The sequence below is a fragment of the Streptosporangium sp. NPDC002544 genome (genome assembly GCF_040295965.1).
In the GTDB taxonomy this organism is placed as follows: domain Bacteria; phylum Actinomycetota; class Actinomycetes; order Streptosporangiales; family Streptosporangiaceae; genus Streptosporangium.
Genome location: NZ_JBEOWJ010000004.1, coordinates 114,168 through 171,838 on the forward strand (window position 1 = coordinate 114,168; position 57,671 = coordinate 171,838).

Genomic DNA, 57,671 nt, shown 5'->3' on the forward strand with positions numbered 1-57,671 from the left:
ATCGCCGCGGCGTAGCCGATCCATCCCGAACCGGTGCCCGGTGATCCGGCGATGGCCGATGTCTCGGCAGTGGGGGCGGGTGCGGTGGCGGACTGGTGCCGCGTCGGCGTCGCCGGGTCCCCGACGGGCCGGCCATCCGGGGTGAAGGATGAGGATGACAAGGTGCCCTCTTGGTGAGAAGTGCGTGGAATCTCGCACTCCCATGCTCGTCCCGGCCGTGCCCGGACGACTCCCCCCGCGATGGGAACCCGGTCCCCCGCACGGGGGATCCGCAGCCCCGCGAGCGCACGCCACCCGCGCCGGTATGGCCGAGTTGCGGCCAGTCCGTCATGCAGGAATCCGACCAGGCCGATGTGACAGTCGGCCATCCCCATAGCGGGCTCGCGAGCTCGGAGTGGCTGGGCCGGGAGCGGACGGTGTCTGCTTCCCTGAGACGAGATACCGTCTCAGCATGGTGGCCAACTGGCCGGACAGTGGCCTTGGCCGATGAGAACCGGCCAAGAGCGGTGAGATCCTGCAGGTCCGCCTAGTGGGGGGCCATGTCGACGAAGCGGCTGTAGTGGCCCTGAAAGGCCACGGTGACCGTGGCGGTGGGGCCGTTACGGTGCTTGGCCACGATCAGGTCGGCTTCACCGGCCCTGGGCGACTCTCGCTCGTAGGCGTCCTCCCGGTGGAGCAGGATGACCATGTCGGCATCTTGCTCGATGCTTCCGGATTCGCGCAGGTCGCTGACCATGGGCCTTTTGTCGGTTCGCTGCTCGGGGCCACGGTTGAGCTGGGAGATCGCGATCACCGGGACCTCCAGCTCCTTGGCGAGCAGCTTGATGGCCCGGGAGATCTCCGAGACCTCGTTCTGGCGGCTCTCGGTCTTCTTCGGCGAGGACATCAGCTGCAGGTAGTCGATGATGACGAACCGCAGGTCGTTGCGTTGCTTGAGACGGCGGCACTTGGCCCTGATCTCCATCATCGACATGTTGGGCGAGTCGTCGATGAACAGCGGCGCCTCGGCCACCTCGCCCATCCGCCGGGCCAGCTTGGCCCAGTCGTCGTCGGTCATCGTGCCCGAGCGCATGGCGTGCAGTGCCACCCGCGCCTCGGCCGACAGCAGACGCATCGTGATCTCGTTACGGGACATTTCCAACGAGAACACCACAGTCGTCATGCCGTGCTTGATAGCGGCAGATCTGGCGAAATCTAGCCCCAAAGTCGACTTACCGATGGCCGGACGGGCGGCCACGACGATCATCTGGCCGGGGTGCAGGCCGTTGGTGAGCGAGTCGAGGTCCTGGAATCCGGTGGGGACACCGACCATCTGGCCACCCCGGCCCCCGATGGCCTCCAGCTCGTCGAGGGCGCCCGGCATGATGTCGGCCAGGGGGATGTAGTCCTCGGAGGTGCGGCGCTCGGTGACCTTGTAGATCTCCGCCTGGGCGCGGTCGACGAGGTCGTCGACCTCCTCGTCCTGGCCACCGTAGCCGTAGGAGACGATGCGGGTGCCCGCCTCGATCAGGCGGCGGAGGATGGCCTGCTCCCGGACGATCCTCGCGTAGTAACCGGCGTTGGCCGCGGTCGGCACGACGGCGGTCAGCGTGTGCAGGTAGGCCCCGCCGCCGACCCGGGCGACCTCGCCTCGCTTCTGCAGCTCATCGAAGATGGTGACGGCGTCGGCGGGGTCACCCCGGCCGTAGAGGTCGGTGATGATGTCGTAGATGATCTGGTGGGCGGGCCGGTAGAAGTCATCGGATCGCAGGATCTCGACCACGTCGGCGATGGCGTCCTTGGAGAGCAGCATGCCACCCAGGACGGACTGCTCGGCCTCGATGTTGTTCGGCGGGGTGCGCTCGAAACCTGGCTCGAAGACCGGTGGCTCTGCGATGCTCACCGAACACCCCCTCTTTCGAACACAGTTACGCTATCTCTATTTTTAGCCGACCGGTGTGACAGTTTCGCGGCTCGGCGCCCCGACTGGCAACGCGGGCTGTCGACAGAGGTGTGGATAAGCTGTGCACTTCTTCCCCAGAGGTGTGGGCAGCCTGGGGACAGTCCTGTGGATAACTGTTGTCCACAGCTGTGGATACCTTTCTGACCAGCGGAAACGTAATCCACCGCCTGTGGAGAAAAGAAAGTTGGGGCGACACGCCGGGAGTCGCCTTAGATGTCATGAGCCGACCGGTTGATCCTGCCGAAGATCCACCGAGAGGTAAGAGGCACAATGGACCTGTGACTCTTACGCCTCGATCCGGCCGCTCCGGTCGCGACCATGACAGGCAGATCCTGCGGCTGGCACTGCCCTCGTTCGGCGCCCTGGTGGCCGAGCCGCTCTTCCTGCTGACGGACACCGTCATCGTCAGCCGCCTGCCCGCCCCCGCGCTCGGCGCCCTGGGGGTGGCGAGCACGGTGCTGAGCTTCCTGGTGGGGATGTGCGTGTTCCTGGCCTACGGCACGACAGCGGCGGTGGCCAGGCAGATCGGGGCGGGCGAGACCGGGCGGGCACTGCGGCAGGCGGTGGACGGCCTCTGGCTGGCCGCCGGGGTGGGATTGGCGATCATCGTGGCCGTCTGGCCCCTGGCCCCCTGGCTGATCCACCTGATCGGCGCCGAGGGAGAGCTCGCCCGGCAGGCGGTCACCTACCTGCGGATCAGCCTGCTCGGCGTTCCCGCCATGCTGGTGGTACTCGCGGGCACGGGCGTGCTGCGCGGCATGCAGGACGCCTCGACTCCGCTGCTGGTGTCGGTGGGCTCCTTCGCGTTGAACGCGGTGCTCAACGTCGTGTTCGTCCTGGGACTGGGCTGGGGGATCGCCGGCTCGGCCTGGGGCACGGTGCTGGCCCAGGCGCTCGCCGCCGCCGTCTACCTCGTCCTGATCTTCGTCCGTTACCGTGCGCCGTTCCGCCCGGACCCGGCGGGCGTGCGGGCGGCGGGCTCGGCCGGGATCGCCCTGATCATCCGTACGGCGTGCCTGCAGACGGTGCTGGCCGTCTCCGCCACGGTGGCCACCCGGATGGGAACGGACCAGATCGAGGCGTACACCGTCGCCATCAGGATCTGGATCCTGATGGCGTTCGCCCTGGACGCGATCGCGATCGCCGGACAGGCGATCACCGGTCGCGCCCTGGGTGCCGGCGACGTGGCGGGAACTCGCGCGGCGACCTGGAGGATGGTGATCTGGGGAGTCGGCTCCGGCGTGCTGCTCGGCCTCGCCGTGCTGGTGGCCAGGCCGTTCATCCCCGGTCTGTTCGACGCGAGCCCGGTCGTCGCCGCGGAACTGCTCGACCTGCTCTGGGTGGTGGCCGCCCTGCAGCCGATCGCCGGGGTGGTGTTCGTGCTGGACGGTGTGTTGATCGGTGCCGGGGACCAGCGCTACCTCGCCTGGGCGGGGGTGTGGACGACGATCGCCTACCTGCCCGCCGCGTTACTGGTGGACTTCTGGGGCGGTGGCCTGGTGACGCTCTGGCTGGCGTTCGGGCTGTGGATGACCGCCCGGCTGATCACCCTTTCGACGCGCGCGTACGGCCCGGCGTGGCTGGTGGTCGGCGGCTGAGCGGGCGGGTAATCCGGGCGTGACACTGTGGTGTCCACGACGTGACCGGATAGCACTTGTCCCAGGTGACCCCCCTGCGGCACTGTGAAACAAGTCCGACAATAAGGGTATTAGCCCACCACGATTGGCCAGGTCGTGCCCGAAGGTCCTCCCCCGTCGATCGTGCGCCGCATGCCTCCGAGCCATGCCACAGACCGGTGGACCGGTGCGCGCCACGGCCTGCCCATGGCCTATCGCAGAGCCGACCTCGTCGTCCTCGGTATCGGCGTCATGATCGGTGCGGGCATCTTCAGCCTCGCCGGCCGCCAGGCGGCGACCATGGCCGGGCCTGGCGTGATCCTCTCCTTCATGATCGCGGGAATCACCAGCCTGCTGGTGGCCTTCTGCGTCGCCGAACTGTCCTCCGCCATGCCTGCCTCGGGCAGCGCCTACACCTTCAGCTACGTCATCTTCGGCGAGGTCTGGGCCTGGGTGGTGGGCTGGGCTCTGGTCATGGAACTCCTGCTGGCCGCGGCGACGGTGGCCCGCGCGTGGTCGCTCTACGCCGCCCAGATGCTCACCGACTTCGGGGTACGCCTTCCCGACGTGGTCGCGGGGATGGTCGGCCGGCACACGGGCTTCGATCTTTTCACGCTGTTCATCCTGGTGATCCTGACGGCCGTGGTGGCCCTGGGCGCCCGCGTCGGACTGCGCGCCCTGTGGATCATCGTGATCGCCAAGCTGCTGGCCGTCGGCGCGGTCATCGTGGTCGGCGCCCTCCACTTCGACCAGCGCAACCTGGCGGCCATCCCGGTGCCGGCGGTGCCCGCGGAGAAGGCCGAGGAGGCCCTGCACTCCCCGCTGCTCGGCATCGTCTTCGGCCAGACGGGCGCCTTCGGCTGGTTCGGCATCTTCGCGGCCTCGGCGGTCATCACCTTCGCGTACATCGGCTTCGACGTCGTGGCCACCGCCGCCGAGGAGGCCGAGGACGCCCCGCGCTCGATCCCGCAGGGCATCATCCGCGCGCTGGTGATCACCACGGTCATCTACATCGCGGTCGCGCTGGTGATGGTCGGGATGACTCCGTACGACAAGATCGACACCGCCGCGCCGCTCGCCCAGGCCTTCCGCGCCGCCGGTGAGGGCTTCATGGTGCACGTCATCAACATCGGGGCGGTGCTCGGCCTCACCACGGTCGTCCTGGTGCTGCTCGTCGGCCTGACCCGCGTGCTGTTCTCCATGGCGCGCGACGGGTTGATCCCCCGCTCGCTCTCCAAGATCAACCGTAGATACCACAGCCCGACGAGGGCCACGCTGGTCATCGGATTCCTGGCGATCCTGCTGGCCGAGTTCGTGGACGTGTTCACGCTCGAACCGCTGGTCGTGATCGGTACCCTGTTCGTGTTCATCTCCGTGGCCGGCGGAGTGATCAGGATGCGGCAGACGATGCCGGACCTGCCCAGGGGCTTTCGCACCCCGCTCTCTCCCGGCGTGCCGATCGCCTCGATCGCCGCCTGCCTGTGGCTCATGGTGAACCTCCAGCTCATCACCTGGCTGTACTTCATCATCTGGATGGCCTTCGGCGTGCTGGTCTACCTGGTGTACGGCAGGCGCAACAGCGTGCTCGCCAGGATGGCGCAGCCCGTCCCCGGGGCTCCCGCCCCCTCCGCGGGGCCGCCAGGGCCTCCGGGGCCTCCCGGCCCTCCGGAAGGTCCCGGCGGCCCCGGCACCGGGTCCCGCGGCAGGCACCGGCGCTGAGGTCTCCGCGAGCGTCTGGAGCGCGGGTCCCGTCCTTCGAAAATCCGGCCTCCCCGAACCGGAGGACGTCAAAGGCGCCGGGCGTCGCTCACGCTCTGCACGAACTCCCTGGTACGAGCCTCGCGGGGAGCGGTGAAGATCTGCTCGGGGGTGCCGCGCTCCAGGAGCACGCCACCGTCGAGGAAACAGACGGTGTCGGCGATCTCGCGGCAGAAACCCATCTCATGCGTGGTCAGGACCATGGTCATGCCACCCTCCTTGAGCTCCCGGATGATCCCGAGCACCTCCTTGACCAGCGCCGGGTCCAGCGCCGAGGTGACCTCGTCCAGCAGCATCAGGCGGGGCTGGGTGGCCAGGGCCCTGATGATGGCGACGCGCTGCTGCTGGCCGCCGGAGAGCTGATCCGGGTAGGCGCCCGCCCTGTCCGCCAGGCCGAACCTGTCCAGCAGGTCACGGGCCTGTTGCTCGGCCTGCCTTCTGCCCACGCCGTGCGCCTTCCGCGGGGCCAGCGTGATGTTGTCCAGCACGGTCATGTGCGGGAACAGGTTGAAGGCCTGGAACACGATGCCCATGCGCTTGCGCACGTCGTTGAGATCGGCGCGGGCGTCGGTGATCTCCTCGCCGTCCAGGCGGATCGTGCCGTCGTCGGCGGTCTCCAGCAGGTTCACGCAGCGCAGCAGCGTGGACTTCCCCGATCCCGAGGCACCGATCAGGCAGACCACCTCGTGCGGGTCGACCTCCAGGTCGATACCGCGCAGCACGCTGTGGCCCCGGTAGTTCTTCCACAGGCCCTCGATGCTCAGCAGGCTCATGTCCCCTCCTTTCCGCCGGTTTCCCGCTGCCCGCTCACTGGCTCCGCCGCCTCTGCGAGCGGATCGCCAGATAGTCGGTGAAGCGGGCCATCGGAATGGTGAGCAGGATGAACAGCAGCGCCGCCACCAGGTAGGGGGTGTAGTTGAAGTTGCCGGCCACGTGGATCTGCGCCTGCCTCAGCGCCTCCAGCGGGCCGATCGTGGCGACGAGCGCGGTGTCCTTCTGCAGCGAGACGAAGTCGTTGAGCAGCGGCGGCACCACCCGGCGCACGGCCTGCGGCACCACCACGTGGCGCATGGTCTGGCCGTGGCTCAGACCGAGGGACCGGGCGGCGGCCCGCTGGCTGGGATGCACCGACTCGATACCCGCCCGGAAGACCTCCGCCACGTACGCTCCGTACGAGAGCGTGAGTGCGATGATGCCCAGTGTCGCGAGGTCCGTCGGAGTGCCCTGCAGGCCGAGCGCGGGCAGCCCGAAGCCGACGAGATAGATGATGAGGATCGTGGGCACGCCGCGGAAGACGTCGGTGTAGATCACCGCCAGGGCGCGCAGCGGGAAGAAGACCGGCGCCGTGAGGTTGCGGGCCAGCGCGACCAGCAGACCCACGAGAAGGATCAGCGGCTCGGCGATCAGGAAGATCTTGATGTTGAGCAGGAACCCGCTCAGCACGTCCGGCAGCGCCTTGACGAACTGCTCGGGATCGAAGAACGTGTCCCGCACCCGGGGCCAGCCGGGGGAGGCGGTGAAGAGCCAGAACAGCAGGACGATCACGATGATCGTCGAGACCGTCGCGACGGAGCCCGAGCGGAGAGACGACCTCCTGCGGAGCCGCTCCCGCTCAAGCTGCCGCTCGCTCTTCGTCCAGTCGTCGGAGAGCCGCAGGCTCTCGTCGCTCCTCATCGAGCGCCGCGGCGCGGACCGTACGCGCTCCGCGCCCACGGTGATGGCATGAGCTCCGGGATCACTTCAGCTCCGGCGCACCCGCGGCGGAACCGAGCCACTCGGTTTCGATCTTCGCCAGCTCGCCGGAGGCGGTCAGCTTGTCGATCGCCTCGTTGACGCAGCTCACCAGCGGGCTGCCCTTCTCGAACACCGCGCCGAAGACCTCGGGAACGCCGGAGGCGGCGCCGAACTGGCCAACGATCTTGGAGTTCTCGACCTGGGCGGCGGTCACGTAGAAGGCGGTGGGCAGGTCCACCACCACCGCGTCGACCTGCTTGTTCTTCAGCGCGTTGACGGCGTCGATCTGCTCGTTGTAGACGTTGAGCTCGGCCGAGGGCTGGATGACGTCCTTGACCGCCTGCAGCGAGGTGGTACCGACCTGCACGCCGATCTTGGCGTCCTTCAGGGCCGCCAGGTCCGTGGCGGCGGCGACCTTCGAGCCGTCCAGCGCGACCACCGCCTGCTTGACCGTGTAGTAGCCCTTGCTGAAGTCGACGACCTTGGCCCGGTCGGGGGTCACCGATACCTGGTTGACGTCGAAGTCGAACTGCTTGGCACCCGGCGCGAACGCGGAGTCGAACTTCACGGTGGCCCAGGTGACGTCGCCTTCGGCGAAGCCCATCTGGCCCGCGACGGCGTAGGCGACGGCGCTCTCGAAGCCCTTGCCGTTGGCCGGGTCGTCGTCGTTGAACCACGGCTCGTAGGCGGGCTTGTCGGTGCCGATGGTGAGCTTGCCGGGGGTCTTCAGCGCGAGGCTCTCCTTGGCACAGGCGCTGGAGGCGGCTCCGGAGGCGCTCGGGACTGCGGAGCTCGTCTGGGTCGTCGTTTCCGAGGCCGGCGCACAGGCCACCGCGGTCGCCGCGAGGGCACCGAGCGCGAGCAGCATCGAGGGACGGACCATGACAAGACCTCCAGGGGGAAGCAACGATTCCCGAATTGTATGTATCAGCGATGACCTGGAGTAACACGGTCTCGGCATGTGAGCCTCTTCTCGCGGACGAAGAGCTTTCCGCACGCCCCGCCGATGTCCCGGCGGGCGGTCAGGCCGTGGAGAACCGACACCGCCGGTTGCGAAAGAACAAGGGCTCCTCCCCGCGAACGGGGAGGAGCCCTTGTCTCACTGGGCCTCTCAGGCCGCGACGACCTCGACATCGAGGGACGCGGAGACCTCCGGGTGCAGCTTGACGCTGACCCGGTGGGAGCCGAGGCTCTTGATCGCGGAGGCGATCTCGATGCGACGGCGGTCGAGCACGGGGCCACCGGCGGCCTTGACGGCCTCGGCGACGTCACCCGTGGTGATGGAGCCGAAGAGGCGACCGGACTCGCCGGCCTTCGTCTTCAGGACCACCTTCAGGGCCTGCAGCTGGCCGGCGACCTCCTTGGCGGTGCCAAGGTCGCGGATCTCGCGGGCATCGCGAGCCTTCTTGATCGAGGAGATCTGCTTCTCGCCGCCGCGCGTCCAGAGGATCGCGAAGCCGCGGGGAAGCAGGTAGTTGCGGCCGTAGCCGTCCTTGACCTCGACGATGTCGCCGGGGGCGCCGAGGCCGGTGACCTCACTGGTGAGAATGAGCTTCATCTGTCCGGACCTCCTTAGCGCGCGGTGCTCATGTACGGCAGGAGCGCCATCTCACGAGCGTTCTTGATAGCGGTCGCCACGTCACGCTGGTGCTGGGTGCAGTTGCCAGTCACCCGGCGGGCACGGATCTTGCCGCGGTCGGAGATGAACTTCCGAAGCAGCGCCGTGTCCTTGTAGTCGACGTAGGAGATCTTGTCGTGGCAGAACAGGCAAACCTTCTTCTTGGGCTTGCGCAGTGCCGGCTTGGCCATCGTGGTGCTCCTTTCAGAGCCCCGCCGTCAGGCGGGAATGGTCGCTGCGGATATGGACTGGGATTGCGGGAGGACCGCCGTCCCTAGAAAGGCGGCTCGTCGCTGAAGTCGCCGCCGCCGAAGCCGCCGCCACCCTGCTGCTGGCCGCCACCGTAGTTGTTGCCGCCGCCGCCGCCGCCGAAGCCGCCACCTTGCGGTGCGGCGGGCGCCGCGGAGGCCCACGGGTCGTTGGCCGGGCCACCGCCGAAGCCACCGCCACCGCCCTGACGGGCGGTCTTGTTGACCTTGGCGGTCGCGTTTCTCAGGGAGGGGCCGACCTCGTCGACCTCAACCTCGTAGACCGTGCGCTTCTCGCCTTCCTTGGTCTCGTAAGACCTCTGGCGCAGCCGTCCCTGAACTATGACCCGCATGCCGCGCTGGAGGCTCTCGGCGGCGTTCTCCGCCGCCTGCCGCCACACGTTGCAGGTCAGGAACAGGCCTTCGCCGTCCTTCCACTCGTTGGTCGTCTTGTCGAGGAACCTCGGAGTGGATGCGATGCGGAACCGGGCCACCGCTTGCCCCGTGGGGGTGAAGCGCAGCTCCGGGTCGTCGACGAGGTTGCCGACGATGGTGATCGTGGTGTCGCCTGCTGCCATGGCTAGCGCTGCCCTTCCTGCGGCCTTCGCTGGTTATCGGCTCAGAGTACGGCTGCCGCCCGACAAAATGCCGGGAGTTAGTGCACGTCCGGGCGGAGAACCTTGGTGCGCAGGATTCCCTCGTTGAGGTTCATCTGCCGGTCGAGCTCCTTGACCGTAGCGGGCTCGGCGCTCAGGTCGATGACGGCGTAGATGCCCTCGGGCTTCTTCGCGATGTCGTAGGACAGCCTGCGGCGACCCCACACGTCGACCTTCTCCACGGTGCCGCCGTCGTTGCGGACGACCGTGAGGAACTGGTCGAGGGAAGGGGCGACCGTACGCTCATCGAGCGAGGGGTCAAGAATGACCATCACTTCGTAACGGCGCATGCTGACTTCAACCTCCTCTGGACTCTTGCGGTCACGACACCGTGCCGTGACAGGAGGACGCTGACGTGCTTCACCTCGGGCGCCCATTTCGGCGCTCGGGGTGGAGGGTGGGCGATAACACACCCATTCGACGTAGCCGTGCCAGCCTACCAGTCCGTCAAGGGTTGGGCCGTCGCCTCGCCGGGCACGTCCTGTCGCAGGAGAAACACGTCCTGTCGCAGGAGAAAGAGGAGGCGGTGAAGATGCCTCGTGCGTATGGACATGCCCGGAAGAGACCCTTGCGGTTCACGTTGAACACCGACGGGCGTCGTCACAGGATCGAGAACGTGCTGAGCGTCGTCACGATCGGCTGCGGACTGCTCGCCTTCGCCACCGGACTGATCCCCGCCGCGCATGTCGTCGCCTCGTGGGCGGGGGTGCTGGGATTCTGCGGGGGCCTCTACTCGCAGTACGTCTCCGCGACGACGCCGGAGCGCGCGCTGAACATCGTGGGCATCGTGGCCTCGTTCGTCGGTGTGGCCTTCGGCATCTATCACGGGGGTTTCCTCCCGTGAGGCCCCGAATCAGACGAGGGCCACACCGGCGCGGGGGCGGCTAACCATTCAGGCGCAGGTCCACGCCGAGCAGGACGAGGAACCACAGGAAGACCGCCAGCAGAGCCTCGGCGACGTCCTTCAGGAGCGCGGGAGTGATGTAGTCGTACACCCAGGCGACGTAGAGGCCGACCAGGATGTAGATGAGGCCGATGAGACTGATCCCTCTGCGGTAGTAGGCCACGTGGACTCCTTGTGTTCGGTCCGTGGGGGTGAGTGGTAGGGCGCGCCCTGCGACTGCCCAGGGCCTCGCCGTTGAAACAGCTAGGCTCGGACACATGCCGCTTATCGGAGCTCATGTCGACCAGGACGACCCGCTGGCGCACGCCAGGGCGCGCGGCGCCGAGGTCGTGCAGTTCTTCCTCGGTGACCCGCAGGGCTGGAAGGGCCCGGTCATCGGCGAGAAGACCCGGGAGATCAAGGACTCGGACGTGGAGGTCTACGTCCACGCCCCCTATGTGATCAATGTGGCGACCGCCAACAACCGGGTCCGCATCCCCAGCCGCAAGCTGCTCGGCTCGCATCTCGCCGCGGCGGCCGAACTCGGCGCCAGGGGGCTGATCGTCCACGGCGGGCACGTGGGGGCCGGAGACGACCCGCAGAAGGGCTTCGACAACTGGCGCAAGGTGTTCGAGCGCCTGGAGGAGCACCGGATCCCCGTGCTCATCGAGAACACCGCGGGCGGCGGCAACGCGATGGCGCGCAAGCTTGAGCGCATCGCCCGGCTCTGGGACGCGCTCGACGGCTTCGACGTGGGCTTCTGTCTCGACACCTGCCATGCCCACGCGGGTGGCGAGGACCTGGCGGACGTGGTCGAGCGGGTCATGGCGATCACCGGCAGGATCGACCTGATCCACTGCAACGACTCTCGCGACGCCTTCGACTCCGGCGCCGACCGGCACGCGAGCCTCGGAGCGGGTCAGATCGACCCCGAGCTCATCCTGAGCGTGTGCCGGAGCGCGAACGCGCCGATCGTGGTGGAGACGCCCTTCGACGGCCAGGCTGCCGACATCGCCTTCCTCAGGTCGAAGCTCTAGCGCGAGGCCTCGGACGGGAGAGTCCGTCCACAGCCTGTGGATAACTTGGTGGGATTACTTTTCCCCGGAAACGGGTAAGGGGCTGCTCCCGGCGCTCAGCCCACCCAGGCACCGTCGGCGAAGATCAGCGCGTTGAGCGCCATCAGCGGGCCCACCACCAGGGCGTAGACGACGATGATCCACCGCCGCCACGGTGCCTGCCCGCCGCTCGCCTTCGCGATCAGGATGAAGAGCGGCCACCACAGCAGCGCCGAGCGCGGAACCGACAGGTAGTAGGCGGAGCAGAGCAGGGCGCCCACCTGAAGTCCCACGTAGACGAACTCGCTCCACCTCCGCAGGTAGAGCAGGACCAGTACGAGCACGACCCCGACGATCGCCCCCGCGATCTCAAGCCGGAACGCCCAGGCGAACCGGCCCTCGCCCATGGCCGAGTTCCAGGTCGTGATCAGCGACTCCCAGGGCCACACCATGTGCCGACCCCAGCCGGCCTCCTGGGCACTCTTCCAGGCCAGCCAGTCCCCGGTGCGGGAGTGCTGGTAGGCGGAGTAGAGCACCAGCGGCACGAACGGGAGCACCAGCCAGCCGGCCTGCCGTACGAGCTGCCGTACGGGCCGTCGCCGGGCGAAGAACTCCACGATCAGCGCCAGGGCCAGGAACAGGCCGGTGATCCGCACGCAGGAGGCACCCGCCGCCAGGACCGCGGCGAGCGGCCAGCGCCCCCTGCGCGCCGCGAGCCAGGCGGGAACGGCGAAGGCCAGGAAGAGCGACTCGCTGTAGCCCGCGAACAGGAACACCGCCATCGGCCAGAGCAGCAGCGCCAGCACCGCGCGCCGGCCGGTCCCCGGGGGCCCCTCGAACTCGGCCAGCCTGGCGAGCGCCATCATCGCGACGGCACCGGCCACGAAGGAGATCAGCAGCCCGGCGACCGTCCAGTCGCCGACCACGAGGTGCACCGCGCGGAGCGCCAGGGGCATCCCGGGGAAGAAGGCGGGCAGCCCCTTGTCAGGCTCGCTGCCGGGGGCGCCACCGTAACCGTGCTCGGCGATGGTGGCCAGGAGGCTGGCATCCCAGTGCTTCCAGCGCTCCAGGAACGGCGGCGGGACCGCGTCCCCCTCCATCATCGCCTGGGTGCCGACGACGACCAGGGCGACGATTCCCAGCCTGGAGGCCAGCCAGAGCAGCAGCCCTTCCTGCGCGGTATCCCGCGGGGGCTCGACAGGATTGATCACAAACTGGGATTGTCGCGGATCATCCCGACCGGCCGCCAGACTCACGCCGTTCCCCGGTGCTAGGAGAGCGCGAGCCGGAAACGGTCGGGTGCGCCGTCGAAGACACCGCCCGCCTGGTCGTCGGTCCCGTCCTGGCGGATCACGTCCTTGTCGGGGACGAGGATGTCCCTCACCACGAACGCCATCATGATCAGAATGGTGATCGCGCGGGCCCACACCGCGGTGAAGTAGGTGTCGCCGGCGATGCCCAACGCCTCGTTGCCCGGCTGGATACCGACCAGATAGAGCCAGATCGCGAAGAAGTACCAGCACTCGGCGAGCTGCCAGAGCGCGATCGGCTTCCAGTTCGGCCTGGCCAGCACCGCGAAGGGGATCAGCCAGAGCACGTACTGCGGCGACCACACCTTGTTGGTCAGCATGAACGCGGCCAGGGTGAGGAAGCAGAGCTGCATCAGCCGCGGGCGGGTCCTGGCCGTCACGGTGAGCACGGCGATCGCCAGGCAGAACGTGGCGAGGGAGACGATGCCCAGCTTGTCGACGAGTTCGGCGTCACCGAGGATCGGCCACTGCTTCTGGTTGAAGAAGTACCAGAGCGAACCCCAGTCGGCCCCCCGCTCCTGGCTGAAGACGTAGAACCGCTTCCAGCCGTCGAAGGCGAACACCATGATCGGCACATTGACGACCAGCCAGGCTCCCACGACGCCGCCGAGCGTCTTGAGGAACGGCACCCACCTGCCGGTGCGCAGCGTCAGCAGGAACAGCGGGCCGAGGAACATCAGCGGATAGAACTTGGTGGCGATCGCCAGGCCGAGCAGGATGCCGGCGAGCCACTGCTTCCGCTTCGACCAGGCCAGCAGCGCGCCCAGCGCGAGGGCGTTGGCCGCCAGGTCCCAGTTGATGTACGCGGTGAGGATCAGCCCGGGGGCCAGGGCGTACCAGAGCGCGTCCCAGCGCCTGGCCGGACCGGCCAGCGCGGCCATCAGCAACACGCCGACGACCAGGCAGATCGCCATGAGGATGACCGTGAGGTCGTAGAACGCCGTCCCCTGATCGGTCATGGGGGCGACGATCCGACGGAAGAACTCCATGATCCCGCCGATGCCGACGGGGTACTCGACCGGGTAGTCGAAATAAGGGATCTTGCCCTCGTTGAGCTTCTCGTTCCACCACAGGGGATAGATGTCGGTGTAACAGAAGTTCGTGAACTGCAGGGTCCCGTCGTTCCACGCCCCGCCGACACGGCACGGCCACTTCCAGAACCAGGCCAGGATGGCCCCCAGCCCCGCGAACAGGGCCAGGGGCACGTACGGGATGGCCCGGGTGCCGAACTCCGACAGCGGGCGCCGCGACGTCAGGAGATCCTTCATCAGGGGCGTCGTCCGCTCGCGGCGGGTGTCGGCATGATCGCCGCGCCGGGCGCCCCGGGGGCCCCGACCGCGCCGGGGGCGCCGTTCTGGGTGATCTCGCCGTTCGGCGGACCGTCGCCCGAGCCGTCGTCGCCGACGTCGCAGGAGCCGTCCCAGGGCAGGCACTCGCGGCCGTCGGGGTTGTCCGGCTCGCCGCCGCCGCCGTCGCTGGGCCAGTCACCGCCACCGTCGCCGCTGTCGGGGAACGGATTGTCGTCCATGGTCGGCGTCGCGGTGGGCGTCGGCTTGGGCGTGGCCAGGTTGCTCTGCGAGCCGGTGTTGGCCCTCGGCGGGAACTGCACGACCTCGTCCTTGGCGGTCACCTTGGCCATGTAGTCGTGCCAGATCTGGGTCGGGGTGCCACCACCGCCGATGAAGGAGGGCATGGGCTCCTCCTTCCAGAGGATCTTCGAATCATCGATCTTGCGGCTCGGCAGGCCGTACTTGTCGACCTTGAGCTTGCGCGTCCCCGCCCTGTTGTAGGGCACGTCCTTGGACATGCCCACCGCGGTGACGATCTGCGGGGTGAAACCGACGAACCAGGCGTCCTTGTAGCCGTTGTTCGTGCCGGTCTTGCCGGCCACCGGCCGCGAGCCGATGTTCGCGGTGGCGCCGGTGCCGCCCTTGACCACGGCCTGGAGCGCGACCGTCGCGTCGGCCGCGGACTCGGGACTGATGACCTGCCGCACGGTGGCCTGCTCCGCGAGCACCGGGGAGCCGTCGAGCTTGGTCACCTTGGTGATCACGTGCCAGTCGGCGTGCTTGCCCTCGTTGGCGAAGATCGAGTAGCCGGCGGCCTGCTCGACCGCGGTGACCGAGGCGCTGCCGATGGTGACCTGGAACTTCTGCTCGTCGACCGCGTAGTCGACCGCGTTCTTGCCGCCGTAGGAGGGGTTGTACTTGGCGGTCTCGCCGACCCCCGCCTCCTTGGCGATCCTCGCCACCTCGGGAAGCGTGACGACCTCACCCATCTGCACGAAGACCGTGTTGACCGAGCTGGCCATGGCCTTGATCATGTCGATCGCCCCGAACGCCTGGTTCCCGGAGTTGCTGATCGGGGTGGTGCCCGGCATCTTGATCGTGGCCATGCCGTCGACGTAGCTGTCGAGCGACCTGCCGCTCTCCAGCCAGGCCGCGAGCACGTAGGGCTTGAACGCCGAGGCCGCCTGCTTGGTGGAGTCGAAGGCGCGGTTGTTGAAGTCCTTGACGAAGTCGTCGCCGCTGTAGAAGGCGAGCACCCGGCCGTTCTTCGGATCCACCGAGGCGACGCTGGCGTGGATGGTCGACTCCAGACTGGAGGTGCGACCCTTCACCGCCTCCTGCGCGGCCTTCATCATGTCCTTGTCGAAGGTGGTGTAGACCTTGTAACCCTTGGTCTTCAAATCCTCCTCGGTGATGCCCCGCTGCTTGAGCTCCCGAAGGACGATGTTGAGCATGTAGCCCTTGAGACCCTTGTTGATCTCCGCGATCTTGACCTCGGCGAACTTCAGGTCGTCGAAGGAGCTTCCGGCGTACTTGCCGTACGCGGCGGGGTCGATCTCCGCCATGTTCCTGAGCGCGGCACCGAAGCGCTCCTTGGTCGCGGCGTAGTTGCCGGCCTTCTCCTGGATGTCGAAGGCGTCGGGGTTCTGGATCCGGCCGGCCAGGTAGGCGCCCTCCTGCGGGGTCAGCTGGCCGACGTCGTTCTTGTTGAAGAACGCCTTCGAGGCGGCCTGGATGCCGTACGCGCCGCGGCCGAAATAGATGATGTTGAGGTAGCGCTCAAGGATCTCGTCCTTCTCCAGCGTCTTGCTGATCTTGACGGCGACGAAGATTTCCTTGATCTTGCGCTGTACCGAGACCTCCTGGCTGAGGCCGTCGTAGTAGTTACGGGCCATCTGCTGGGTGATGGTCGAGGCGCCCTGGAGCTGGGCACCGCTGACCGTGCTCCACACCGAGCGGGCCATGCCGGTGAAGTCGATGCCGCTGTCGGTGCGGAAGCTCTTGTTCTCCAGGGCGATCACCGCGTCCTGGACATGCTTGGGAATCTGGCTGATCTTGACCGGGGTGCGCTTGACACCGAGGCGCGCGATCGGGGTCTTCTTGTCGCGGTAGTAGACCACGCTGCCCTGGTCGTCCACGCTGGCCTGCGCGGTCTCGGGGATCGGTGTGTTGGCGTAGGCCACCGCGATCATGCCGAAGACGCCGGCGCTGAGGACCACGAAGCTGGCCATCACGATCTTCCAGTTGGGCAGGAAGCGCGTCCACCGCCTGGCCTTGGGCTCGCCGTCGCCGTCGCCGGGACCGTACCCCCCGGGGCCCCCCGGGCCGCCCGGACCCTCTGGACCCCCCTGGCCTCCGGGACCGCCCGCGCCACGCCCGGCGCGGCGTCTGCGCGTGCCGCCCTCACCGGACCTCGAACCGGCTCCCGCCTGGGCGGCGAGCATCGCCTGGGTGTCCTCGAACGCGGCCTCGGCCCGGCGGCCTGTCGGGTCGGTGTCACGGCGACGGAGCTCACCGCCCCGCCGCTCGGGCTCGCGGGGGGGCATCCCGCCCGGGGCGCCCGCGTCCCGCCGGGGCTGGGCACCCGGGTGCTGGGGCGCGCCGCCGGCGTAGGGCATCCCACCGGGCATCCCGCCGGGCTGGGGCATCATCATGGTCCGGTTGTCGGCCCCCGCGCCCTGTGGCGGCCGACCTTGCTGCTGTTCCCAGCTCGCGCCGCCGGTTTGAGAGTTTTGTGAAGGGGGAACTGCACGGGGAGCGGCTCCTGGGCCTGAGCGACGGCGCCGCCCCTGACGAGCCGACCCATCGGCGCCCTCCTGGCGCCCGTTCGGCTCCGGGTCATTGCTGTGGCTGTAACTCACGCGTCCTCGTTCGGTCATCGGGGTCTACGACGGCGTGCTGGCGGGCGAGACTACCTCCTGATCACCGGAGATCTCGCCGCCTTGGCTCACTGGTAGCCGGCCCATTCGGGTGGATCTCCGTTCCCGAGGACGAACGAGATCGTCAGCTGGTTTCGACAACAACCTTGGCAGACCTCTCCCACGTTGACGCGGGATTCCCCGTATTGGAAAGCGGTCCACGCCGCGCGGGGGCTGTGCCCCATTGCCGCCTGTTGTGACCACATAGGCGCCAGACTACGGCTTTTTGTTGTTTGCTCCCAACCTCTTGGGAAAGTCGCTGATTGCAGGGTTATGTTGAATGGACGTATCCTGCGGATGTATCGGCTCGATACATCGACACGAGAGGTGGTGGTTTCCGGTGGCTGGCGGACGTGGCGGGGTGCTGGAGCTGGCCGTGCTCGGGTCGTTGCACGAGACCCCGCTCCACGGCTACGAGCTGCGCAAACGGCTCAACGCTCTGCTCGGCATGTTCCGGGCCTTCTCCTACGGCTCGCTCTATCCGTGCCTCCGCCAGTTGCTCACCGACGGACTGATCATCGAAGACGGCGATGCCGCCGCGGCCAACGCCGACAGCCCCATCGCGCTCCCCGGCCGCCGTTCGAAGATCGTCTACCGGCTGACCGCGGAGGGCAAAGAGCGCCTGCACGAGCTGCTCACCCAGGCCGGCCCTTCGGCCTGGGAGGACGAGAGCTTCGGCGTGCACTTCGCCTTCTTCAGACACACCGAGGCGGAGGTGCGCCTGCGCATCCTCGAAGGCCGGCGCAGCCGGCTCGAGGAACGCCTGGACGGCGTGCGCACGGCACTGGCCCGCACCCGTGAGCGGCTGGACAGCTACACCCTTGAGCTCCAGCGTCACGGTCTGGAGTCGGTCGAACGCGAAGTGCGCTGGTTGAATGAGCTGATCGCCACCGAACGGCGAGCATCGCCGCCGGACGAGGAGCAGCGATCCGCGCGGGAGGAAACGACCCGGGCGCCCGAGCCCGGAGCGGGCACGACGGGGCGGCCTGCCACCCCGGAAGACAACTGACCACCAAAGAACAAAAGGGGAGCGAGTGCCATGGGTTCGGTGCGCGTAGCCATTGTCGGTGTAGGCAACTGCGCCACGTCGCTCGTACAGGGCGTGCACTACTACCGGGACGCCGACCCCGGTGCCCGGGTGCCGGGCCTGATGCACGTCAAGTTCGGCGACTACCACGTCGGCGACGTCGAGTTCGTCGCGGCGTTCGACGTCGATGCCAAGAAGGTCGGCCGCGACCTGTCCGAGGCGATCGTGGCCTCGGAGAACAACACGATCAAGATCTGCGACGTACCGCCGCTGGGCGTCACGGTGCAGCGCGGCCACACCTTCGACGGTCTGGGCGAGTACTACCGGGAGATGGTCGAGGAGTCGGACGAGACTCCGGTCGACGTCGTTCAGGTCCTCAAGGACAGCAAGGTCGACGTGCTCGTCTCCTACCTGCCGGTGGGCTCGGAGGAGGCCGACCGCTTCTACGCCCAGTGCGCCCTCGACGCGAAGGTCGCGTTCGTCAACGCGCTGCCGGTGTTCATCGCCTCCGACCCCGCCTGGGCCCAGAAGTTCGTCGACGCCGGCGTCCCGATCGTCGGTGACGACATCAAGTCACAGGTCGGGGCGACGATCACGCACCGCGTGATGGCCAAGCTGTTCGAGGACCGCGGCGTCGAACTGCTCCGCACGTACCAGCTGAACTTCGGCGGCAACATGGACTTCATGAACATGCTGGAGCGCAAGCGCCTGCAGTCCAAGAAGATCTCCAAGACCCAGTCGGTCACCTCGCAGATCCCGCACGAGATGCGGAAGGCCGACGTGCACATCGGTCCTTCCGACCACGTGCCGTGGCTCGACGACCGCAAGTGGGCGTACGTGCGCCTGGAGGGCAGGTCCTTCGGCGACACACCCCTTAACCTGGAGTACAAGCTGGAGGTCTGGGACTCCCCCAACTCCGCCGGCATCATCATCGACGCGGTCCGCGCCGCCAAGATCGCCCTTGACCGGGGCGTCTCGGGGCCGATCCTGTCGGCCTCCTCGTACTTCATGAAGTCCCCGCCGGAGCAGTACTCCGACGACGAGGCGCGCGAGTACGTGGAGAAGTTCATCCGCGGCGAGGTCGAGCGCTGACCGATCGGCGCCCGCCCACGGCGAGAGCCCCCCGACCCGGGTGAACGGGTCGGGGGGCTCTCGCCGTATGAGGATCGCCGGTGGGCTCCCCCGTCAGCGGGCGGCGGGTGGGAGGTCGGCGGGGTCGGCGGCCCGCCAGGCGAGCGGGTCCGCGCCAAGCTCGATCAGCTGGGGGACCTGCTCGCGGCACCACGGGGAGATCGCCAGGCGGTCGCCGAGCACCCCGTCGGTGAACTCCTTCCACGGCATCCAGCGCACGTCCTCGACCTCGTCGGGGTTGGGCACAGCATCGGAGGCGGCGATCACCCGGTAGACCGGGCACAACTCCCGCTCCACGATGCCGCTGTCCATGACCGCGCGATAGGAGAAGCGCGGCAGAAGCAGGTCGACCCGGCCGGCCGCGAGGCCCAGCTCGTGGGAGAGCCTGCGGGTCACCGCCGCGGCGAGCGGCTCGCCCGGCAGGGGGTGGCCGCAACAGCTGTTGGTCCACACCCCCGGCCAAGTGATCTTGTGCAGTGCGCGTCGGGACAGCAGAACCTGCCCCTGCTCGTCGAACACGTAACTGGAGAAGGCCAGGTGGAGAGGAGTGTCGGGACCGTGCACCGTGGCCTTGGCCGCCGTGCCGATCGCGTTCCCCGCACTGTCGACGAGCACAACGTGTTCATCAGGTGTCACTCGACCGAGGGTACGTGATCATGTTGGTTTACCGCGCCCCACTTGACGATACGTAGGTAAAGGTCGGTAATGCTCACCCGTACATTCAGGGATGTTCCCGATGCCCATCGGGGTCGGTCCCCCATAGGCTGAGCGCGTGTCATTCATATCCGACCTACGTGTGGTCCTGGAAGGTCGGGACTTCCGGAGGCTGTACGGGACCCGCCTCGTCTCGCAGTTCTCCGACGGGATCTTCCAGTTCGCCGTGGCAGGATTCGCGTTCTTCAGCCCGGAGAAGAGCACGAGCGCGGTGGAGATCGCCGCCGGCCTGGCCGTGCTGCTGCTGCCGTACTCGATCCTGGGCCCCTTCGCCGGGGTGTTCATCGACCGCTGGTCACGACGGCAGATCCTGGTCATCGCGCCGCTGGTCCGCGGGACACTGCTGCTCGCGGCCGCGGGGCTGGTCGCCGCGGACGCCCCTGACGCGATCTTCTACACCGCCGCGCTCGGCGTGCTCGGGGTGAACCGGTTCTTCCTGGCCGCGCTGGGAGCCTCGCTCCCGCACGTCGTGCCGGCCGACCGGCTGATGGTCGCCAACGCGGTCACCCCGACCTCGGGAACCGTGCTCACCTTCGTGGGCGTGGGCGCCGGCTACCTGCTCCGAGCGATCTTCGGCTCCGACCACCGGGGGACGGCGGTACTGCTGGTCGTCTCCGGCCTCATCTTCGGGCTCAGCGCGCTCATCGCCAGGACCATGGACCGGCGGCTGCTCGGCCCCGCCTACGATCCCAACCGCCCGCAGGCCCGCGAGGCGGTGCGCCACGTGCTGAGCGGCCTGATCGACGGCGCACGGCACCTGGTACGCCACCGGGCCGCCGCCGCGGCGATGGGCGCGATGACCACCCACCGGTTCGTCTACGGCATGTGCACGGCGATGCTCGTGATGCTGTCGCGCTACTACTTCGCCGAGAACGCCGAGGACGCGCTGAACGCGGTCTCCGTCGTGGTCGCCACCTCCGGGCTCGGCTACTTCCTGGCCATCCTGATCACTCCCTGGGCCACCGAGCGCTTCGGCATCGAGCGGTGGGTTCCGGCCATGCTGGTCACCGCCGGGGTGCTGACGTTCGCACTCTGCGCGCCGTTCCAGCAGTGGGGGTTCGCAGCCGCGGGCCTCGTGCTCGGCATCGCCGGGCAGAGCATCAAGATCTGCGCGGACACCGCGGTCCAGCGGGACGTCGAGGACGCCTATCTGGGCCGGGCCTTCTCCATCTACGACATGCTCTTCAACGGCAGCTATGTGCTGGCCGCCGCCCTTGCCGCGGCGCTGCTCCCGGCGGACGGCAAATCGACGCTCGTGCTGGTGGTCATCGCCGCCGGATATCTCGCGGGCGCGGTGGCATACCGGGCCGTCACGCCTGCCCGAGTGACCGAGCCGCTGCCGTCATCGCCGTCGTGACCGTCTCCAGGTCGTCGTCGCCGATCGAGTAGGGCGGCATCGTATAGAGCAGGCGGCCGAACGGGCGGAGCCAGACGCCGTGCCGCATGACGACGTCCTGGACGGCGGGGACGTCGACGGGCTCGCGGGTCTCGATCACCCCGATCGCACCGAGGACCCGCACCTGGCGCACGCCCGGCGCCTCCGCGGCCCCCGCCAGGCCCGCGCGGAGACCGGCCTCGATCCGGCTGACCTCCTCGCGCCACGGGCGTTCCTCCAGGAGATCCAGCGAGGCGTTCGCGACCGCCGCGGCCAGCGGGTTGCCCATGAAGGTCGGCCCGTGCATCAGCACTCCGACACCCCGGGCCACCCGCTCGGTGCACAACGTCGCGGCCAGCGACAGGTAACCACCGGTCAACGCCTTGCCCAGGCACATGATGTCGGGCCTGATCCCGGCGTGGTCGCAGCCGAACAGCTCTCCGGTCCTGCCGAATCCGGTGGCGATCTCGTCGGCGATCAGCAGGACGCCGTGCTCGTCGGCCAGCTCGCGGAGCAGGCGCAGGTAGGCCGGGTGGTAGAAGTGCATGCCGCCCGCCCCCTGGACCACCGGCTCCACGATGATCGCGGCCAGTTCATGGGCGTGCCTGGCGAGAAGGTCCGCCAGCCGGGCCGCGTAGGCCTCGTCGTACTCGCGCGGCGGCCGGTCGGCGAACACGTGTTCGGGCAGCACACCGGAGAACAGGTGGTGCATGCCGTTGACCGGGTCGCAGACCGACATCGCCCCGAAGGTGTCGCCGTGGTAGCCGCCCCTGACCGTGAGCAGCCTGCTCCTGCCGGTGAGCTGGAACGCCATTTTGATCGCCACCTCGACGGCGACCGACCCCGAGTCGGCGAGGAACACCTTCGGCAGACCGGTCATGGCGGCGAGCCTGCGGGCCAGCCGCACGGCGGGCTCGTGGGTGAGCCCGCCGAACATGACGTGCGCCATGTCCTCCAGTTGGTCCCGCAGCGCCCGGTTGAGCTCGGGGTGGTTGTAGCCGTGGATGGCCGCCCACCACGACGACATGCCGTCGACGAGCTCGCGCCCGTCGGCGAGCGTCAGCCGCACCCCCTCCGCGCGGGAGACCACGTGCGGCGCCACCGGCTGGGGCACGGCCGCGTAGGGGTGCCACACGTGCTCCCGGTCGAGTGCGGCGACATGGCCGGAGACCTCGGGGCCCGCGATCCGGTCAGGAGTGCCGCTCAGGGGTCACCTCGCTCGCCCGTGCCCACTCGCGGAGGGCGTCCGCGGCGGCCTCCTTGCCGAGAACCCCCTGGTCCAGGCGCATGTCCAGGAGGAATTTGTAGGCGCGGCCCACGACCGGGCCCGGCGGGACGCCGAGGATCTCCTGGATCTCGTTGCCGTCGAGCTCGGGGCGGATCTTGCCGAGTTCCTCCTCCTCGGCCAGCCTGGTGATCCGCTCCTCCAGCTGGTCGTAGGTCCGCGACAGGACCTGGGCCTTGCGCCGGTTGCGGGTGGTGCAGTCGGCGCGGGTCAGCTTGTGCAGGCGCTCAAGCAGGTGCCCGGCGTCACGGACGTAACGGCGCACCGCCGAGTCGGTCCACTCGCCCGTGCCGTACCCGTGAAAGCGCAGATGCAGCTCCACCAGGCGGGAGACGTCGGCCACCACGTCCTTGGGGAACTTCAGCTCTGTCATCCGCTTCCTGGCGAGCTGTGCGCCGACCACCTCGTGGTGGTGGAAGGAGACCCGGCCGCCGGGCTCGTGGCGGCGGGTCTTCGGCTTGCCCACGTCGTGCAGGATCGCGGCCCAGCGCAGGATCCGGTCGGGACCGTTCTCCTCCAGGTCGATCGCCTGTTCGAGCACGATCAGCGAGTGCTCGTAGACGTCCTTGTGCCGGTGGTGCTCGTCGATCTCCAGGCGGAGCCTGGGCACCTCGGGCAGCACGTGGCCGGCGAGCCCCGACTCAACGAGGATCTTCAGCCCCTCGCGGGGGTGATCGCCGCCGATGAGCTTGTCCAGCTCGTCGCGGATGCGCTCGGCGGAGACGATGTCGATCCGGTCGGCCATCGCGTCCATCGCGGCGAGTGCCGCCTGATCGACGGCGAAACCGAGCTGGCTGGCGAACCTGGCCGCGCGCAGCATCCGCAGCGGGTCGTCGCCGAAGGAGCGCTCGGGGGGGCCGGGGGTGCGCAGCAGCCTGGCGTGCAGGTCGTCGAGGCCGCCGTACGGGTCGACGAACTCGCGGGACGGCAGGCGCAGCGCCATCGCGTTGATCGCGAAGTCACGCCGGGCCAGGTCGCCCTCCAGCGTCTCGCCGTAGGCGATCTCGGGCTTGCGCGACTTGGGATCGTACGACTCGCTGCGGTAGGTGGTGATCTCCAGCAGCCACCCGTCCTTGCGGACGCCGACGGTGCCGAAGTCGATGCCGATCGTCCAGACGGAGTCGGCCCAGTCGCGGACGAGCTCCAGGACCGTCTCGGGCCTCGCGTCCGTGGTCAGGTCGAGATCGTTGCCGATCCTGCCCAGGAAGACATCGCGTACGGAGCCGCCGACAAGGGCTATCTGGTAACCCTTGGCGGCGAACAGCTCGCCAAGCTCGTCCGCCACAGGAGCGATCTTCCGGAACAGCTCGCTCATGCCGTGGCGCTGGCTCTGGGTCAGATTTGAAAGGGACAAGCCGGGTAGGTCCTTCGGTTACGGAACATGTTCCCCTGCGGGGATACACCTGAAGCGATCACCAGGTTACGGTCAGTCAGGAGAACCTCGGGGGCCGTGCGTCGAGGCAAGGAGCACACACATGAAGGATGCGCTCGCGATCCACCGCTGGCTCCTCGCACACCAGGTCCATCATGAGATCGTACGCCTTCCGCGCGCGATGACATGCTCGGACGAACTGCCCGAGGTGCTTTCCGCGAGCCCCGCCATCTGCCTGGCGGTCACGGTCTACGAGGTCACGACGCGAATCGCCCGCGAGCCCGTGGCGATCGTCACCTCCGTCGGCTCCCCTCCGCGTCCCGGCCTGATCGGCGGCATCCTGGGGGCGCGGCGGGTCCGGCCGGCCTCGGCCTTCACCGTCAACTCCGCCACCGACTACGCCTCGGGTCTGGTCTGCCCGCTGCTGCTGCCCGCCACGCTGACCGTGCTGGTGGACGAGCGACTCACCGACATCGCCACGTCCGTCTACGTGCCCACCGGGGAGCGTCACACGGCACTCCTGATCCGTGCGGACCACCTGCTCACACTGGTTTCTGGCAGGGTCGTCGATCTGACTCGCCAGGGTTCCCGGAGGGAGGCGGCGACCTTTCCCCTCGCCGGTTAGGCCATACCATTACGGGCGTGCGCCGTACTCGACCCCTGGCCGGCACGTGATCCGCAAGGTCATGCTGCTCGCCCTGCTCGCCACCACGCTGCTCCTACCCGCGGCCGTGGTCGTTTCCGGTACGGCGAACGCGCAGACGGCCGCGGCGAGCCGGCTGAGTCTCCAGATCGTGATGGAGGCCATCGGCCCCGACGTCCCCCGTGAACCGGCCACCGAGATCAAGGTCTCCGGATCACTGATCAACTCGGGCACCGAGACCTTGAACGGGCTGCGCATCCAGATGCGCTACTCGCCCCAGCCGTTCGCCCAGCGCGGCGACATCGAGGCGTACCAGTCGGGGCAGAGCCTCCAGCCGAGCGCCTGGCGCGACCAGCGCTACGTCCAGACCTCGATCGCGCCCTCGGGGAAGACGCCGTGGGAGTTCACCTTCACCCCGCAACTGCTGGGCATCTCCCGCTTCGGCGTCTATCCGATCATGATCGAGGTGCTCGACACCTTCAACCAGCAGGTCGCCACCCTGCGGACCCTGGTGACCTACATGCCCAGGGAGACCAGGGTGGCCCGCACCCGGCTCGCCATGGTGCTGCCCATCGTCGACCAGCCGCGCCGGAGCGGTGACGGCGTCTTCGCGGACGAGGGACTGCCCGCGGCCATGGCCCCCGGCAAGCGCCTCGGCGACCTGCTCAAGATCGCCCAGGACACCTCCTCGGCCAAGGGCCTCACCTGGGTGGTCGACCCCGCCCTGCTCGACGACGCACGGGCCATGGGCAGGCCGCACGCGGTCAGGTCCAAGAACCGCACCCAGCAGCGTCCCGCGACACCCGCGGCCGCCCAGTGGCTGAGCGACTTCCGCGAGGCCGTCGCGGACCACCCGGTGATGGCCACCCCCTACGGCGACCCCGACGTGGCGGCCCTCGCCCACAACGGCGTCGACAACGCCACCGCGACCGGTATCAACGCGGCTAGGATCATCGGCAAGGAGACCCTCGGCCGCGATGTGATCACCAACGTGAACTGGCCGTTGGGCGGTCTGATCGACTACGACGGGCTGGACCTGCTGGCCACCGGCGGCGTCGACACCGTGCTGCTGAACGTGCTCAACCTGCCGCCGGTGACGCCCCCGGTCACCACCCCCGACGCCTCGGCGACCCTGGAGAGCGTGAACGGCCCGGTCACCGCCCTGGTCGCCGACGCGAAGCTGAGCGAGACCGTCGGCGCGGACACCTCCGCCCCCGGCTCGGCGCTGATGAACCGCCAGCGGTTCATCGCGGAGACGGCGATGATCAGCGCGGAGCCCGTCAGCACGGCCAGGACCGTGATCGCCGTTCCGCACCGCCGCTGGGCCCCCGACCCCAGGTACGTGACCAACCTGATCGAGACCGCCGCCGGCCTGCCCTGGCTGCTGCCCGTCGGGCTCGACGCGGTCAAGCGCGGCAAGGGTGCCCCGACACCGCGGGCCGACCTGACCTACACCGACCAGAACCGGCGGGCGGAGCTCCCCAAGCAGTACCTGACGGACGTCAAGAAGGTCGGCGCCCGCGCCGATCTGACCGCCGCGATCACCACCGCCCAGGATCTCGACGTCTTCGACCTGGCGCTGCTCCGCCTGACCTCTTCGGCCTGGCGCGGCAGGACCGCCGCCGCGGCGCCGTACGTCCAGCAGGTCGCGGAGGCGATCGACAGCCGGATCGCCATGGTCTCCATCACCGGCAGCGAGCAGTCGCGCCTGCGCACCCTGGCCGGCAGCAACGGCGATGTGCCGATCAGCGTGCGCAACGAGCTGAGCGGTGAGGCCAGCCGGGTCGCGGTCCGCCTCAAGGTCACCTCCGACCAGCCCAGGCTGCTGAAGATCGAGCCGTACGTGGACCAGTTGATGATCCTCGGCGGCCAGAGCCAGACCATCCGGATCCCGATGACCTCGACCGCCAGCGGCCAGACCACGGTGACGGTACAGCTCACCACCGACGACGGCCGCAAGTACGGCAAGCCGGTCGAGCTGACCGTGCGGACCACCGGGTACACCGGGGTCGCTCTGGTGATCGTGGGGGCGGCCCTCGTGGTGATGCTGGCCGCCGTCGTCATGCGCGTGCTGCGCCGGCGGGGAGGCCGCCGCCCCGCGGCCACTCCTCCGCCGAAGCGCGATCGCGAGCCGGCCGGCACCGAGTCCTGACACCCAGCGGAGGAATGGCGCATGAGCAGGGTCCTGCGCGCGAGCGCGATCATGGCGGCGGGGACGATGGTCTCCCGCGTCACCGGCTTCGTCCGGACGGCGGTGCTCGCCGCGGCCATCGGGACCTTCGCTCTGGGCGACGCCTACAACGTGGCCTACACGATCCCGTTCACCCTGTTCGACCTGCTCATCGGCGGGATTCTGAGCAGCGTCGTGGTCCCGATGATCATCCGGCGGCAGCAGGCCGACCCCGACGGCGGCCGGGCCTACGAGCAGCGGCTGATGACGATCGGGTTCGTCACGCTGACGCTGCTGGCGGTGGTCGCGGTGCTGCTGGCCAGGCCGCTGATCAGCCTCTACAGCACCGGCTGGAGTCCTCGGCAGACCGAGGTGGCGGTGCGGCTGGCGCAGTTCATCCTCCCGCAGATCGCCTTCTTCGGGGTCGGCGCGATCGCCGGCGCGATTCTCAACACCCGGGACAGGTTCGCCGCGCCGATGTGGGCGCCGGTGCTGAACAACGTCGTGATGATCGGCGTCGCGGTCGTCTACTACGTGAAACTGGGCGGGGCGGGCACCGACGTCAACACGATCAGTGACGCCGACCTGGTGCTGCTCGGGCTCGGCACCACCGCCGGCATCGTGGCGCAGTGCGCGGTGCTGGTCGTCGCGCTGCACCGGGTCGGCTTCCGCTTCCGGCCCAGGTTCGACCTGCGCAACGCCGGGCTCGGTGAGATGGGCAGGACCGCGGTCTGGACCTTCGCCTACGTGGGGATCAGCCAGCTGGGCTTCCTGATCACCACCAAGCTGGCGACCGGCGCGGGCCAGCGGGCGCCCGGTGCGGGAAACGCCGCCTACGCCTTCGCCTACCAGCTCTTCCAGCTCCCGTACGGGATCATCGCGGTCTCGGTGATCACCGCGATGCTGCCCCGGATGAGCAGGGGCGTGGCCGGGGGAGATCTGGAGGCGGTCCGGGAGGAGTTCTCCTCGGGGGTGCGGCTGATCTCGGTGCTCCTCGTGCCCGCCGGGCTGCTGCTGATGGTGCTCGGCCCCGCGGTGACCGTACTGATCTTCTCCTGGGGCAACATGACCGTCGACTCGGCGGTCTACATCGGCAACGTGCTGCAGGTCTTCGGTCTGGCACTGGTGCCCTTCTCGATCTTCCAGCTCCTGCTGCGCGTCTTCTACTCCTTCGGCGACACCCGCACCCCGGTCTTCCTGGCCGTCGGCAACGTGACGGTCAACGCCACGCTCAGCCTGGTGGCCTACTTCGCCCTGCCGGCGAAGTACATCGTGATGGGCCTGGCCTTCGCGTTCACCATCGCCTACGTGGTGGGCAGCGCGGTCGCCTGGGTGCTGGCCTCGCGCCGGGTGGCGGGCCTGGGAGGGCGCAAGGTGGCCGCCGGGCTGTCCCGGATGTACCTGGCCTCGCTCCCGGCGGCGGCGCTCGCGCTCGGCGTGCTCTGGGTCACGCAGGAACTCACCGGGCTGGACGCGCTGAGCGCCGCCATCATGCTGGCGGCGGGCGGCGGACTCGGTATGGTTCTTTACTTGGCGATCGCCCACCGGATGCGCATCCCCGAAGTGAGCTCGATCGTTGGAATGGTGGCAGGACGGGTAGGCCGGTAACCCAAAGACTTGTCTCAAACGTCTGACAAGACGAACACGGGCGGAACCGGCGCGGGACTACCATGGTGCGACACGTGTGGTGACATGCGGCTAATGGAAGCAGGAGGGCGTGGGCGGATCCACCCGGCATCATGTGATGTGTCTTGATGTGCCGACCTGGCGTGGTGCTGTCGTGTTCTCAGTTTCGGAGTCCTCATGAGTTCTCCCACCGTCGAGCCCGGCACCAAGCTGGCCGAGCGCTTCCGGCTCGAAGACCGCGTCCACGAGTCCGGTGGTGCCACCCTGTGGAAGGCCATCGACGAGGTGCTCGCCCGACCCGTCGCCGTCCACACCTTCGACCCCGACTTCCCGCGCCTGAACGAGGTCGTCACGGCGGCCCGGGTGGCCAGCCGGCTGACCGACCCCCGTCTCACCCAGGTCTTCGACGCGACCGAGGACGACGGCCACTCCTACGTGGTCAGCGAGTGGGTGAGTGGTGAGACCTTCGGCGACATGATCGCGGGCGGCCCGCTCGACCCCGAGCGGGCCGCCGCGATGGTCGCCGAGGCCGCCGAGGCGCTGGCCCACGCGCACGAGGCGAACCTCTCCCACCTCTGCCTGACCCCCGAGCACCTGGTCTGGACGGCGGGCAGCACCGTCAAGCTGCTCGGCCTGGGCGTCGACGCCGTCCTGAACGACGTGACGAGCGACGACGGTGCCCGCGAGGACGCCGAGGGCCTCGGCCGCCTGCTGTACGCCGGGCTGACCGGCCACTGGCCGGGTGAGGAGCACGACAGCGGCGGCCTGCCCGTCGCGCCCATGGACGACGGGCACTTCTGCACGCCGCGCCAGGTCACCGCGGGTGTTCCCGGCTACCTCGACACCATCGTCTGCCGGGCGATGCTGCCGGAGACCAGGCGCGGGGCCGACCCGCTGACCACGCCCGCCGAGCTCGCCGAGGCGCTGGCCTCGGTGTCGCGGCCCAGCCCGCTGCCGATGCCGACGCCGATGCCGATGACGGTGCTCCCGGTGGCCTCCTCCCGCTCCGAGGGCATCGACACCGCGGCGCCCCAGCAGCACACGCCCCCACCCCAGCACCAGCCCCGTCCGATGCCCCGCCAGGCGGGTGGCGGGATGCTCAACAAGGTCGCCATGACCGTCGTCGTGCTGCTGGTGATGGCGGCCGTCGGCCTGGGCGCCTGGACGCTCGGCCGCAGCATCGGCAACGCCGGTACCCCGGTCACCGGCGAGCAGAGCGCCACTCCCACGCCGACCGTGGCCGTCGCCACCCGCGAGGTGAAGCCCTCCTCGGTCATCGGCTTCGACCCGCTGGGCGACCAGGAGGAGGGCAGCAGGTGGGCCTCGGCCGCGGTCGACGGCAAGGATTCCACCGACTGGCACTCCGAGACGTACGACTCCGCCGACTTCGGGCGGCTCAAGAACGGTGTCGGCCTGCTGCTGGACATGGGCGAGAGCATTCCGGTCAAGCAGGTCTCGATCGACTTCGGCGGCACCTCGGGCGGCGCCGCGGAGCTCAGGATCGGTGACTCGGCCGCCCTCGACGCCCTGACCTCGGTGGAGAAGTTCAGCGGGCTCTCCGGCAAGAAGACGTACACCGCGGAGAACCCGGGGAAGGGCCGCTACGTGCTCGTCTGGTTCACCAAACTGCCCACCTACCAGGGGAAGTTCCGCGGCCAGGTGCAGGAGATAAAGGTCCTCACGACCAAGTGACATCAGCGCGATTTGATCTGTTTTACGTGGCTTCTTACAGATCATCGGAGAATCCGTGGCACCATCTATCCCGTAGTGGTGTTCTCCCCGGACCGGTATAGCAGGACTCTCCTTGTGAATTCCCCACCCGAGACCCCGCCAGCGGCGGACCAGCAGACGGCGAAGGCCCCCGTGCCCGACGCCGAGCTGCTCACCCGGCACCTCGCCGGGGATCCGCACGCCTTCAGTGAGATAGTCAAGCGACATCGAGACCGCATGTGGGCGGTCGCCCTGCGCACGCTGGGCGACCCCGACGAGGCGGCCGACGCCGTTCAGGACGCCTTCGTCTCGGCCTATCGCAAGGCCGGGAGCTTCCGTGGCGAGGCCGCGGTGACCACCTGGCTCCACCGCATCGTGGTCAACGCCTGCCTCGACCGCATGCGCAGGAAATCGGTACGCCCGGTGGCCGACGACGAGCTCGTCGAGGCCGCGGAGCGTGACACCCCGATGCTCGACCAGACGGCCGAGCGCGAGGTCTCCATGGAGGTCTCCGCGGCTCTGAAGCTGCTGCCCTCCGACCAGCGCGCCGCGCTGGTGCTCGTGGACATGATGGGCTACTCGATCGAGGACGCGGCCCAGGTGCTGGAGGTGCCGAGCGGCACGGTGAAGAGCCGGTGCGCGCGCGGCCGGGCGAAACTCGCCCCGATTCTTTCCCATTTGCGGAACCGATCAGACCTGTCTCGCGTCTCATCCGCGAAGGGAGCACAACTTCGTGACGGGTGATACGCACTACGACCTGGAGATCTTGGCCGAACTGGCCGAGGGACTCCTCGACGCCGCCACGGCCGTGCAGGTACGCGAACATCTCGCGATCTGCGATCCCTGTGGCGAAAGTCTCGCCGACCTCGCAGCGGTCCGCGAGATGCTCGCGGCGACGCCCACACCGGCGATGCCGATGGGAGTCGCACTGAGAATCGACCGTGCGCTGGCCGCCGAGGCCGAGAGCTTCCGTGGAGGTGGAGTGGGGCTGGTGGAAGCACCGGCCTGGGACGACATAATGCGTGACGCGCCGTGGGAGACGGGATCTCCCGCCGAACCGGCGCCGTGGGAGAGAGCACCTCTTCCCGAGCAGGAGCCTGAGCCGGCCGTGCGGCTGGGGGTCGTCGGCGACGACGGCACCGTGACCCCGGTGAACCCCGCGGGCCCGGCCAGACGTCATGGCGCGCCCCGGCGGGCGACCCGGCGGCGCCGGTGGGCGATGCCCGCCGCGGCGGTGGGCGCGGCGGCGGCGGTGATCGGCGCGACCGTGCTGGCGACCGGGACGCTCACCGCGTCCGGTCCGGCCCCAGGGCCTGTCATCGCCCAGCCCGCGCCGAGTGACACGGTCCAGTACGCGCTGACCGACAGCAACTGGAACTACACCGACGCCGAGCTCCGCGGCTCGCTGCTCAACTACATCGGCCCCGCGACCATCGCCAGCACGACTGACAAGTCCGGGATCGACAAGTGTGTCCAGCAGGTCTCGGCGAAGATCGGCAAGTCGCCCTTCGCCGTGGACCAGGGGTTCTACAACGGGCAGGAGGCCAACATCCTGCTCTTCTGGCAGAACCAGGCCAAGAACACCGTGCGTGTCCACGTCGTGGGCCCGCAGTGCGACAACGTGCGCAAGCCCGGCCTCGCACGCTGGAAGTGATCGGGGAGAGCAGCCGCGGGTAGCGCCCTCGCCCTTTCCGGGAAGGCCCGGCACGGATTCGTCCGTGCCGGGCCTTCCCGTTCCTCCACCTGCGGATCCGTCGGTGCGCCGGGCGGGAATCAGCTGCGCCTAGGATCTGTTGACGCCGGTGGCATCAACAGAGGGAGAGGCACGAGCACTGATGGACGTCCGGAATGTGATCATCATCGGATCGGGTCCCGCCGGTTACACATCCGCTGTGTACTCCGCGCGTGCCGACCTCAACCCACTGCTCTTCGAGGGATCCGTCACCGCCGGTGGCGCCCTGATGAACACCACCGAGGTTGAGAACTTCCCGGGCTTTCCCGACGGCATCATGGGCCCCGACCTGATGGACGGGCTGCGCAAGCAGGCCGAGCGGTTCGGTGCCGAGCTGGTCGCCGACGACGTCGTGGAGGTCGACCTGACCGCCAGCCCCAAGGTCGTCAAGACCGCCACCGACACCTTCTACGCCAGGTCCGTCATCCTGGCCACCGGTTCCGGCTACCGCGAGCTGGGCGTGCCCAACGAGAAGCGCCTGTCCGGCCACGGCGTGTCCTGGTGCGCCACCTGTGACGGCTTCTTCTTCCGCGGCCAGGACATCGTGGTCGTGGGCGGCGGCGACACCGCCATGGAGGAGGCCACCTTCCTCACCCGGTTCGCCTCCTCGGTGACCGTCGTGCACCGCCGCGACGAGCTGCGCGCCAGCAAGATCATGCAGGACCGCGCGTTCGCGAACGAGAAGATCCGCTTCGTCTGGGACAGCGAGGTCGTCGACGTGCTGGGCGAGAACAAGGTGAGCGGGGTGCGCCTGCGCAACCTCAAGACCGGCGAGGAGTCCGAGCTGGCGGCCACCGGCCTGTTCATCGCGATCGGGCACGACCCCCGCACCGAGCTCGTCAAGGGCCAGGTGGAGCTCGACGACGAGGGCTACATCAAGGTCGACGCCCCCTCGACCCGCACCAACCTCGACGGTGTCTTCGCCGCCGGCGACGTCGTCGACCACACCTACCGGCAGGCGATCACCGCCGCGGGCACCGGCTGCGCCGCCTCGCTCGACTCCGAGCGCTGGCTGGCCGAGCACGCCGGCGAGTGACGCCGGCCCGCGAGACAGACATCAGGTATCAGCCACCCATCAGGCACAGAGGGAGAGCAGGACATTGGGGACCATCAAGCACGTGACCGACGCCAGCTTCGAGGCCGACGTCCTCAAGAGCGACAAGCCCGTGATCGTCGACTTCTGGGCCGAGTGGTGCGGCCCGTGCCGGCAGGTGGCGCCGATCCTGGAGGAGATCGCCGGCGAGCAGGCCGAGAAGCTCACCATCGTCAAGCTGAATGTCGATGAGAATCCGGCAACGGCCACAAATTACGGCGTACTCCAGATTCCCACCCTGAACGTCTATAAGAACGGAGAGGTTGTGAAGCAGATCATCGGTGCCAAGCCGAAGGCCATGCTGCTTCGCGAGCTCGAGGGCATCATCTAGGCCCCCTGCGGCCGGCCGCCCCCCACGGCGCCCGCCGTATCACCCGCTTCCGAGCGGCACACCCACCCACAGAAAGCCCCCCGCCTCACCGCGGGGGGCTTTCACATGCGCCGGGCGTACCGGGTCTCGGCTCCCAGATCGTGGGCATGAAGGGACGCACGGACTCCAAGATGGCGCCGTACGGGCTCCAGGGGGTCTCAGACGGGCCGCAGGGCCCTCTCCGGACTCATGCTCCCAAGGAGCCTCTCCAGTGCCACCTCGACGTCCTCACGCCACGAGACGGCGTTCTTGAGCTCCAGGCGGAGGCGGGGGAAGCGCAGGTGCGGCCGGACCGTCTTGAAACCCACGGAGAGCAGGTAGTCGGCGGGCATCAGGCACGCGCCCGGCTGCTCCCACTTCAGGTCGCCGAACGCCTCGATCGCCCGCACCCCGCGCCGGGTCAGGTCCTTGGCCACGCCCTGGACCAGCATCCGGCCCAGACCGCCCCCGGAGAACTCGGGGATGATGTGCGCGGTCATCAGCAGCACCGCGTCCGCGCTGACCGGCGAGGTCGGGAAGGCCACCGAGCGCGGCACGTAGTGCGGCGGCGCGTAGAGCACGAAACCGGCCGCCACCCCGTCCACGTAGACGATCTTGCCGCAGCTTCCCCACTCCAGCAGCGTGGAGGAGATCCAGGCCTCCTTCTCCAGCCCCGGATCACCGGCCTTCACCGCCCGATCCGCGTTGACGGGATCGAGCTCCCAGAAGACGCACCGGCGGCAGCGGCGCGGCAGGTCGTCGAGATTGTCGAGGGTGACGTTTGCCAGCCGACGCGACACCTGTTGGCCCCAATCCTGGCGAGACGAGTGCAAGCCATGGCGAAAAACGCGCGAAAACGGCGTCTCCAGCTGGCATCGTAGCTCAGTGCGGGTCTTGGTTTCAGGAGGTCCCATCCCCACACTCAGATGACCACGACCTCTGACGTAACCTGGTTTCTCTAATATGAGCGCTTTGTGCGCCACACAATTTAGGAGGTGGACCGTGCCCCAGGATAAAGATCACGGTCAGGCCATCGCTCCGACCCAGGGATCGCGCATCGACGCCTACGTCGACCGGTACGCGGCACGAGCAACCGGGATGGTCGCCTCCGAGATTCGAGCTCTTTTCTCCGTCGCGTCGAGGCCCGAGGTGGTCTCGCTCGCCGGCGGAATGCCGTACGTCACCGCCCTGCCCCTGGACGTGGTGGGGGAGCTGGTCGCCGACCTGGTCGCCAGGCGCGGTCCCGTCGCGCTCCAGTACGGCTCCGGTCAGGGCGACCCGCACCTGCGCGAGCAGATCTGCGACGTCATGCGGCCGGAGGGCATCGAGGCCAACGCCGACGACGTCGTCGTGACCGTCGGCTCCCAGCAGGCCCTCGACCTGATCACCCGGATCTTCATCGACCCGGGTGACGTCGTGCTCGCCGAGGGGCCTTCCTACGTCGGAGCTCTGGGCACGTTCTCCGCCTACCAGGCCAACGTCATCCACGTCGCGATGGACAGCGAGGGAATCGTCCCCGAGTCGCTGGCCCAGACCATCTACGCGCTGAGGAGCGCGGGCAATCGGATCAAGTTCCTCTACACGATCCCCACGTTCCAGAACCCCGCCGGGGTGACGCTCAACGCCGTGCGCAGGCAGCAGGTCCTGGAGATCTGCCAGCGGGCCGACGTGCTGATCGTCGAGGACAACCCGTACGGCATGCTCGGCTTCGACGGTGAGCCCATGCGGACGCTCCGCGCCGACAACGCCGAAGGCGTGGTCTATCTCGGCTCGTTCTCCAAGACCCTGGCCCCCGGCTTCCGGGTCGGCTGGGCGCTCGCCCCGCACGCCATCCGCGAGAAGCTGGTGCTGGCGATGGAGTCCGCGGTCCTTTCGCACTCCTCCTTCACCCAGCTGGCCGTCGGCCAGTATCTCGCCACCCAGCCCTGGCTCGAGCAGATCAAGTCGTTCAGAGAGCTCTACCGCGAGCGCCGCGACACCATGCTCGCCTCGCTGGAGGCCCTGATGCCCGCCGGCGTCACCTGGACCCGCCCCGCGGGCGGGTTCTTCGTCTGGGCCACCCTCCCCGAGGGGCTCGACTCCAAGGCCCTGCTGCCCCGCGCGGTCGCCGAACGGGTGGCCTTCGTACCGGGCACCGGTTTCTTCGCCGACGGCAGCGGCGCGCGGAACATGCGGCTCTCCTACTGCTATCCGGAGCCCGACCGCATCCGCGAGGGCGTCCGCCGCCTGGCCGGGGTGATCGAGCAGGAGCTCCGGGTCCGCGACACGTTCGGAACCGGCTCGTCTCCGGACCGCGTCGGGGTCGACACCCCGGGCCCCGATCTCGCGTAACCATGCCGCACGGTAGGTGTCCCGTGACGACGGGACACCTACCGGCATGATCTCCTCCCACCCGGTACCGTACGGTGACTTCCTGTGCCGGTGCGCGGCGATAGATCCGGTCCGCCGGGAAGGCCGGGCCATGCGCGACGAGAGCGACAGAACAGGCTCGGAGCGGGCCTTGACGAGAGGTATGTCGGATGAGTGACCTGGGCCATGTGCTCGTCCTGGCGGGCGGACTCTCCTACGAGCGGGAGGTCTCACTGCGTTCGGGGCGACGGGTGAGTGAGGTGCTGCGAGGGGCCGGCATCTCCGTGGAGACCCGCGACACCGACGCGTCGCTGGTTCCCTCCGTGCTCGCGGACCCGCCGGACGCGGTCTTCGTCACCCTTCACGGCGGGGCGGGCGAGGACGGCGCCATCCGTACGGTGCTCGAACTCCTCTCCGTCCCGTACGTCGGTGCCGGCCCCGACGCCTGCCGGGTCGCCTACGACAAGCCCACCGCCAAGACCGTCGTCCGCTCCTTCGGTCTGCGCACCCCCGAATCGGTGACGCTGCCCAAGGAGACCTTTCACGACCTCGGCGCCTCCGCGGTGCTGGCCCGCATCGTGGAGCGCCTCGGCCTGCCCCTGTTCGTCAAGCCGTCCCGCGGCGGCTCCGCGCTCGGTGCGTCGATAGTCCGCAGCGCGGAGGAACTTCCCGCCGCCATGGTCGGCTGCTTCGCCTACGGCGACACCGCGCTGATCGAACGCTGCGTCGACGGCGTCGAGGTCGCCGTCTCCGTGGTCGACCTCGGGAACGGGCCGGTGGCCCTGCCCCCCGTGGAGATCGTCCCCGACGAGGGCGTGTACGACTACGCGGCCCGCTACACCGCCGGGCACACCGAGTTCTTCGCCCCTGCCCGCCTCTCGCCCGAGGTCTCCGCGGCCTGCGCCGAGATGGCCGTGACCGCGCACACCGCCCTCGGCCTCCGGGACATCTCCCGCACCGACCTGATCGTCGACGCGGACGGCCTGCCGCACTTCCTCGAAGTCAACGTCGCCCCCGGCATGACCGAGACGTCACTCCTTCCCATGGCCGTGGAGGCCGCCGGCGACGACCTCGGCACCCTCTGCCGGATCCTCCTCGAACAGGCCGCCGCCCGCGGCGCCTGACCTCCGCTCGCTCCCCTGGGAATGGTCGAAGCGCGCGACAGGAGCCGGGCGGGGAGCCTGGAGCGCGGCCCTGGCGGGAACACCGGCGGTCCGATCATCAGCCGATCGCGGGCCGGTAAGGGCCCGACGTGGGTGAGGCCCGCCGAAAGGCGCGGCGGTTCGGTGGAGGGCCGCCGAGAGCCCCAAGGCCGGTGGGAAGCCGGCCGGAGCGGACCAGGGGGCGTACCCGGTGAGCGAACCGTCCCCCTACGCTGGCCGTGTGCTGACCTCCACCCCATTTCCCAAGAGCTTCGCCAGTGACAACCATGCGGGCGTGCACCCCGCGGTGCTCGCCGCCGTCCTCGAAGCGAACACCGGAGACGCCCCCGCTTACGGCGAGGACGTCTGGACCGCCGCGATGGAAGACGCCTTCGGCGCCGAGTTCGGCCCCCAGGCGACCGTCTACCCGATGTTCAACGGCACCGGAGCCAACGTCGTGGGACTGGGACTCGCGCTGCGGCCGTACGACGCGGTGCTCTGCCCGGTCACCGCCCACATCAACACCAACGAGTGCGGCGCGGCCGAACGCGTGCTCGGTGTCAAGCTGGTCACCATCCCCACCGATGACGGCAAAATCTCCGTGGACGACATCCGGGGCCGGCTGTCCGTGCTGGGGGACGCGCACCACTCCCAGCCCAGGGTCATCTCCATCTCCCAGGTGACCGAGTGTGGCACCTGCTACACCGCCGACGAGGTCGCCGAGCTCGCGGAGTTCGCGCACGCGCACGGCCTCTTCCTGCACATGGACGGCGCCCGGTTGGCCAACGCGGCGGCCGAACTCGGCTGCTCGCTCCGCTCCCTCACCACGGACGCGGGCGTGGACCTGCTCAGCTTCGGCGGCACCAAGAACGGCGCCATGGGCGCCGAGGCGCTCGTGGTCCTCCGCCCCGAACTGGACGCCCCGACGCCGTTCCTACGCAAGCAGGGAATGCAGCTCGCCTCCAAGATGCGCTTCGTCTCCGCCCAGCTGACCGCGCTCCTCACCGATGACCTCTGGCGCGAGAACGCCGCCCACGCGAACGCCATGGCCCACCGCCTGGCCGAGGGCGTCGCCGACCTCCCCGGCGTCTCCCTGCGTTACCCGGTGCAGTCCAACGCGGTCTTTCCCGCCCTCCCGGAGAAGGTCATCGCGGAGTTGCAGCAGCGCTATCTCTTCCATGTCTGGGACGCGGCCGAGAACGTGGTCCGCTGGGTGACCTCCTTTGACACCACCCCCGAACATGTCGACGCCTTCGTCGCCGACATCCGGCTCGCCGTCCAGGAGGCGGCCGGTTCCTGAGTGACGGCTGTTTCACGTGAAACAGCCGTCCGCGCGAGCCCGCCATCCCCGAATGTGAACCTCGGCGTTCCGGTACGGCACTCCTGTCCGTCCGCGTCGATCGGCACTCGATGTTTCACGTGAAACGGCGCCGTCTCCGTCGTGGCGACAGGGGGCCGCACCGGCCAATCTCGGCGCGCCGGTGTCAGGGGCGGAACACTTGGCAACCGTACGGCCCTGAGGCCTCGCGTGCGCGTACGGCAAGGCGTATTGAACCCGAGGGCTTCACTCGACCGTCGCGGTGGCGTACGACGGCCAAGGAGGGGCGTCGGGAACATGAGAACGGCCTCCCTGTTTCACGTGAAACAGGGAGGCCGTTCGAGCGGAGAACCCTCCGGGAGGGGGGCGGAGGTCCGGAATTCACCGGCCCACAACGGGGGCGCCATTGACCTCGCGTTCACGAGCCCTGCCGGAAATCATCCTTCCTGCACCTGCAGCGATCCCGGGGCCATCGTGCTGATGATGCGCTCCAGGTCGTCGATGGTCGCGAACTCCACCACGATGCGCCCCTTACGGCGGCCGAAGTCGACCTTCACCCGGGTCTCGAAGCGGTCGGAGAGACGGTCTGCCAGCTGCCGGAGGACGGGCTCCTCGGTGGGCTTCGCCCGAGGGGTTCGCGGGGCCGGAGCCGGTGCCGCCTTGGCATCGCCCACGGCGACGATCTCCTCGACCGCGCGGACCGACAGCAGCTCGGCAACGATCCTGCGGGCGAGATGCTCCTGGGCGGCGGGGTCGTCCAAGCGGAGCAGGGCCCGCGCGTGACCCGCGCTGATCGTGCCGGCCGCGACACTGAGCTGCACGCCGGGCGGCAACTTCAGCAGGCGGAGCGTGTTGGTCACGTGGGAGCGGGAGCGGCCGATGCGGGTGGCGAGCTGCTCGTGGGTCGCGCCGAAGTCGTCGAGCAGTTGCTGATAGGCCGCCGCCTCCTCCAGGGCGTTGAGCTGCTCGCGCTGGAGGTTCTCGATGAGCGCGTCAAGCAGGAGCTTGTCCTCCTGAGTGCTCCGCACGATCGCGGGGATCTCGGAGAGGCCGGCGAGCTTGGAAGCGCGCCAGCGGCGCTCGCCCATGACCAGCTCGTAGCGCCCCTCGCCTGTCGCGCGCACCACGACCGGCTGAAGCAGGCCGACCTCGCCGATCGAGGTGGCCAGCTCCTTCAGGGCCTCCTCGTCGAAGACGTCGCGAGGCTGGCGCGGGTTGGGCGCGATGTCGTCGACGGGGATCTCAAGGAAGTAGGCGCCCGCGACCGGCTTGGGGCCGGGCTGCTCCGGCACCGCCGGCTCCGGGGCGACCATCGTCACGGTCATCGACACAGGCGTCTCGGCGACGACGGCCGGGCCCGTCGGGATGAGGGCCCCCAGTCCCCTGCCCAGCCCTCTCGGCTGCTTACTCACTGCCCCTCCCGAGGCTCAAGATGCCGCCCTCATTCGCGGTACTCATACGGCCACACCGCGATAAGCGATCTCACGAGCGGCGTCCATATAGGCCATCGCACCGCTGGAACCCGGGTCGTACGTCATGACCGACTGACCATAGCTCGGGGCCTCGGAGACGCGCACGCTCCGGGGGATCAACGTGCTCAACACCGTCGCGCCGAAGTGGGAGCGGACCTCGTCGGCCACCTGGGAGGCCAGCCGGGTGCGTCCGTCGTACATCGTCATGAGAATGGTGGAGAGGTCAAGCGTGGGGTTCAGATGGGCACGGACCAGATCCACGTTTCTCAACAGCTGCCCAAGACCCTCCAGCGCGTAGTACTCGCACTGGATGGGAATCAGCAACTCGTTTGCGGCCATCAACGCGTTGACGGTGAGCAGGCCGAGCGAGGGAGGGCAGTCAATGAGGATGTAGTCGAACTCAACGGCGTCGTACGCGGTCAGCGCGCGCTGCAGGCGAGCCTCACGGGCGACCATGGAGACCAACTCGATCTCGGCACCGGCCAGGTCGATCGTGGCGGGAGCACAGTAGAGCCCCGGCATGTCCGGGACCTCCTTCACCACCTCCGCGAGCGGCATGTCCTCCACGAGCACCTTGTACATGTCCGGTACGTCGCCGCGGTGCTCGACGGCCAGGGCCGTCGAGGCGTTGCCCTGAGGGTCGAGGTCGACCACGAGCACCCGCTGGCCATGCATGGACAGCGCTGCCGCCAGATTGACCGACGTGGTGGTCTTACCGACGCCGCCCTTCTGGTTGGCGACGGTGAAGATCCGGGTTTTGGGAGGGCGGGGCCAGTCCCCGTCTCGGACCCCGGTGGAACCTCCGGGAGCGGCGGTCTTCCGGGTCGATGTTTCACGTGAAACCACTGAGCTGAGTGCCTCTCGTACCAGCGGCGAGTCGCCGGGATTAAGGGGGGTCTGGGTCACGGTCGTCGTCCTTTCAACCGGCCTGACTACGGCACCGGGAGCCGGTGCCGGCCAACCCAGACCGGAAAGGCGTCCATGTGGCAAAGCGGCCGGATCCTCGGGCCAGCCGAGACCGCTCGTCGCGCTGGCAATCGCACCTGTACGGTCGTCCACTGGCCTCGTACTCGCTTTGCTCGGTTTGTCTACTGGCCTCGCGCTACCTGCCTCGCGAGGCGCGATCCTTCCGGCGAGCGGTCTTCCGCGCTCCTTCTGGAGCTCGACCGGCGACCACCCGGATGAGAGTTGTGGGCGGCTCGACCTTACCGTGCCCGACCGATGTGAGCTCAGCGGTTTGAACCCCACTCGACCGCAATTGCCGTTCGGCGTCCGCCAATTCCTCCGCGGCACGCTCGCCCTTCATGGCCAGCAGCTCGCCCCCCTCGCGCAGGAGGGGAAGCGCCCACTTCAGCAGGCGGTCGAGCGGTGCCACCGCACGAGCGGAGGCGACGTCGAACTCCCGCCTGCCCGCGAACTCCTCCGCCCGGCCGCGCAACACCTCGACGTTGCCGAGCTTCAGCGACTCCACGCACTCCTCCAGGAAGACCGTCCGGCGAAGGAGCGGCTCCAGGAGGGTGACGGTGATGTCCGGCCGTACGATCGCCAGGACCAGGCCCGGCAGTCCGGCGCCGGAACCGATGTCGACCAGGCGCGCGCCTGCGGGCACCGCCTCGGCGACCACCGCGCAGTTGAGCAGGTGGCGGTCCCAGATGCGCGGCACCTCCCGCGGACCGAGCAGCCCGCGCACCACCCCGGGGCCGGCCAGCAGTTCCGCGAACGCCTCCGCCCTGGCCCAGGCGTCACCGGCGAACACCTCGCGCGCGACCTCGGGCGGCTCAGGGATCTGGTCACTCACTCGACGCTCACTCTTCCCTCGGAAATGTCGGGGTCAGGCCGGTCTTAAGGCTAACGGCCCGCCTCGACGGCACCGCACGGCGCGGGCCCCGAACTCGTATGCCACCGCCGACATCGTACGGAACCGGCCGCGAAAAAGGCCGCCGCCCCTGGAAGAACCAGGGGCGGCGGCCTCTGCCCGTCCGCTCCGTCGCTAGACGGGGAGGACCACCACGAAACGGCGGGGCTCCTCGCCCTCGGACTCGCTCCGCAGGCCCGCCGCCGCGACGGCGTCATGCACGATCTTCCGCTCGAACGGGGTCATCGGCTGCAGCGACTTGGGCTCGCCATCCCGCTTGACGTCCGCAGCGATCTTGGTGCCGAGCTCGCTCAGCTCGCTCCGGCGGCGGTCGCGGTAGCCGCCGATGTCGAGCATCAGGCGCGACCGCTCACCCGTCTGGCGGTAGACCGCGAGACGCGTCAATTCCTGGATGGCCTCCAGCACCTCGCCGTTGGGGCCGACCAGATCACCGCCCTTGATATCGACCACCGACACCACGGCGCGATCACCTTCGACATCCATGTCGATGTCACCGTCGATGTCGGCGATGTCGAGCAGACCCTCGACGTAATCCGCCGCGATCTCGCCTTCCTGCTCCAGGGCGGCGAGATCGGGAGCCGCCTTCACGGGCTCCCTCTCGGCCTCGGCCTCGGTCACGTCCGGCCACTCCTTCGTGCTGTCGGGATGAGACGTCAGGACTTCTTGCTACCGGTCCGCTTGCTGCGGGGCTGGCGGGTGGGCTGCTGGCGGACCACCTTGGGCTCCGGCGCGGGCGGCGCCTCAGGCTCGGGGGCGGTCTTCTTGACCTTGCTCAGCAGGCTCGGCTTGGGCTCGGGGGTCGTGACGTTGCCCTTCGCGTCGACCACCGGGGAGGGGTTGCGGCTGTAGAACCAGTGCTGCTGGCCGAGGGTCCAGAGGTTCGTGGTGACCCAGTAGAGGATCAGGCCCAGGGGGAAGTTCAGCGAGAAGATGGCGAACAGCGGCGAGATGTACATCAGGATCTTCTGCTGCTGCGCCATCGGGTTGTCCGGCATCTGGGCCATCGAGCGGGTCACGCTCTGCCGGACGGTAAGGAAGGTGGTCAGCGAGCTGATCGCCACGAAGACGGCGAGAACGACCTTGGTGACGATGGGGTCGGCGTTCAGCGCGATGATGTCGTTCGCACTGGTGAAGAAGGTCGCCGGGATCGGCGCGCCGAAGATGTGGGCCGCCCTGGCGCTGTCCATCAGCTGCTGGGTCATGCCGAACTTGGGAACCGGGCTGTTGGCCATGGCCTGGAGCACGGTGAACATCGAGATGAAGATCGGGAACTGCGCCAGAATCGGCAGGCAGCCACCCAGCGGGTTGGCGCCCTGCCCCTGGTACAGCGCCATGACCTCCTGGTTCATCCGCTGCTTGTCGTTCTTGTAGCGTTTGCGGATCTCCTGGACCTTTGGCGCCAGTTCCTGCATCTTCTTCGAGGAACGCATCTGCTTGAGGAAGAGCGGGAAGATCAACAGCCGCATCAGCACGGTGAGCGTGATGATGGTCAGCGCCCAGTTGAGCCCGCTGTTCCTCGGGATGAAGGTGCTGTAGCCCTCGTGAATCCAGGTGATTACTTGGGCGACGGCCGTGTAAAGCCAGTTCAGCCAGGACAGCTCCACCGAGCTAGCTCCCTTGCGTTTCGTCGGACCGGCCCGGGGGAACCGGGTCATAGCCTCCGGGATGGAATGGGTGGCAACGCCCGATTCTCCGGATCGTCAACCATGTGCCGCGTAGCGCGCCGTGAACGGCTACGGCTTCGAGGCCATAGGCACTGCACGAGGGGTGGAAACGGCAACGGGGACCCAGCAAAGGGCTCACGAAGGCCCGGTAGAACCGGATCGGAGCCATCAGGATCCTGGCAGCCGGAGAAATCCCGGCGATCTGCTGCGCCGTCATCATCGCCCATCCATGCGAGCCCCCGGGGGCTCTAGCCGCCTGAGTAAACGATCCAGCGCGACGTCGAGTTCGGCGGCAATGCGCTCGCTTCGCGCGGACGCGGCCGGTGGATTGGCGCGTACAACAAGCAGGCTACCTCGCGGAAGCCGGTCGAGACGGTCTCGCATGAGGTGTCGCAACTGACGTTTGACCCGATTTCTGATGACCGCGCCTCCCACTGCGCGGCTCACCACGAATCCGACCAGGGGGGGATCGTCAGTGTCAGGGCGCATGCCAAAGTGCGCGACCAGGGTGGGGCGGCCTGCTCGGCTTCCCCTTCTGATCGCGCCGGCGAAATCGTCGCCCCGGCGCATGCGGGACCCGGACGGCAACACGAGATCTTCGTGACCCTGGGCAGGTACGCCTGTCGCCCGTCGGCATCGCTGCCGACGGGCGACGGGCTCTGCTGCCTTGGCCCGGCGGACCGGGCGCAACGGATGCGTCAGGCGGAGAGCTCGGCGCGGCCCTTGCGACGGCGAGCGGCAAGGATGGCGCGGCCGGCGCGGGTGCGCATGCGGAGCCGGAAGCCGTGGGTCTTCGCACGACGGCGGTTGTTCGGCTGGAAAGTACGCTTGCTCACGAGTGGGCTCCAGGCTCAAGACGCATCCCCAGCACATGGGGACGCTCGACAGTGGCTGGCCTGCCGGATGCGGGGCATGCGAAATAGCCGCCGCGTGGCAAGCCGACCGTCGTACGTTACGGGGCAGGCGCGTCCCAGGTCAAACCGGAGAACATCCTGGAGCACGCGAACACAGGTTATCCACCTTTCCACAGGCACGTTTTCCACCGGCGCCCCGCCGTCCACAGGATGTGCACTCTGTCTCCCCCGTACTGCCACTAGGCTGTGGACAACGTCTTGTACACAGCTGTGGACAGGGCTACCCTCGGCCCTTCCAAACCCTCTCTCCACTGCGAGGACCCGTCGGACCGCGGGTAACAGACTGTGCACAGCCTGTGGATTCGGTGTGGATATCGAACGGTGCCCACGAAGGTGCCACGAGACGCCCGGCGTGTGGACAACGGCGAGATCCGGTGCTTCCGGCGGCCATCGATGTGGATAAACAGATCGCGGTAGGCCAGCGGGGGCCGCGTCGGGAGGAGGGGAGCCGAGCCATGGACGGAACGGACCTCAGCGCGGTCTGGGCGAGGGCGCTGGAGAACTCCCTGAACGAGAACGTCCCGTCTCAGCAGCGGGTCTGGCTCAACATGACCCGGCCCTTCGGCCTCATGAACGACACAGTGGTGCTCGCCGCACCCACGGATTTCGCCAGAGATGTTCTGGAGAACAAGCTTCGTCCGCTTATCAGTCACGCGCTCTCCCAGGAGTTCGGCCGCCCGATGCGGGTGGCGGTCATGGTCGACCCCAGCGCGGCGGGCCCCGAGCCCGGACTCGCCTCCCGCCAGGACCCTTATCCCCAGGCGCAACCGCAGGGTTATACACAGGCCGGCGGGGCCCAGCAGGGTTATGCACAACCGGCCAATCCCCAGCACCACGGGGGTTCGGTGCCCCATCCCCCCTATCAGGGGGGTAATCCGGCCGCCCAGCCGTCCACCGAATATCCACAGGCCCAGCCGTTCTCCTACCCGTACCAGCAGGGCGAGGAATCCTCCCAGCCGTACCGCCCCTCGGAGCCGTCCCAGGCTCCCTCGCCGGGGGAAGCGAGCCCCGGATACAACCGCGGTGGCTACACCGCGCCCTCGCCGCGTCCCGAGCCCGACTCCTTCGACCGCGGCGCGCCCGCGGTGCCCGGTGCGGGCGGCGTACCGAACAGGTGGGACAGCCGCGGGAGCCGGACGCAGGGCGAGCCCGCCCGGCTGAACCCGAAGTACACCTTCGAGACCTTCGTCATCGGCTCCAGCAACCGTTTCGCCCACGCGGCCGCGGTCGCGGTGGCCGAGGCGCCCGCCAAGGCGTACAACCCGCTGTTCATCTACGGCGACTCGGGGCTGGGCAAGACCCACCTGCTGCACGCGATCGGCCACTACGCCCAGAGCCTGTACGACGGCGCGCGGGTGCGGTACGTGAGCTCCGAGGAGTTCACCAACGACTTCATCAACTCCATCCGCGACCACAAGGCCGACAACTTCCGGGGCCGCTACCGGGCCGTGGACATCCTGCTGGTGGACGACATCCAGTTCCTGGAGGGCAAGGAGCAGACGCAGGAGGAGTTCTTCCACACCTTCAACACCCTGCACAACTCCAACAAACAGATCGTCATCTCCAGCGACCGGGCGCCGAAACAGCTGGTCACGCTGGAGGACCGGCTCCGCAACCGGTTCGAGTGGGGCCTGATCACCGACGTCCAGCCGCCCGAGCTGGAGACGCGCATCGCGATTCTGCGCAAGAAGGCGATCCAGGAGGGCCTGGCCGCGCCGCCCGAGGTGCTGGAGTACATCGCCAGCCGCATCTCCACCAACATCCGCGAGCTGGAGGGTGCCCTGATAAGGGTGACCGCGTTCGCCAGCCTCAACCGGCAGTCGGTCGATCTGCAGCTCACCGAGGTCGTGCTCAAGGATCTGATCACCGAGGACGCCGGGTCCGAGATAACGGTCGCCACGATCATGGCCTCCACCGCCGCCTACTTCGGCCTGTCGATCGACGACCTGTGCGGCGGGTCGCGTTCGCGCGTCCTGGTCACCGCCCGCCAGATCGCCATGTACCTGTGCCGGGAGCTGACCGACATGTCGCTCCCGAAGATCGGCCAGCAGTTCGGCGGCCGCGACCACACCACGGTCATGCACGCCGACCGGAAGATCCGCTCCCTGATGGCCGAGCGCCGCTCGATCTACAACCAGGTCAACGAACTCACCACCAGGATCAAGCAGCAGTCCCGCAATGGCTGAGGTTTTTCACCCCGTGATGCACAGGCTGTGGAAAACCTTGTGGATCAACGATTCGCGAGGGCGGGGAAGGCTCCGGGGCGTCCCCCCATGATCATCAGTAAACGAGCCGGTCCGAACCCTGTTCTGGGACTGTGGATGACTCTGGGGAGAAGTTGGGGACAACCTGTGGGTAACCCGTGGACAACCTGGGGACGCCCTGTGAAGAGAGTTTTCCACAAGGACAAACCGACCTCATACCCGGTGGATAACCTGGGGAAACCTCGTGGATAACCGGTGGACAGAGCGCACCGAATCTGGGGACGGCCTGTGGGTACTCCGCGGTTCTCCCCAGCCCCAAGAGTTGTCCACAGTGGGCGCCCACAGCCCCGGTGGATGAAAAAACCGCACTTGACCTGCGGAAACAATGGCTTTCCACAGTATCCACACCCCCTAATACGATGGCCACTTGTATCTCTACTAGGAAACCCAAGAGCCATAAGAGGGGTTCCGGGAGAGCTCAGGCTCCAGACAGTGAACACTTGAACCCCAGGCACCGAGCGGACGGCGCTCGATACACAGGAGGCAGATCCACGTGATGTTCCGGGTCGACCGAGACGTGCTCGCTGAGGCGGTCGCATGGACGGCGCGCAGCCTGCCGGCGCGTCCCTCCGTGCCGGTGCTGGCCGGCATGCGCCTTGAGGTCACTGAGGACGGGCAACTCAAGCTCTCGGGCTTCGACTACGAGGTCTCCGCCGAGGTGACCCTCGAACTGCAGACGGGCGAGGCGGGCGTGGTGCTCGTCTCGGGCAGGCTGCTCGCCGAGATCACCAGGGCGCTGCCCGCGCAGCCCGTGGACTTCGTCGTGGAGGGCGCCAAGGCGGTCGTCACCTGTGGCAGCGCCCGGTTCACCCTCCTGACCATGCCTGTGGAGGACTATCCCTCGCTGCCGACCATGCCACCGGCCGCCGGTCGGGTGGGCAGCGACGTGTTCGCCTCCGCCGTCGGCCAGGTCGCCGTGGCCGCGGGCAAGGACGACACCCTGCCGATGCTCACCGGCGTGCGCGTGGAGATCGAGGGGGACACCGTCACCCTCGCGGCGACCGACCGTTACCGCCTCGCCGTGCGGGAGCTGAAGTGGCAGCCGGACCAGCCTGACTTCTCGGCGATCGCGATGATCCCGGGCAGGACCCTCGCGGACACGGCCAAGGCCCTGGGGGGCACCGGTGCCGAGGTCGAGATCGCGATGAGCTCCGCGGGGGGCACCGGTGAGGGCATGATCGGCTTCTCCAGCGCGGGGCGCCGCACCACCACCAGGCTGCTCGACCCCGAGTTCCCCAAGTACCGCTCGCTGCTGCCCACCGAGTTCTCCGCCCGCGCGCAGCTGCCGACGGCGGCCTTCGTCGAGGCCGTCAAGCGCGTGGCCCTGGTCGCCGAGCGCAACACGCCGGTACGGCTCGCCTTCCGCGGCGACGAGGTCGTCCTGGAGGCGGGCAGCGGCGACGAGGCGCAGGCCGTCGAGGTGCTCCCCGTCGAGTTCGAGGGCGAGGACATCAACATCGCCTTCAACCACCAGTTCCTGCTGGAGGGTCTTGGCGCGATCGACTCCGACGTGGCCCGCCTGCAGATGACCACGTCCACCAAGCCGGCCATCCTCACCGGTGGCAAGCCTGTGGACGACGGAGAGGTTCCCGACTACCGCTACCTGATCATGCCCATCCGGCTCTCCAGCTGATGGCCGGGGTGCCCCGTTCAGGCGCGCCGTGGCTCAAGGCGTGCCTGAACGGTGCCCGGAGGCCCGGCGACCACCCGGCCCTCCCCCTGGCCCCTCTGGAGCTCGCTGAGGCGGCCCGTGAGGCCCGTGAGGCGGGTGCGGACGCTGTTCACATGCATCCGCGCGACGAGGGCGGCAGCGAGTCGCTCAGCGCCGTCCACATCGGGGCGGCGGTGCGCGCGGTGCGCGAGGCGTGCCCCGGGCTTCCCGTGGGAGTGAGCACGGGGTTGTGGATAACCGGCGGGGATGTGGACGCGCGGCACGCGGCCGTCCGAGGCTGGTCCGCGCTCGCCCCCGGCGACCTGCCGGACTTCGCGTCCGTGAATCTCTCGGAACCCGGCTTCCGGGACCTGTGGCATGATCTGCGGCGGCTCGGAGTGGACGTGGAGGCCGGGGTCTGGTCCACAGACGACGCCGACGCGCTCGCCGCGAGCGGACTGGAGTGCGCCCGGGTGCTCGTCGAGATCCTCGGTGGCCCCGCGGACACGGCCGTCCGCCGGGCGCGCGCGATCCTGGACCGCCTCGCCGAGCTCGGTGTACCGGGACCGCGGCTGCTCCACGGGGAGGAGGAGCCGACCTGGACTCTCCTGGACTTCGCGGGGCAGTCGGGGCTGGCCACGCGCATCGGCCTGGAGGACGTCCTCCACGGCCCCACGGGTGATCCGGCAGGCGGGAACCCCGAGCTGGTAAGGCTTGCGCGGGCACGTCTGACGTAGGTGAACGATGGAACCCTGAAGGGGGGGCTCGTATGCAGATCGGCATGGTCGGGCTGGGCAAGATGGGCGGCAGGATGGCTGAGCGCCTGCGCCGCGGCGGCCACGAGGTCGTCGGTTACGACCGCGATCCCGCGGTCAGCGACGTCTCCGGCCTGGAGGAGCTCGCGGAGCGGCTCCAGACGCCGCGAACGGTATGGGTCATGGTGCCCTCGGGGGAACCGACCCGGGCGACGATCGAGGCGCTCGGCGAGGTACTGGCCCCCGGCGACCTCCTCATCGACGGAGGCAACTCGCACTACGTCGACGACCAGCGGCACGGCGCCGCGCTCGCCGCGAAGGGCATCGGGTTCGTCGACTGCGGCGTGAGCGGTGGAGTCTGGGGGCTGGAGAACGGCTACGCGCTCATGGTCGGCGGCGACAGGGCCGACGTCGAACGGGCGATGCCGATCTTCGAGACCCTCAAGCCCGAGGGCGAGGACGGCTTCGTCCACGCGGGCAGGATCGGTGCCGGTCACTTCGCCAAGATGGTCCACAACGGCATCGAGTACGGCATGATGCAGGCCTTCGCCGAGGGCTGGGAGCTGCTGGAGGCCGCCGACATCGTGACCGACGTGCCCGGCGCCTTCAAGAGCTGGCGGCAGGGCACCGTCATCCGCTCCTGGCTGCTCGACCTGATGGTCCGCGCACTTGAGGAGGACCCCGCTCTGGAGCAGCTCGAGGGCTACGCGCAGGACTCCGGCGAGGGCCGCTGGACGGTTCAGGCGGCCGTCGACCTCGCGGTCCCGCTGCCGGTCATCACCGCCGCCCTGTACGCCAGGTTCGCCTCCCGCCAGGACGACTCGCCGGCCATGAAGGTCGTCGCGGCCCTGCGCAACCAGTTCGGCGGCCACGCGGTCACCTCCAGGGCGGGCTCGGCGGCCAAGGGCGCCGACTCCCCCGGCGCCGACGTCACCCCCCCGGTCGAGGCGGCCGGCTAGCGCGGCGTTCCCCATCCAAGGCGCGGACCCACCACCGCTCCCGGCTCGGCAGGGCCGCTCCGGCAGCCGCGGCCGTACGTTCGCGACCTCCGTCGCAGGGCTCGCGCCATACCTTTTCCACGGGGCGCGAGCCGTGCGGGCGCCGGAGGCCACGGTGATGGGCGGGGCCGACTAATCTTCCTGGGGTGCATGTCGCCCATCTCTCCCTGACCGACTTCCGGTCCTACGAAACCGTCGATCTCGGCATGGAGCCGGGGGTCACGGCCTTCGTCGGGCCCAACGGCATGGGAAAGACCAACCTGGTCGAGGCGCTGGGTTACGTGGCGACGCAGGCCAGCCACCGGGTCGCCGGCGACGGGCCGCTGGTCCGGCAGGGCGCGGCGCGGGCGGTCGTACGCTCGGTGGTGGTCCGCGACGACCGGCGCGCGCTGATCGAGTTGGAGATCAACCCGGGCAGGGCCAACAGGGCCAGGCTGAACCGCTCGCCCGTCTCTCGCACGCGCGATGTCGTCGGCCTGCTGCGCACCGTCCTGTTCGCTCCTGAGGACCTCTCCATGGTCAAGGGCGACCCCTCCGAGCGGCGCCGGTTCCTCGACGATCTCCTGGTGGCCAGGGCACCCAGGTTCGCGGGGGTGCGCGCCGACTACGACAGGGTGCTCAAGCAGCGCGGTGCCCTGCTGCGTACGGCCGCGCAGGCCCGGCGGGGGCGCGGCCGGAGCACCCGGCGGGCCGAGAGCGACGCGGCGTTCGCCGAGGCCGGGGCGGGGGACCCACTGAGCACCCTTGAGGTCTGGGACGCCCACCTGGCCACGCACGGTGCCGAACTGCTCGCGGCCAGGCTGGAACTGGTGGAGACGCTGCGCCCCCTGGTCGCCGCCTCGTACGCCTCTCTCGCGCCCGACTCCGCCCCCGCGAGGCTGGAGTACCGCGGCACCCTGCCCGCGGACGCCGGCACCGACCGCGCCGAGCTGGCGGAGCGGCTGCGGGCTGGCCTGCTGGAGGTTCGCGCCGCCGAGCTCGAACGTGGCGTCACCCTGCTCGGCCCGCACCGCGACGACCTGTTCCTCGGGCTGGGGGAGCTGCCCGCGCGCGGCTACGCCAGCCACGGTGAGTCGTGGTCGTACGCGCTGGCGCTCAGACTGGCCGCCTACGACCTGCTCAGGGCCGACGGCGGCGACCCGGTCCTGATCCTGGACGACGTCTTCGCCGAGCTGGACAACAGGCGCCGACGTCGCCTGGCCGAGATGGTCGCCCCCGCCGAACAGGTGCTGATCACCGCCGCGGTCCCCGACGACGTGCCGAAGGAGCTGGCCGGAGGCCGGTTCGACGTGACAGAGGGAGGCGTGGTCCGTGCCCGATGACGCAGAGCCTGGATCGAGCGGTGGCGGGGCGGACGCCACGGCTCCCGGGTCGGCGAGGAGCGCGGCCGCCAAGGGGGCGGCGATGGCCAGGGAGAAGCTGGCCCAGGCCAAGTCGGACGCCGCCAGGCGAGGGCAGCTCCCCCGCAGGGAGCCGCGCCGCAGGGCGTCCGGGCCGCGCAGGGACGCGGGTGATCCCCAGCTCTTCGGCAGGGCCATCGCCGACCTGCTCGCCGATCGGGGCTGGCAGCAGCCCGCCGCGATCGGCGGGGTCTTCGGCCGCTGGCACGAGATCGTCGGCCCGGACATGGCGGCCCACACCAGGCCGGAGACCTTCGCGGAGGGCGAGGTCGTGGTCGTCGCGGACTCCACCGCCTGGGCCACCCAGGTGCGTCTGCTGGCAAGGACCCTCGTAAGAAGGTTGAACGAGGAGCTAGGGGACGGAACGGTGCAACGGGTCAAGGTCCGTGGACCGCAGAACGGCCCCCGCTCCAGCGGCGGTCTGCGCGTCACCGGAAGCCGCGGCCCGGGCGACACATACGGCTGACTCGGCGCTCAGAAACGGATCAGTAGCCTTTCTGGCGCGACGAACCCCGCCCCCGTAGGGGGATGTTCAAGACGATGATCGTCACGCGACAGGCCATTCCAGGGGCCGTCAATGCCACATGATGTGCTCTGAGCCGCTAGAATGAAATCGAATTCCGGACACGTCCGTTTGCGTGTCACCCCCGGCGTGTGTGCCGGCTCCCCTGGGTGGACGCATCGGGGCATTCACGACGGTGACGGGCACGGCGGGGCTACACGTTTGTCTCCCTGCCGCGTGTCCGCGGCAGGAGGATTTCGCACTTGTCCTACGACGCTAGCTCAATCACTGTTCTCGAAGGACTTGAGGCGGTCCGTAAGCGCCCCGGCATGTACATCGGCTCCACCGGTGAGCGCGGTCTCCATCACCTCGTCTACGAGGTCGTCGACAACTCCGTCGACGAGGCCCTGGCCGGGCACGCCGACCGGATCGAGATCACCCTGCTCGCCGACAACGGCGTGCGGGTCGTCGACAACGGCCGTGGCATCCCGGTCGGCAACGTTCCCGGCGAGAACCGTCCCGCGGTCGAGGTCGTGCTGACCGTGCTGCACGCGGGCGGCAAGTTCGACGACAAGTCGTACGCGGTTTCCGGAGGACTGCACGGCGTGGGCGTCTCCGTCGTCAACGCGCTGTCCAGCAGGCTTGAGGTGGAGATCCGCACCGACGGCCACCACTGGCGGCAGACCTACGTCGGCACCCGGCCCACCACCTCCCTGATCAAGGGCGAGGAGACCGACGAGACCGGCACCTCGATCACCTTCTGGGCCGACGGGACCATCTTCGAGACCACGACCTGGCACTTCGAGACTCTCGCGCGCCGCTTCCAGGAGATGGCCTTCCTCAACAAGGGCCTGACGATCTCCATCAGGGACGAGCGCCCCGAGTTCATCGAGGATGACCCCAAAGAGGTCACCTACCACTACGAGGGCGGTCTGTCCGACTTCGTCAAGCACCTCAACTCCAAGAAGGAACCCACCCACGTATCGGTGATCGACTTCGAGGAGCACGGAGACGGCATCGCGGTCGAGATCGCGATGCAGTGGAACAACTCGTACAGCGAGTCGGTCTACACCTTCGCCAACACGATCAACACCGCGGAGGGCGGCACCCACGAGGAGGGCTTCCGCGCGGCGCTGACGTCCATCGTCAACCGCTACGCGCGCGAGCAGAAGTTCCTCAAGGAGGGCAAGGACGACAACCTCGCGGGTGAGGACATTCGCGAGGGCCTCACCGCGATCATCTCGGTGAAGCTGGCCGACCCGCAGTTCGAGGGCCAGACCAAGACCAAGCTGGGCAACACCGAGGCCAAGTCGTTCGTCCAGAAGGCCTGCAACGACCACCTGCGCGACTGGTTCGAGCGCAACCCCGGTGAGGCCAAGGACATCATCACGAAGTCCCTGCAGGCCTCCCGCGCCCGCCTCGCGGCCCGCCAGGCCCGTGACCTGACCCGGCGCAAGTCGCTGCTGGAGTCGGGCTCCGGTCTGCCGGGCAAGCTGGCCGACTGCCAGTGGAGCGATCCGGAGAAGTGCGAGCTGTACATCGTCGAGGGTGACTCGGCGGGCGGCTCGGCCAAGGGCGGGCGCGACTCCAAGTTCCAGGCGATCCTCCCGATCCGCGGCAAGATCCTCAACGTGGAGAAGGCCCGGATCGACAAGGTCCTGCAGAACCAGGAGGTCCAGGCGCTGATCACGGCCATGGGCACCGGTGTGCACGACGAGTTCGACATCACCAAGCTCCGCTACCACAAGCTCATCCTGATGGCGGACGCCGACGTCGACGGCCAGCACATCACGACCCTGCTGCTGACCCTGCTGTTCCGCTTCATGCGGCCGCTGATCGAGGCGGGGCACGTCTACCTCTCCCAGCCGCCGCTCTACAAGATCAAGTGGGACAGGAGGGGCGACGACGCCTCCTACGCCTACTCCGACCGCGAGCGCGACGCGGTCATCCAGGCCGGCATCGACGCGGGCAAGCCGGACCCCCGGCCCCGTGACAACGTGCAGCGCTTCAAGGGTCTGGGCGAGATGAACGCCGCCCAGCTCTGGGATACGACCATGAACCCCGACACCCGCCTGCTCCTGCAGGTCACTCTTGACGATGCGGCCCAGGCCGACGAGCTGTTCAGCGTGCTCATGGGTGAGGACGTCGAGGCGCGCCGCTCCTTCATCATCAGGAACGCCCGGGACGTCCGTTTCCTTGACGTGTAGCGGTAGCCGTACCAGAAAAGGATCTTGACCTGTGACGGAAGTCAACACTCCGCCCGGCCCTCCGGTAGACCGCGTCGAGCCGGTCGACATCCAGTCCGAGATGCAGCGCAGCTACATGGACTACGCGATGTCGGTCATCGTCTCGCGCGCGCTGCCGGACGTCCGCGACGGTATGAAGCCGGTGCATCGCCGGGTGCTGTACGCCATGTACGACGGCGGCTACCGGCCCGACCGCGGCTACTTCAAGTGCTCCCGCGTCGTCGGTGACGTCATGGGCTCCTACCACCCGCACGGCGACGCGTCGATCTACGCCACCGTGGTGCGGATGGCCCAGCACTGGGCGCTGCGCTACCCGCTGGTCGACGGGCAGGGCAACTTCGGCTCGCCGGGAAACGACCCGCCCGCCGCGATGCGCTACACCGAGTGCAAGCTCGCGCCCATCGCGATGGAGATGCTGCGCGACATCGACAAGGACACCGTCGATCTCATCCCCAACTACGACGGGCGCTCCCAGGAGCCGACGGTCCTGCCCTCGCGCTTCCCCAACCTGCTGGTCAACGGGGCGGCGGGCATCGCGGTCGGCATGGCCACCAACATCCCGCCGCACAACCTGCGGGAGGTGGCCGCGGGCATCGTCTGGTCCCTGCAGAATCCGGAGGCGACGGACGAGGAACTCCTCGAAGCGCTGATCGCCCGGGTCAAGGGGCCCGACTTCCCCACCGGCGCGCTGATCGTCGGCCGGCGCGGCATCGACGACACGTACCGGACCGGCCGCGGTTCGATCACCATGCGGGCGGTCGTCGAGGTCGAGGAGGACGCCAAGGGGCGCCAGTGCCTGGTCGTCACCGAGTTGCCCTACCAGGTCAACCCGGACAACCTCGCACTGACCATCGCCGAGTCGGTGAAGGACGGCCGGATCACCGGCATCGCCGACGTCCGCGACGAGAGCTCCTCGCGCGTCGGCCAGCGCCTGGTGATCGTGCTCAAGCGCGACGCGGTCGCCAAGGTCGTGCTGAACAACCTCTACAAGCACACCCAGCTGCAGACCACCTTCGGCGCCAACATGCTGGCCCTGGTCGACGGCGTGCCGCGCACGCTCAGGCTCGACCAGTTCGTCCGCTACTACGTGTCCCACCAGATCGAGGTCGTGGTCCGCCGGACCCGCTACCTGCTGCGCAAGGCCGAGGAGCGGGCGCACATCCTGCGCGCGCTGCTCAAGGCACTCGACCGGATGGACGAGGTCATCGCGCTGATCCGGCGGTCGCCCTCGGCGTCCGCCGCGCAGGGCGGCCTGATGACGCTCCTGGAGATCGACGAGATCCAGGCGCAGGCCATCCTCGACATGCAGCTGCGCAAGCTGGCCGCTCTGGAGCGCCAGCAGATCACCGACGAGTACGACGCGCTGATGGCGCAGATCAACGAGTATCAGGCGATCCTCGCCTCGCCCGAGCGGCAGCGCACGATCGTCCAGGACGAGCTCTCCGAGCTCACCGCGCGGTACGGCGACGAGCGCAGGACCGAGATCATCGCCTACGAGGGCGACATGTCCATCGAGGACCTCCTCGCCGAGGAGGACATGGTCGTCACGATCACCCGCGGCGGCTACGCCAAGCGAACCAACACAGATCTTTACCGGGCGCAGAAGCGCGGCGGCAAGGGTGTGCGGGGTGCGCAGCTGCGCCAGGACGACATCGTCGACCACTTCTTCGTCACCACGACACACCACTGGCTGCTGTTCTTCACGAACAAGGGCCGCGTCTACCGGGTCAAGGCGTACGAGCTCCCCGACTCGGGCCGCGACGCGCGCGGGCAGCACCTGGCGAACCTGCTGGCCATGCAGCCGGACGAGGTCGTCATGGAGGTCCTGGACCTGCGTGACTACGACGTCGCCCCTTACCTGGTGCTGGCCACCCGCAGCGGCCTGGTGAAGAAGACGCGCCTGTCCGAGTACGACTCGCCGCGCACGGGTGGCCTTATCGCGATCAACCTGCGCGAAGATGACGAGGTGATCGCCGCCAGGCTCGTGTCGGAGGAGGACGACCTCCTGCTCGTCTCCCGCGGTGCCCAGTCCATCCGCTTCACGGCCTCCGACGAGGCCATGCGCCCGATGGGCAGGGCGACCAGCGGTGTGATCGGCATGCGCTTCCTTGAGGGCGACGAGCTCCTGGCGATGAACCGGATCGCCGACGGCGACAACGTGCTCATCGCCACCGAGGGCGGATACGCCAAGCGCACCCCCGTGGATCAGTACCCGATCCAGGGAAGGGGTGGAAAGGGCGTCCTGACCGCCAAGATCGTTAGCGCCCGTGGCAAGCTGGTTGGCGCGGTCATGGTCAGGCCCGAGGACGAGGTTTTCGCGATCACGTCCGCCGGAGGGGTTATCCGGACGAGTGCCGGGGAGATCAAGCAGTCGGGCCGCCAGACGATGGGGGTTCGACTGATGAATCTCGCAGAGGGGGACAGCGTCGTGGCTCTGGCCCGCAACGCGGAGTCGTTGGAGACCGAGGAAAACGCCGAGGTACCGGTGGAGACCGAGGGGAACGGGGAAGGAGATAACCCGTGAGTTCTCAGGGCGAGCCGGGCTCGCGCCCCGCCTCCTCGTCGACACGCGACCAGGTGACGGAGAAAATAGACAAGACCGCCGAAACGAAAGGCGTTGAGGCGGCCTCGTCACCGGTTAACGGTAGCGCGCCCGCGCCGGAAACCGATGAATCGGTAGCCGACGACCCCAAGGGCAGGAAAAAAGTGACGACCACAGAGGATGGCAAGCAGGCCGAGACCACGGTGCGGATCCGTCCAGGATCTCCACCTCCATCCGCGCCGCCGTTACAGTCACCCTCATCGCCTCCGCCGGCGGCGGGGCAGCAGAACCGTCCACCGGCGGGGCAGCAGCCCTGGTCGCCCGGGAGCCTGTCGTCGCCCCAACCGCCGCTGGACGCGCCTGGCAGGAAGCCCTCGGACATCCCCGCTCCCAGGTCGCCCCGTAAGGCGCACCTGGTGCTGCGCAGGGTCGAGCCGTGGTCGGCCATGAAGTTCAGCTTCGTGGTGTCACTGGTCTGCTTCGTGGTGCTGTTCATCGCGGTCGCGGTGCTGTACATGGTGCTGTCGGGGCTGGGGGTGTTCGACAACATCATCCAGACGGTCAACCAGCTGACGACCGCCGACGGCAAGGCCACCAGTGGCGTCGACGTCGCCTCCTGGTTCGAGCCGGTCCGCATCCTGGGCTACACCGCCCTGATCGGCGCGGTGAACGTCGTGCTGATCACCGCACTCTCCACTCTCGGTGCGGTGATCTACAACGTCGCCTCCGACCTGGTCGGAGGCGTGGAGGTCACTTTCAGCGAGGCCGAGTAACCGATCTTGAGTCGTGTCCCCGTCCTTCCGCGGTCGGGGACATGGCGCAAGCAGGTGCCGGAACAGGGTAAGCTTTTCCCAGTTCGAACGGACGGGTTCGCCTCCGCGAAGCGGGTGCGGGGCCGTTCGTGCGCGCTGAGGGGCTATAGCTCAGACGGTTAGAGCGCTTCCCTGATAAGGAAGAGGTCCCAGGTTCAAGTCCTGGTAGCCCCACCTCGATGAACACCCCGAAGCGATCAAGCTTCGGGGTTTTTTGCTGCAACGGCCTCACTCGAACAGTCCGTTGACCTTCTTGAGGGCGTCTTGGCGGCTCTCGTCGTCTTCGTGCGTGTAGATCTCCATCGTGACCGGGATCCGGCTGTGCCGAGGATCTCCATTGCGTCACGTGGCGCGACCCCCGGCTTCTTGAGCGGCGACGCGGGGGCGCAGGTCGTGAACGTGGATCGGCCGCAGTTTGTTCGCCGCCACGATCCGGGCGAGGTTACGCGGCTCGATCGGCCGCCCCGACTTGGCGGTGAACACAAGCCCGGCGTCCCCCGGTTCTTGCCCGC

At 68.7% G+C, this 57,671-nt stretch carries 52 protein-coding genes and 1 tRNA gene (1 of these 53 only partly in view); 28 read left to right on the forward strand and 25 right to left on the reverse strand.

The window, feature by feature from the left end:
- Together ABT061_RS07180 and dnaB are read right to left on the reverse strand one after the other, a co-directional pair.
- A protein-coding gene (locus ABT061_RS07180; protein ID WP_350913657.1) for a hypothetical protein crosses the window boundary here: on the reverse strand, positions 1–161 show its 5' portion. It extends 1,006 nt beyond the left edge of the window; 161 of the gene's 1,167 nt are visible here — the first part of the coding sequence; its start codon is at positions 159–161; the stop codon falls past the left edge of the window.
- 365 nt (positions 162–526) lie between these two features.
- Positions 527–1,882, reverse strand: coding sequence for a replicative DNA helicase (gene dnaB / locus ABT061_RS07185; protein WP_030919742.1), 1,356 nt, complete (start codon positions 1,880–1,882; stop codon positions 527–529).
- Positions 1,883–2,220: 338 nt separating this feature from the next.
- Here dnaB and ABT061_RS07190 point away from each other — a divergent pair, with 338 nt between their 5' ends.
- Together ABT061_RS07190 and ABT061_RS07195 are read left to right on the forward strand one after the other, a co-directional pair.
- Positions 2,221–3,540 carry an MATE family efflux transporter gene (locus ABT061_RS07190; protein WP_350913659.1) on the forward strand — a complete coding sequence of 440 codons (1,320 nt, stop codon included), beginning with the start codon at positions 2,221–2,223 and terminating at the stop codon, positions 3,538–3,540.
- Between the two features lie 225 nt (positions 3,541–3,765).
- Positions 3,766–5,277, forward strand: a complete 1,512-nt coding sequence (locus ABT061_RS07195) for an APC family permease (RefSeq protein ID WP_350913661.1) — start codon at positions 3,766–3,768, stop codon at positions 5,275–5,277.
- A 68-nt stretch (positions 5,278–5,345) separates the two neighbouring features.
- Here the strand turns inward: ABT061_RS07195 and ABT061_RS07200 are convergent, their stop codons facing one another.
- The 7 genes from ABT061_RS07200 to rpsF all read right to left on the reverse strand — a co-directional run bounded on the left by ABT061_RS07200 (position 5,346) and on the right by rpsF (position 9,862).
- Positions 5,346–6,089 (reverse strand): amino acid ABC transporter ATP-binding protein, encoded by a 744-nt coding sequence (locus tag ABT061_RS07200; protein WP_350913663.1) that lies wholly within the window; start codon positions 6,087–6,089, stop codon positions 5,346–5,348.
- A gap of 34 nt (positions 6,090–6,123) precedes the next feature.
- Positions 6,124–6,990, reverse strand: coding sequence for an amino acid ABC transporter permease (locus ABT061_RS07205; RefSeq protein WP_350913665.1), 867 nt, complete (start codon positions 6,988–6,990; stop codon positions 6,124–6,126).
- Between the two features lie 61 nt (positions 6,991–7,051).
- On the reverse strand, positions 7,052–7,933 hold the full coding sequence (locus tag ABT061_RS07210; RefSeq protein ID WP_350913667.1) for an ABC transporter substrate-binding protein: 882 nt from the start codon (positions 7,931–7,933) through the stop codon (positions 7,052–7,054).
- Positions 7,934–8,161: 228 nt separating this feature from the next.
- Positions 8,162–8,608, reverse strand: a complete 447-nt coding sequence (gene rplI, locus ABT061_RS07215; protein WP_350913669.1) for a 50S ribosomal protein L9 — start codon at positions 8,606–8,608, stop codon at positions 8,162–8,164.
- 14 nt (positions 8,609–8,622) lie between these two features.
- Positions 8,623–8,859, reverse strand: a complete 237-nt coding sequence (gene rpsR / locus ABT061_RS07220; RefSeq protein WP_012895699.1) for a 30S ribosomal protein S18 — start codon at positions 8,857–8,859, stop codon at positions 8,623–8,625.
- 83 nt (positions 8,860–8,942) lie between these two features.
- Positions 8,943–9,494: a single-stranded DNA-binding protein gene (locus ABT061_RS07225; RefSeq protein WP_350913672.1), complete on the reverse strand. Its 552-nt coding sequence runs from the start codon at positions 9,492–9,494 to the stop codon at positions 8,943–8,945.
- A gap of 77 nt (positions 9,495–9,571) precedes the next feature.
- Positions 9,572–9,862, reverse strand: a complete 291-nt coding sequence (rpsF, locus tag ABT061_RS07230; RefSeq protein ID WP_030919721.1) for a 30S ribosomal protein S6 — start codon at positions 9,860–9,862, stop codon at positions 9,572–9,574.
- A 278-nt stretch (positions 9,863–10,140) separates the two neighbouring features.
- On the opposite strand from rpsF, the gene ABT061_RS07235 reads away from it, so the two are divergent.
- Positions 10,141–10,416, forward strand: a complete 276-nt coding sequence (locus ABT061_RS07235) for a hypothetical protein (protein ID WP_350913674.1) — start codon at positions 10,141–10,143, stop codon at positions 10,414–10,416.
- A 40-nt stretch (positions 10,417–10,456) separates the two neighbouring features.
- Here the strand turns inward: ABT061_RS07235 and ABT061_RS07240 are convergent, their stop codons facing one another.
- Positions 10,457–10,639: a hypothetical protein gene (locus ABT061_RS07240; protein WP_030919717.1), complete on the reverse strand. Its 183-nt coding sequence runs from the start codon at positions 10,637–10,639 to the stop codon at positions 10,457–10,459.
- 94 nt (positions 10,640–10,733) lie between these two features.
- Here ABT061_RS07240 and ABT061_RS07245 point away from each other — a divergent pair, with 94 nt between their 5' ends.
- Entirely contained in the window at positions 10,734–11,492 is a 759-nt protein-coding gene (locus ABT061_RS07245; protein ID WP_350913676.1) for a deoxyribonuclease IV, read from the forward strand.
- A 95-nt stretch (positions 11,493–11,587) separates the two neighbouring features.
- Here the strand turns inward: ABT061_RS07245 and ABT061_RS07250 are convergent, their stop codons facing one another.
- Genes ABT061_RS07250 through ABT061_RS07260 form a run of 3 tightly spaced genes read right to left on the reverse strand, consistent with a single transcriptional unit; the run spans position 11,588 to position 16,763 of the window.
- Entirely contained in the window at positions 11,588–12,721 is a 1,134-nt protein-coding gene (locus tag ABT061_RS07250) for a mannosyltransferase family protein (protein ID WP_350913678.1), read from the reverse strand.
- A gap of 59 nt (positions 12,722–12,780) precedes the next feature.
- Positions 12,781–14,088: a glycosyltransferase family 87 protein gene (locus tag ABT061_RS07255; RefSeq protein WP_350913680.1), complete on the reverse strand. Its 1,308-nt coding sequence runs from the start codon at positions 14,086–14,088 to the stop codon at positions 12,781–12,783.
- Positions 14,088–16,763, reverse strand: coding sequence for a transglycosylase domain-containing protein (locus ABT061_RS07260; protein WP_350913682.1), 2,676 nt, complete (start codon positions 16,761–16,763; stop codon positions 14,088–14,090). Before ABT061_RS07260 ends, ABT061_RS07255 begins: the two co-directional genes overlap by 1 nt.
- Positions 16,764–17,367: 604 nt before the next feature.
- Between ABT061_RS07260 and ABT061_RS07265 the strand changes: the two genes are divergently transcribed.
- Together ABT061_RS07265 and ABT061_RS07270 are read left to right on the forward strand one after the other, a co-directional pair.
- Entirely contained in the window at positions 17,368–18,036 is a 669-nt protein-coding gene (locus tag ABT061_RS07265; protein WP_350913685.1) for a PadR family transcriptional regulator, read from the forward strand.
- 30 nt (positions 18,037–18,066) lie between these two features.
- Positions 18,067–19,146 carry an inositol-3-phosphate synthase gene (locus ABT061_RS07270; RefSeq protein ID WP_350913687.1) on the forward strand — a complete coding sequence of 360 codons (1,080 nt, stop codon included), beginning with the start codon at positions 18,067–18,069 and terminating at the stop codon, positions 19,144–19,146.
- Positions 19,147–19,239: 93 nt separating this feature from the next.
- Here the strand turns inward: ABT061_RS07270 and idi are convergent, their stop codons facing one another.
- Positions 19,240–19,821, reverse strand: a complete 582-nt coding sequence (gene idi, locus ABT061_RS07275) for an isopentenyl-diphosphate Delta-isomerase (RefSeq protein WP_350913689.1) — start codon at positions 19,819–19,821, stop codon at positions 19,240–19,242.
- 136 nt (positions 19,822–19,957) lie between these two features.
- On the opposite strand from idi, the gene ABT061_RS07280 reads away from it, so the two are divergent.
- Positions 19,958–21,256: an MFS transporter gene (locus tag ABT061_RS07280; RefSeq protein ID WP_350913691.1), complete on the forward strand. Its 1,299-nt coding sequence runs from the start codon at positions 19,958–19,960 to the stop codon at positions 21,254–21,256.
- Here ABT061_RS07280 and ABT061_RS07285 read toward each other — a convergent pair.
- A complete protein-coding gene (locus tag ABT061_RS07285; protein ID WP_502991387.1) occupies positions 21,210–22,481 on the reverse strand; it encodes an adenosylmethionine--8-amino-7-oxononanoate transaminase in 1,272 nt (423 codons plus the stop codon). The genes ABT061_RS07280 and ABT061_RS07285 overlap by 47 nt on opposite strands.
- Entirely contained in the window at positions 22,465–23,874 is a 1,410-nt protein-coding gene (locus ABT061_RS07290; protein WP_350913694.1) for a CCA tRNA nucleotidyltransferase, read from the reverse strand. The genes ABT061_RS07285 and ABT061_RS07290 overlap by 17 nt, the downstream gene beginning before the upstream one ends.
- A gap of 160 nt (positions 23,875–24,034) precedes the next feature.
- Between ABT061_RS07290 and ABT061_RS07295 the strand changes: the two genes are divergently transcribed.
- The 8 genes from ABT061_RS07295 to trxA all read left to right on the forward strand — a co-directional run bounded on the left by ABT061_RS07295 (position 24,035) and on the right by trxA (position 33,236).
- The gene (locus tag ABT061_RS07295) at positions 24,035–24,556 is read left to right on the forward strand and encodes an aminoacyl-tRNA deacylase (protein ID WP_350913696.1); all 522 of its coding nucleotides are present in this window, start codon (positions 24,035–24,037) and stop codon (positions 24,554–24,556) included.
- A gap of 46 nt (positions 24,557–24,602) precedes the next feature.
- Entirely contained in the window at positions 24,603–26,726 is a 2,124-nt protein-coding gene (locus ABT061_RS07300) for a DUF6049 family protein (RefSeq protein WP_350913698.1), read from the forward strand.
- A gap of 21 nt (positions 26,727–26,747) precedes the next feature.
- Positions 26,748–28,352: a murein biosynthesis integral membrane protein MurJ gene (gene murJ, locus ABT061_RS07305; RefSeq protein ID WP_350913700.1), complete on the forward strand. Its 1,605-nt coding sequence runs from the start codon at positions 26,748–26,750 to the stop codon at positions 28,350–28,352.
- Between the two features lie 195 nt (positions 28,353–28,547).
- Positions 28,548–30,062, forward strand: a complete 1,515-nt coding sequence (locus ABT061_RS07310; RefSeq protein ID WP_350913702.1) for a protein kinase family protein — start codon at positions 28,548–28,550, stop codon at positions 30,060–30,062.
- Between the two features lie 114 nt (positions 30,063–30,176).
- The gene (sigM, locus tag ABT061_RS07315) at positions 30,177–30,824 is read left to right on the forward strand and encodes an RNA polymerase sigma factor SigM (RefSeq protein WP_350913704.1); all 648 of its coding nucleotides are present in this window, start codon (positions 30,177–30,179) and stop codon (positions 30,822–30,824) included.
- A complete protein-coding gene (locus tag ABT061_RS07320) occupies positions 30,814–31,734 on the forward strand; it encodes an anti-sigma factor family protein (RefSeq protein WP_350913706.1) in 921 nt (306 codons plus the stop codon). Before sigM ends, ABT061_RS07320 begins: the two co-directional genes overlap by 11 nt.
- Before the next feature lie 178 nt (positions 31,735–31,912).
- A complete protein-coding gene (gene trxB, locus ABT061_RS07325; RefSeq protein WP_350914206.1) occupies positions 31,913–32,848 on the forward strand; it encodes a thioredoxin-disulfide reductase in 936 nt (311 codons plus the stop codon).
- 64 nt (positions 32,849–32,912) lie between these two features.
- Positions 32,913–33,236, forward strand: coding sequence for a thioredoxin (trxA, locus tag ABT061_RS07330; RefSeq protein ID WP_350913707.1), 324 nt, complete (start codon positions 32,913–32,915; stop codon positions 33,234–33,236).
- A 197-nt stretch (positions 33,237–33,433) separates the two neighbouring features.
- On the opposite strand, the gene ABT061_RS07335 is transcribed toward trxA, so the two are convergent.
- A complete protein-coding gene (locus ABT061_RS07335; protein ID WP_326646217.1) occupies positions 33,434–34,054 on the reverse strand; it encodes a GNAT family N-acetyltransferase in 621 nt (206 codons plus the stop codon).
- A 298-nt stretch (positions 34,055–34,352) separates the two neighbouring features.
- Between ABT061_RS07335 and ABT061_RS07340 the strand changes: the two genes are divergently transcribed.
- From ABT061_RS07340 to ABT061_RS07350, 3 genes are all read left to right on the forward strand, one after another.
- The gene (locus ABT061_RS07340; protein ID WP_350914208.1) at positions 34,353–35,585 is read left to right on the forward strand and encodes an aminotransferase-like domain-containing protein; all 1,233 of its coding nucleotides are present in this window, start codon (positions 34,353–34,355) and stop codon (positions 35,583–35,585) included.
- 188 nt (positions 35,586–35,773) lie between these two features.
- Positions 35,774–36,727 (forward strand): D-alanine--D-alanine ligase family protein, encoded by a 954-nt coding sequence (locus ABT061_RS07345; protein WP_350913709.1) that lies wholly within the window; start codon positions 35,774–35,776, stop codon positions 36,725–36,727.
- A 259-nt stretch (positions 36,728–36,986) separates the two neighbouring features.
- Positions 36,987–38,045: a threonine aldolase family protein gene (locus tag ABT061_RS07350; protein ID WP_350913711.1), complete on the forward strand. Its 1,059-nt coding sequence runs from the start codon at positions 36,987–36,989 to the stop codon at positions 38,043–38,045.
- A gap of 455 nt (positions 38,046–38,500) precedes the next feature.
- On the opposite strand, the gene ABT061_RS07355 is transcribed toward ABT061_RS07350, so the two are convergent.
- The 8 genes from ABT061_RS07355 to rpmH all read right to left on the reverse strand — a co-directional run bounded on the left by ABT061_RS07355 (position 38,501) and on the right by rpmH (position 43,911).
- Positions 38,501–39,475, reverse strand: coding sequence for a ParB/RepB/Spo0J family partition protein (locus ABT061_RS07355; protein ID WP_350913713.1), 975 nt, complete (start codon positions 39,473–39,475; stop codon positions 38,501–38,503).
- Between the two features lie 42 nt (positions 39,476–39,517).
- Positions 39,518–40,441, reverse strand: a complete 924-nt coding sequence (locus ABT061_RS07360) for a ParA family protein (RefSeq protein ID WP_350913716.1) — start codon at positions 40,439–40,441, stop codon at positions 39,518–39,520.
- Between the two features lie 196 nt (positions 40,442–40,637).
- Positions 40,638–41,333 carry a 16S rRNA (guanine(527)-N(7))-methyltransferase RsmG gene (gene rsmG / locus ABT061_RS07365; RefSeq protein ID WP_350913718.1) on the reverse strand — a complete coding sequence of 232 codons (696 nt, stop codon included), beginning with the start codon at positions 41,331–41,333 and terminating at the stop codon, positions 40,638–40,640.
- A 192-nt stretch (positions 41,334–41,525) separates the two neighbouring features.
- Entirely contained in the window at positions 41,526–42,029 is a 504-nt protein-coding gene (locus ABT061_RS07370) for a Jag family protein (RefSeq protein ID WP_350913721.1), read from the reverse strand.
- 35 nt (positions 42,030–42,064) lie between these two features.
- Complete coding sequence (gene yidC, locus ABT061_RS07375) at positions 42,065–43,015, reverse strand: membrane protein insertase YidC (protein ID WP_350913724.1); 951 nt, start codon at positions 43,013–43,015, stop codon at positions 42,065–42,067.
- Between the two features lie 4 nt (positions 43,016–43,019).
- A complete protein-coding gene (yidD, locus tag ABT061_RS07380) occupies positions 43,020–43,292 on the reverse strand; it encodes a membrane protein insertion efficiency factor YidD (protein WP_502991388.1) in 273 nt (90 codons plus the stop codon).
- On the reverse strand, positions 43,292–43,666 hold the full coding sequence (gene rnpA / locus ABT061_RS07385; protein ID WP_350913728.1) for a ribonuclease P protein component: 375 nt from the start codon (positions 43,664–43,666) through the stop codon (positions 43,292–43,294). Before rnpA ends, yidD begins: the two co-directional genes overlap by 1 nt.
- A 107-nt stretch (positions 43,667–43,773) precedes the next feature.
- Positions 43,774–43,911, reverse strand: a complete 138-nt coding sequence (gene rpmH, locus ABT061_RS07390; protein ID WP_010849920.1) for a 50S ribosomal protein L34 — start codon at positions 43,909–43,911, stop codon at positions 43,774–43,776.
- A 533-nt stretch (positions 43,912–44,444) separates the two neighbouring features.
- Between rpmH and dnaA the strand changes: the two genes are divergently transcribed.
- The 10 genes from dnaA to ABT061_RS07440 all read left to right on the forward strand — a co-directional run bounded on the left by dnaA (position 44,445) and on the right by ABT061_RS07440 (position 57,333).
- A complete protein-coding gene (dnaA, locus tag ABT061_RS07395) occupies positions 44,445–46,175 on the forward strand; it encodes a chromosomal replication initiator protein DnaA (RefSeq protein ID WP_350913732.1) in 1,731 nt (576 codons plus the stop codon).
- 571 nt (positions 46,176–46,746) lie between these two features.
- Positions 46,747–47,886 (forward strand): DNA polymerase III subunit beta, encoded by a 1,140-nt coding sequence (gene dnaN, locus ABT061_RS07400; protein ID WP_350913734.1) that lies wholly within the window; start codon positions 46,747–46,749, stop codon positions 47,884–47,886.
- Positions 47,886–48,641 carry a 3-keto-5-aminohexanoate cleavage protein gene (locus ABT061_RS07405; RefSeq protein ID WP_350913736.1) on the forward strand — a complete coding sequence of 252 codons (756 nt, stop codon included), beginning with the start codon at positions 47,886–47,888 and terminating at the stop codon, positions 48,639–48,641. Before dnaN ends, ABT061_RS07405 begins: the two co-directional genes overlap by 1 nt.
- 32 nt (positions 48,642–48,673) lie before the next feature.
- The gene (gnd, locus tag ABT061_RS07410; protein WP_350913738.1) at positions 48,674–49,618 is read left to right on the forward strand and encodes a phosphogluconate dehydrogenase (NAD(+)-dependent, decarboxylating); all 945 of its coding nucleotides are present in this window, start codon (positions 48,674–48,676) and stop codon (positions 49,616–49,618) included.
- Between the two features lie 185 nt (positions 49,619–49,803).
- The gene (recF, locus tag ABT061_RS07415; protein ID WP_350913740.1) at positions 49,804–50,979 is read left to right on the forward strand and encodes a DNA replication/repair protein RecF; all 1,176 of its coding nucleotides are present in this window, start codon (positions 49,804–49,806) and stop codon (positions 50,977–50,979) included.
- Positions 50,969–51,523: a DciA family protein gene (locus ABT061_RS07420; protein ID WP_350913742.1), complete on the forward strand. Its 555-nt coding sequence runs from the start codon at positions 50,969–50,971 to the stop codon at positions 51,521–51,523. The genes recF and ABT061_RS07420 overlap by 11 nt, the downstream gene beginning before the upstream one ends.
- 299 nt (positions 51,524–51,822) lie before the next feature.
- Complete coding sequence (gyrB, locus tag ABT061_RS07425; RefSeq protein ID WP_350913745.1) at positions 51,823–53,766, forward strand: DNA topoisomerase (ATP-hydrolyzing) subunit B; 1,944 nt, start codon at positions 51,823–51,825, stop codon at positions 53,764–53,766.
- A 31-nt stretch (positions 53,767–53,797) separates the two neighbouring features.
- Positions 53,798–56,329, forward strand: coding sequence for a DNA gyrase subunit A (gyrA, locus tag ABT061_RS07430; RefSeq protein WP_350913746.1), 2,532 nt, complete (start codon positions 53,798–53,800; stop codon positions 56,327–56,329).
- Positions 56,330–56,763: 434 nt separating this feature from the next.
- A complete protein-coding gene (locus ABT061_RS48350) occupies positions 56,764–57,120 on the forward strand; it encodes a DUF3566 domain-containing protein (protein ID WP_399531219.1) in 357 nt (118 codons plus the stop codon).
- 139 nt (positions 57,121–57,259) lie between these two features.
- Positions 57,260–57,333 (forward strand) — tRNA-Ile (locus ABT061_RS07440).
- Positions 57,334–57,671 lie beyond the last annotated feature (338 nt).

Excerpts from the sequence above, each read along its gene's own strand:
- rplI (WP_350913669.1), bottom strand. The coding sequence starts at position 8,608 with ATGAAGCTCATTCTCACCAGTGAGGTCACCGGCCTCGGCGCCCCCGGC.
- ABT061_RS07310 (WP_350913702.1), top strand. The coding sequence starts at position 28,548 with ATGAGTTCTCCCACCGTCGAGCCCGGCACCAAGCTGGCCGAGCGCTTC.
- gnd (WP_350913738.1), top strand. The coding sequence starts at position 48,674 with ATGCAGATCGGCATGGTCGGGCTGGGCAAGATGGGCGGCAGGATGGCT.
- ABT061_RS07295 (WP_350913696.1), top strand. The coding sequence starts at position 24,035 with ATGAAGGATGCGCTCGCGATCCACCGCTGGCTCCTCGCACACCAGGTC.
- ABT061_RS07260 (WP_350913682.1), bottom strand. The coding sequence starts at position 16,763 with ATGATGATGCCCCAGCCCGGCGGGATGCCCGGTGGGATGCCCTACGCC.
- ABT061_RS07205 (WP_350913665.1), bottom strand. The coding sequence starts at position 6,990 with ATGAGGAGCGACGAGAGCCTGCGGCTCTCCGACGACTGGACGAAGAGC.
- yidD (WP_502991388.1), bottom strand. The coding sequence starts at position 43,292 with ATGACGGCGCAGCAGATCGCCGGGATTTCTCCGGCTGCCAGGATCCTG.
- ABT061_RS07255 (WP_350913680.1), bottom strand. The coding sequence starts at position 14,088 with ATGAAGGATCTCCTGACGTCGCGGCGCCCGCTGTCGGAGTTCGGCACC.
- ABT061_RS07405 (WP_350913736.1), top strand. The coding sequence starts at position 47,886 with ATGGCCGGGGTGCCCCGTTCAGGCGCGCCGTGGCTCAAGGCGTGCCTG.
- ABT061_RS07200 (WP_350913663.1), bottom strand. The coding sequence starts at position 6,089 with ATGAGCCTGCTGAGCATCGAGGGCCTGTGGAAGAACTACCGGGGCCAC.
- rpsR (WP_012895699.1), bottom strand. The coding sequence starts at position 8,859 with ATGGCCAAGCCGGCACTGCGCAAGCCCAAGAAGAAGGTTTGCCTGTTC.
- ABT061_RS07290 (WP_350913694.1), bottom strand. The coding sequence starts at position 23,874 with ATGAGCGAGCTGTTCCGGAAGATCGCTCCTGTGGCGGACGAGCTTGGC.
- ABT061_RS07195 (WP_350913661.1), top strand. The coding sequence starts at position 3,766 with ATGGCCTATCGCAGAGCCGACCTCGTCGTCCTCGGTATCGGCGTCATG.
- ABT061_RS07345 (WP_350913709.1), top strand. The coding sequence starts at position 35,774 with ATGAGTGACCTGGGCCATGTGCTCGTCCTGGCGGGCGGACTCTCCTAC.
- ABT061_RS07210 (WP_350913667.1), bottom strand. The coding sequence starts at position 7,933 with ATGGTCCGTCCCTCGATGCTGCTCGCGCTCGGTGCCCTCGCGGCGACC.
- ABT061_RS07245 (WP_350913676.1), top strand. The coding sequence starts at position 10,734 with ATGCCGCTTATCGGAGCTCATGTCGACCAGGACGACCCGCTGGCGCAC.
- dnaA (WP_350913732.1), top strand. The coding sequence starts at position 44,445 with ATGGACGGAACGGACCTCAGCGCGGTCTGGGCGAGGGCGCTGGAGAAC.
- murJ (WP_350913700.1), top strand. The coding sequence starts at position 26,748 with ATGAGCAGGGTCCTGCGCGCGAGCGCGATCATGGCGGCGGGGACGATG.
- ABT061_RS07225 (WP_350913672.1), bottom strand. The coding sequence starts at position 9,494 with ATGGCAGCAGGCGACACCACGATCACCATCGTCGGCAACCTCGTCGAC.
- ABT061_RS07270 (WP_350913687.1), top strand. The coding sequence starts at position 18,067 with ATGGGTTCGGTGCGCGTAGCCATTGTCGGTGTAGGCAACTGCGCCACG.
- ABT061_RS07340 (WP_350914208.1), top strand. The coding sequence starts at position 34,353 with ATGGTCGCCTCCGAGATTCGAGCTCTTTTCTCCGTCGCGTCGAGGCCC.
- rpsF (WP_030919721.1), bottom strand. The coding sequence starts at position 9,862 with ATGCGCCGTTACGAAGTGATGGTCATTCTTGACCCCTCGCTCGATGAG.